At 56.3% G+C, this 44,206-nt stretch carries 2 protein-coding genes and 1 pseudogene (1 of these 3 running past the window's edge); 2 read left to right on the top strand and 1 reads right to left on the bottom strand.

All coding sequences use genetic code 11. The annotated features are described in order from the left end of the window. Nucleotides 1–127: 127 nt before the first annotated feature. Nucleotides 128–391: pseudogene (gene tnpA / locus JWJ90_RS10460) on the bottom strand (IS200/IS605 family transposase); the annotation flags it as partial. 529 nt (nucleotides 392–920) lie between these two features. On the opposite strand from tnpA, the gene JWJ90_RS10455 reads away from it, so the two are divergent. After that, a complete protein-coding gene (locus tag JWJ90_RS10455; RefSeq protein WP_420828903.1) occupies nucleotides 921–2,240 on the top strand; it encodes a TolC family outer membrane protein in 1,320 nt (439 codons plus the stop codon). A 176-nt stretch (nucleotides 2,241–2,416) separates the two neighbouring features. Next, nucleotides 2,417–44,206: the 5' portion of a DUF4347 domain-containing protein gene (locus tag JWJ90_RS10450; RefSeq protein WP_205227168.1), read on the top strand. Its footprint extends 3,339 nt past the window's final position; only the first 41,790 of its 45,129 coding nucleotides appear in the window; its start codon is at nucleotides 2,417–2,419; its stop codon lies beyond the right edge, outside the window.

Below are 44,206 nucleotides of genomic sequence, written 5' to 3'. Positions count from 1 at the left end.
CAAAGCAAAACTGACAGTCAGAAAATCCTACGGATTTCGAAGCGACACAATCCGAGAAATCGCGCTATATCATACTCTTGGCAACTTGCCCTTGCCGGAGTTCACCCACAGATTTCTCTGAAGAGGCTAACTTTCGTGAGCTACGCCCTTTCACCCACCGCATGATTGTTGATGGTGAAATATTGGGCGGTGCCGAGACAAGAATGTGGACATGATCCTTGCTAACAACACCTCGCAATATATCGATCTCGTGGCGTTTGCATGTCTGACGAACCAACTCTCGTACACGAAGAGCAATGTCACCCACGAGTACGTGGTAACGATATTTCGTCACCCAAACAAAATGATATTCAATCTTGTATTTAGTATGGCTTCCTTGGCGATATTCCATACTTACCAGTATAAGCCAGCTGCTAGCAGAATGCTACCCGCCTGAAAGGCGGGGGTTTAAACCTTCACTGCGGACGAATTAAAAGTTACAAATTCAGTGTTATTCTCTCGAATGGGTGTCTTGAATAATGAGATTTTTCAATCAAGGTCAGGTAAGCGTAGACTCCAAGGCATGCAAAAAATTTTACCGCAGGCATAAGCATGATATCGGAGTCTTCGCGTACCTCCGAGAATAAAATTTTTCGTATAAGGCCGAGATTGGCAGAAATGCAATTATTCAAAATTCCCGATTGGTACAATCTCTCACCTCTGTTTGCTTTTACCTTACCCAAATTGTCGCTCTTGGGAAAAACGCCCCGAGGACGACGTTTAGATCTTCGTAAGTTGCTGATTTGTTGTTCCTGACTTTTAGGATTTTACTATTGTACAAAGCCACCAATGTTCATTGAACAAGAGCATTTTATCCAGACTTTGCGAGGTGCCTAATGCCTGTATTTTTTTTCAACAGGAAGACAAAATATCACTTTTTCATCTCTGTACTGTTTATTTTATTTATACTTCACTTCAGCTTTGGCAAGGGACTCGCGGCCACAATTTTAGACATTTATTCAATGTCAAAAGATAACGATCCTATCCTCCAAGCCGCTCATGCCAAACATCAGGCAACCCAGGAGCAACGATCCCAGGCCATTGCCCAGATGTTACCCACCATTTCCGCTTCTGGGCAAACCGGTCGCATCTTTCAAGACATTCATAGTTCTGACAATGCTGTTTATGGTATCGGAGAAACCGACTACCAATCAACGACTCTCAGCTTAACTCTCACCCAGCCCCTCTTTCACTGGGAACTGATCACTGGATTGCAACAGGCCAAGGCTGAAATTCTTCGTTCAGAGGCAGAGTATCGGCTTGCCGAGCAGGAGCTTATTTTACGAGTGGCAGAACGTTATCTGCAGGTTTTGGCTGCACAAGATATGCAAACCTTTGTCCAGGCGGAACAGAGTGCTGTTCATCAACATTATGAACTGGCTCGGCAGCAGTTTAAAAAAGGCCTCATCCCCATTACAGATCTTCATGATGCAAAAGCCAGAAAAGCAACGGTTGATGCCCAGGTTATTGAAGCTCAAAATCTGCTTGATGATGCCCACCAGGGTATTTGGGAGATAACAGGCCAGGATATTGGAACACTGAATCCGCTCCACTCGGTCATCCCCCTACAGGGGCCGCAGCCTGTTGATATGGAGACCTGGATCAAGGCAGCCCAAAGCCAGAACATGGCTCTTCGGTTACGAAAATATGCTGTTGAAGTCGCGGGTAAAGAAGTAAGCCGCCTGCAGGCAGGGCATTATCCCACTGTTGACCTGGTTGGCACCTACGAAGATGAAGATACCGAGGGCTCATTGTATGGCGGTGGCAGCGAGTTAGCCACCTCTGAAATAATGGTGAAGGTCAACATCCCCATCTTTCAAGGCGGCATGGTCAGTTCCCGGGTTCGCGCGGCCAAACAAAATCAAACGGTTGCCCGACAGGAATTGATTCGTGAAGAGCGGCAGGTGCTGCGTAAAACCAGACGCGCTTTTCTTGGTGTACAGACCGCCCTCTCCAAGGTGGAGGCACTCAAGCAGTCAGTGGAATCCAACAAGCTGGCCTTGCAGGCTAAACAGCGAGGATATCTCTCTGGTCTGTACGACAGCCTCAGCGTCTTGGATGCAGAGCGTGATCTCTCCATGACCCAACAAGAGTATGCCAAAGCACGCTATGAATATCTTCTCAACGGACTCATGCTGAAACAATCAACAGATAATCTAAGCCTGCGCGAACTGGAGCAACTGGCACAGCTCTTTGAATAAAACCTAAATCCGTGACGGCGGCTGGTCACTGAACAACGTGATCTTTTAATGAGACGAAAATTTTTAAACAAATTCATTGATTATTCAGTTTCACTCGCAGTCACGGATTTAGGTTAAACAACCTGAGGAAATCAAACATCTTCTGTTGATGAAGCTTTCCCTCTCTGGAGATCGTCATGTTGAAACGGTTGTACACCACTCTCAAAGCTCAGAAGGATGCTCAGGAGACGGCGCCGACCCGTCGCAAAATCCGTTTTGAAACACTTGAGCCCCGTATTCTGCTCTCCGCTGATTTAGGCATCGATATACACCCTCAGGAAACGCAGGCTCCCCCTGCGACTGAACAGGTATCTACCTTTTCATGCTCTCCTCTGGAACAGCAGGACAGCGAAGCTTTGGCTCCAGGAGGGCTCACCAACGAAGTCACCGCTCCCCTTCCCCAAACCAACCAACCCCGTCAAGAGCTGGTGATCATTGACACCTCGCTGACCGCACCAGAACTCCTCATCGAGCAGATCTGCTCCAACGATCAAACCAGCTATTCCATAGAACTCATAGAAAGCAGCAAGGATGGCTTGACCCAGCTCAGCGAAATACTCCAACGCTACGACAACCTGGATGCCATCCACATCCTCAGCCATGGCGACCGCGGCAGCCTGAGACTGGGGAGTTCCGTTCTGGAAAATGGAACACTTGACGGGCACAAGGCTGATCTCGAAAATCTGAAGGCCTCCATAGGCGAAGATGGCGACATTTTACTCTACGGCTGCAATATCGCTCAGGACGAGGCTGGCATTGCATTTATCGAGTCTCTTGCCGGGCTTACCGGTGCCGACGTGGCGGCCTCTGACGATGGGACAGGAGCCGGGGGTGACTGGATTCTGGAAGCGGCTACCGGTCCGATCGAGGCGACCACCCTATCCCCCGATCTGTATCCCCATCGCCTGGCTGAAATCATCAGTACCACGGAGAGCGAGACCTTAGCCGGGACAAGTGATTCGGATACTTTTGTCTTTGAAGAGAGCCTCGACAGCGAGGGAGAGATTCAAGGCTGGGGTACCGATATCATCGACCAGAGCGTAAGTGGCGGTACAGATGGTGTTGATTTTTCGGGTGTTGCCAGTGACCTGAATTTTTCTTTTTCCAGCTTAAGTGAATTTGTCGTCAATGGCACCGAGGGCAACGCGGTTGATGCCCACCAGATATACACAATCACAGGTGGCAGCGGCACAGATACCCTGGATTTTTCCGCCCTGACCGATGAACTCAGCTTTATCATCCAGGCGGATGGCTCCGTCTCGATCACCGATGGCACGACTACTCTGGAGGCTTTTTCGGTTGAAAACCTGATTGGCGGGGCGGCGAACAATACCTTTGTTTTTGCCAATGGTGCCCACCTAAACGGCACCATTGACGGTGGTCTGACCGGAAACAATACGCTTGATTATTCCGCTTGGACCACAGCGGTCTCCGTTGACCTTGGCGCCGGGGATGCAACAGGCACAGCGGGAGTGAGCCATATCCAGAATCTGATCGGTTCTCAGGCAGACGATACCCTGATTGGAGATGATCTCAGTAACAGAATTGATGGTCAGGGAGGCGCCGACTTCATGGATGGCGGCGCAGGAAATGACACCTACATCCTGCGTAACGACTGGGCCCGGGACAATCTGCATGAGGGAGACGATCAGGGCAGTGATACCCTGGATTTTTCCACTGTTACTGTTGATCTTCATTTTACCCTTGGCTCAGAGAATATCAGGCTCAGCGGGGGTGGCTCCGGCAGCTTCAGCCAGTTTGAACGGATTATTGGCGGTCAGGGCAACGACATCTACAGCTTTGAGGCAAGCTGGAATCCGGTTGTCATCAACGAGCTAAACGACCATGGGAACGATACCCTGGATTTCTCCGCGACCAACTTGAGCCTGCTCTACACTGCCCACACAGACGAAACAATCTCTGTTTCGGATATGGATGAAGAGGGCAGCTTTATTGACCGGGTCACCGGGGTTGAGGCGCTTATCGGCAGCACCTCGCAGGACCAGGTGGATGACGAGGGCAACGCCATTGAAAACGGGGTCAACACCTTCCTCTTTGAAGATGGAGCAGTCTTTGCCGGTACTATTTTTGGTGGCTCGGGAAGCTGGAACACGCTTGACTATTCAGCCTACACCACTGCTGTCAGCGTTAACCTCGGTAGTCAAACAGCAACCGGCACCACCGGAGTGAGTGGTATCAGCCGGGTCTTGGGCGGTGATGGCGACGACACCCTCATAGGGAACAGTGCAGACAACCTGCTCATGGGGTTGGCTGGTAATGATCTGCTAATGGGTGGTGCTGGTTCGGATTATCTCTTTGGCGGTCAGGGAACAGACCGTATCTCTTATACCGATGATGCAAACGGCGTCCTGGTCAATCTCAGCTCTAACACTGCCAGTGATGGATTTGTCGACAATGAAGGCAACAGCGGCACAGATATCCTCTCGGAAATCGAAGAGGTTGAAGGTTCCGCTTTTGATGACACCTTAGTCGGTGATAGCAATGCAAACCTGCTTCTGGGTGGTGCGGGTAACGACACCCTGGTTGGGGCAGGCGGTGATGATACCCTGAATGGACAGGCAGGGAGAGATACGGTCTCCTATGCAGAAGACAGTGCAGGTGTGGAAGCCAGCCTGGCCACCGGGCGCGCCACCGACGGCAACGGCAACCTGGATCTCCTGGTGAACATCGAAAATCTGGTCGGTTCGGAGCATGCAGATACCCTCTACGGAGACGGGCAGAGCAATGCGCTCACAGGTGGCGGAGGCAGCGATACCCTGGACGGAAACGGGGGCGAGGACAGCTACCTGTTTACCGATGATTGGGGTGATGAGACCATCACGGATGCGGTAGGACTGAGCACCCTTGATTTTTCGGCAGTAACGACGGGCTTGAGCTTTACGCTGCATGCAGATGGATCCCTCTCTGTCGATGACGGCGACGGGCTCTGGCGCAACTTGAGTTTTATACCGGATGAGATTGCCGCCCTGCTCTCCGGGGCCAACACACTCTCGGCTGAAAATGTCGGACTTCTTATCGGTGGTGCGGGTAACAATACCTTTATCTTTGAGGATGGCGCCGACTTCCCCGATCTCGTCATTGACGGCGGCAACGGCCTGACCAACACCCTGGATTATTCCGCCTACGAAGATCCGGTCCATGTGGATCTGGCGGCAGGAACAGCCACTGCGACAAACGGTGTTGCCCATATCAACAACGTTGTCAGCGGCAAGGATGTTTTTGATCTCATCGGGGATGGGGTTGATGCCACCATTTCCTTTGCGGGAAAGGTTGCCAAGGTTGTGGCCGATCTTGCGGATCTGGAGAATATCGGCAACATCACCGGCACGAACTACGATGATATCATCACAGGCAACAGCGAGAACAACACCCTCGACGGACTGGCCGGGGATGATACCCTCACCGGACAAGGCGGCGACGACACTTATCAGTTTGAGGACGACTGGGGTGCGGATGTCATTGTCGAGGAGGCTGGAGGCGGCAACGATACCCTGGACTTCTCCCGGGTCACCGCAGCCCTGACTATCACCATTCACAACGACGGCACTATCTCCGTCACCGACGGCACCAACTCCCTCTACAGGGTAGCCAATATTGAAAACATCATCGATGGCCAGGGGGATGATACCGTCATCTTTGAGGATGGCGCCTCCATCAAAGGCTCTATCGGTGCCCGCGAGGATTTCTTTCAACTCATCGGATTGGATAACTCGGACAGTGGCACCAACACCCTGGATTTCTCCGCCTACACCACTGATGTACAGGCCGATCTAGGTGTCAATCTCCAGACAATCGACATCACGGTTGCGGCCTGGTTTAACACCGGCAACGGACAACAAACCCTGTATAACTTTCACAATGTCATTGGTGGATCCGGTGATGACTCCATCTGGGGCAATGATGACGAGAACACCCTTATTGGCGGTGCAGGCGACGATCTCCTCTACGGCCGTGACGGCATTGACCTGCTTGAAGGTGGCCAGGGCAACGACAACCTCTATGGTGGCTACGAATCAAGCCTCATCAACTCTATTCTCCAGCTGAGCCCATCCAATCTTTCCGCACTCTTTGGCACCGATCTGATCACCTACCTGGCTGAAGGCGGTACGCTTGACCAGTACATTCACGATTACTTCTCCGGTGATGCCGACATTGCCAGCTACAGTTCGGCCACTTCCTGCGTTACCGTGAATCTTTCAGTCAGCGGTGCCCAGGATACGGGCGGTGCCGGACAGGACAGCCTTACCGATATCCGCAGCCTTGCCGGTTCGGAGTATGACGACACGCTCACTGGCGATGCATCTGGAAATGTGTTGGCTGGTGGTGCCGGAAACGACACCCTCTCAGGCGGTGCGGGCGAAGATACCTTGCTGGGTGAGGAAGGAGATGACCTCCTCATTGGTGGCGCTGACCTGGATAAGGCCTCCTACTCCACTGCTACCAGTGCGGTGATGGTGGATCTGGGCATCACCGGTTCCCAGGACACCGTTGGTGCCGGAACCGATACCCTCAGCGGCATCGAGGGGGTGGTGGGCTCGGGCTACGATGATCTCTTTATCGGCACCAATGGAAATAACACCTTTCTCGGAGGTGAAGGCAGCGACACCGTCTCCTATGCCAGGGCCGAGGAAGGCGTCTTTGTCAATCTCTGGAACCCGCTTGCCCAGCCGACCTTAGGAGCGGGCAACGATATTCTCGGTGGGATCGAAAATCTCATCGGCTCAGACTACGATGATATCCTCATCGGCTCCACGGTGGCCAACGTTCTTGCGGGCGGATTGGGCGATGATTTTCTTGCCGGTGGTGCGGATGCGGACACTTATGCCATGGAGGATAATTTCGGCGGCGATATCATCATCGATGATTTTTCAGCCCTGTTGGGCATCCTCACCCAGGAGGGGATCAGTGCCATTAATACCCTGATGGATGAACTGGTCAGCGATTCCACGGTTCTTGATCTGGAACTGGATCTCCCCACAGACACCCTTGCCGCCCAGACGCCCGACACCCTTGATTTCTCGGCCGTCACCGGCTCGCTTGATTTTGATATCCAAGCCAATGGGCTCGTTACCATCACAGACATCACCAATTCGGCCAACACGCTCAGTGACATCACCGCCATTGAGACCCTGGTTGGTGGCACGGCGGAAAACCGCTTTATCTTCGCCGATCAGGCAACCTTTGCAGGTACCCTGGATGGTGGCTCCGGCATAAGCACCCTGGATTACTCCGCCTACACCACAGCCATCACGGTAGACCTCACCACCTCGGATAATGACACCACAGCCCAGGCCGAGGGAACCCAGGGCGTGAGCGGCATGCTCGATGTTATTGGTGGCGAAGGCAATGACCTGATCACCGGTAATGACCAGGAAAACCTGCTCATCGGTAGCGCGGGTGACGACACCATCACCGGTGGTGAGGGCGACGATTATCTCGACGGTGGTCTGGGCAACGATATCCTTGAGGGCGGTGATGGCACGGACATTGTGCTCTACGACCAGGCCACCACTGGTGTCACCGTCAACCTGAGCATAACCGAGGCGCAGAATACAGGTGATCTTGGGACTGACACCCTAAGCGGAATCGAAGGCGTTTTCGGCTCCATCCATAATGACACCCTGATCGGCAACGAGGAAGACAATATCCTGCTCGGGGATGAGGGCGATGATTACCTCAGCGGTGGGGACGGCGACGACCTGCTCATGGGCTATGATGGCAACGATACCCTGATGGGTGATGCAGGTGACGATCAGCTCGCGGGTGGAACAGGTGCGGACACCATCAGCGGTGGCGAAGGCAACGATATTGCCACCTATCTCGACGCTACAGGTTCAGTCACGGTTGATCTCAGCGATAACAGCGCCAACAGTGGTGAGGCTTCCGGGGATAGCTTAAGCTCCATCGAAGGGCTGGTCGGCTCGGAATACGATGATGTCCTTATCGGCGATGCAGCAGATAACCAGCTTGCAGGCGGCAGTGGTAATGACACCCTCTACGGCGGTGCGGGTAGCGACTACCTTGGCGGTGGCGCGGGGAACGACTTGATAAATGGCGCCAGTTTCAACGAAACGACCGGTGAGGATGAGGCGGACACGGCCATCTACACCGACGCCGAAGCTGGCGTAGTTATCGACCTGGCGACCACTGGTCCGCAGGATACCGTAAGTGCGGGTGCCGATACCCTTGCAAATATCAACGCGGTCATTGGTTCGGACTACGATGATATCCTCAAAGGTGATGCCAACGATAATGCCCTGCTTGGTGGCGAGGGTGACGATATCATCGAGGGCCGTGGCGGCGACGACATCCTTTCCGGCGGGGAAGGCACGGATACGGCCTCCTTTGCCGAATCCAGCGAAGGTGTCCGGGCGGTGCTGGGCTTCACCTGGGAACAGGAGACCAGCGAGACCACGGGAACCGACACCCTGCTTGAGTTTGAAAACCTGCAGGGCTCGGATTTCGACGATACCCTGATTGGCGATGAGAAAAACAACATCCTCAGTGGCGGGCTGGGCGATGATTACCTGGAAGGCGATGCGGGCGATGATATCTTCATTGGTGGCCTGGGCCAGGATGAACTCATCGGTGGCAGCGGTAGTGATACAGCCTCCTACGCGAATGCCACAGAAGGAATTATTGCCGATATTTCCGATACCCAGCGCAATACGGGCGAGGCGCAGGGGGACACCTACCAGGGAATCGAGAATCTCAGCGGTTCAGCCTACGACGATGAGCTGGCCGGCTCCTCCGGCGTCAATATCCTGTATGGTCTTGCTGGTAATGACAGCCTGATCGGCGGAGACGGGGACGATACCCTTTACGGTGGATCAGGGAACGACATCCTGGATGCGGGCGCGGGCGATGACAGCCTGATAGGTGGCGCGGGAGCAGACCAGCTGATCGGTGGCACGGGCACCAACACGGCCAGTTATGCCGATGCAGGCGAGGCGGTCACGGTCAACCTGGCCAATTCCAGCATGAACTCCGGCGATGCGGCTGGAGATAGCCTGAGCTCTATCACCCATCTGGTGGGCTCTGCCTATGATGATACCTTAATCGGCGATGAGGCCGACAACCAGATTCTCGGTGGTGCTGGTGATGACCTGATTGAAGGTGGTCTGGGCGATGACACCCTTGCAGGTGAGAGCGGTGATGATCTGCTCTCTGGCGGCGCGGGCAACGACAGCCTGGAAGGTGGTCTGGGAGCCGACAGCCTTGATGGTGGTACGGGTGAGGATCTCGCCAGCTATGCAAACGCAGAGGAGGCGGTTGCGGTCAACCTGGCGCAAGCGACCGGCCTCTGGGGGGAGGCGGCTGGAGACAGCCTGGCAGGCATCGAAAACCTGAGAGGCTCAGCCTATGACGACCAGCTCATCGGTGATGACAACGACAATACCATCGAAGGCCTCGCCGGTGACGATATCATAGAGGGCCAGGGGGGCGATGACAGCCTCGATGGCGGCGAGGATGAGGATACGGTCTCCTACGCCCTCTCCTCCCGGGCTGTTCGGGTCGATCTCTCCCTGACAACAGCTCAGAACACCGGCGAAGTCACGGGCAATGACAGGCTCAGCAACATCGAGAACATTGCCGGTTCCAACTACAGTGACAGCCTCATCGGCAACGAGGCAGACAATGTTATCAGCGGTGGGGCCGGTGATGATCATATCCTGGGTGGGGCCGGTATTGACCTGCTCTTTGGCGACAGCGGCGCTGACACCCTGGAGGGTGAGGCAGACGATGATATTCTCAGCGGTGGCAGCGGCGCAGACATCCTGATTGGCGGCAGCGGCAACGACGGTGCCAGTTACGCAGACAGTGATACCGGGGTCAGTGTCGATCTGAACACCGGCACTGGAACCGGCGGTGAGGCCGAGGGCGACAGCCTGGACAGCATTGAAAACATTATCGGTTCTGACGCAGCCGACACCCTGATCGGGGACGATCAGGCCAACCTTATCTATGGGTTGGGTGGAGACGACACCATCAACGCTGGCGGAGGGGATGACACCATCGAGGGTGGCGACGGATCCGATACCATTGACGCCGGAAGCGGCAACGATACCATCACCTTCCTCGATGATCCGGATGGCGTCACCGTTGTCCTGGGCGGCTCCGCCGTCGATGGCTATGGCAACAACGATTTTATTTCAAATGGCGAGCACCTGAGCGGTTCTGCCTACGATGACGTCCTTGTAGGCGACGACCAGGCCAACATCCTGATCGGCGGGGAGGGAGATGATATCCTCACCGGCGGCTTGGGTGCGGATACCCTGGACGGTGGCGAGGGCGATGACATTCTCGACGGTGGTGCGGGCGACGACACCTATCTCTTTGCCGACAACTGGGGCACAGATGACCTGACGGAAACCAACGGCGAGAACACGCTCTCCTTTACTGACGCCCTCAATGACATCAGTTTCACCATTCATGCCGACGGCACGGTTTCGGCAACCGATGAGAACAGCAGCCTGGACAATATCGGTTTCATGGCGCATCTCATCGGTGGTAGCGGTGACGACTGGTTTGCCATCATGCCGGATACCTCGTTTAACGGCAGGCTCGATGGCGGCCCGGATGGAGACGATACCCTGGATTACTCCGCCTACTCCACAGGTATCACGGTTAATCTCAGCGAAAACAGTGCTCCAGAAACCACGGGAATAGCTGGTATTGACTCGGTCATGGGTGGCAGCGGCAACGACAGCCTCATCGGTAACGATGCCGAAAACACCTTGTATGGCGGGGCGGGCAACGATCAGATCCAAGGTGGAGCGGGTGATGATCATCTGCTGGGTGAGGAAGGCGATGATATCCTTCTTGGCCAGGACGGAGATGATGTAATTGAAGGGGGCTTGGGCCGCAATACCCTGATTGGTGGCGAGGGCAGCGATACAGCCGCCTATGATACCCTCACCATCATTACCCCCACAGACGGCGTCACCGCAAGCCTCATGGACGGTACCGCCACCATGGGCACGGATCTCAGCGAAACCCTGGCAGGTATTGAAAATCTCTCCGGTTCCTTAGGGGCCGATACCCTCATTGGCGATGACAGTGCAAATATCCTTGCCGGCGGTGACGGGCATGACACCTTAATCGGTCTCGGCGGAGCTGATGTACTGGAAGGTGGTGTGGGCTCGGATACGGTCTCGTATGCCGATGCCGATGGTGCGGTGACCCTCAACCTGGCTACGGGTGCAGCCAGTGGCAGCGATGCCGAAGGTGACAGCCTCACGGATATTGAAAACGCGATCGGTTCGGTTCAGGGTGATCTGATCTACGGCAGCATCGAGGCAAACCGGCTCGAAGGCGGCGGTGGCGACGACATTCTCCATGGCGGCGAGGGCATTGACACCTTAATCGGAGGCGCAGGCAACGATACCCTGATCGGTGGTGGAGATTCTGATATTCTCAACGGTGGCCTGGGCGCAGACACCCTGATTGGTGGCTATGAGGACGCTGAAAACAAGGATTTTGGCCTGGATACCGCCTCCTACAGTACGGCTGAAAGTGGCATCACCGCTAACCTGGCCGATGCTACTGTAAACACCGGCGAGGCCCTGGGCGATACCTATGAGGGGATAGAAAACCTCACAGGTTCGGCCCATGGTGATTCGCTCATCGGTGACGAGAACGACAACGTCCTGGTGGGTGGCGCCGGGAACGATCAGCTTGTTGGTGGTGGAGGTTACGACCAGGTCTCCTACGATGGCGATGAGGCCGGGGTTACCGTTAATCTCCTGACGCACCTGGCCACGGATGGCAGCGGTGACCAGGATAGTCTCAGCGACATCGAGGATATTAAAGGCTCGGATTATGCCGATATTCTCATCGGCGACAGTGGCAATAACATCATTGAGGGCGGCAAAGGCAACGACCAGATCAGCGGTGGTGCAGGCGATGACATTCTTCTGGGTGAAGAAGGCGATGATACGATCAACGATATCAGCGGCAACGACTACCTGGAAGGCGGCCTGGGCGAAGACACCCTCTCCTATGCCGGTGCCAGCGCAGGCGTCACGGTCGATCTGAGTCAGAGCGAACTCCAGGAGACCATCGGTGCGGGTTCTGACACCATCGACACCTTTGAAAACCTGATTGGGACAGCATTTGCCGACACCCTCATCGGTGATGGCGGGGACAATACCCTCCAAGGCCTGGGTGGGGACGACATCCTTGATGGCGGCGAGGGTGATGATACCCTAATCGGTGGTATAGGGGCAGACAGCCTCAGTGGTGGAGCAGGCTCTGATACCGCCTCCTATGTTAATGCCTCAGCTGGGATTACAGTAAATCTTGCTGATCCCAGCCAAAATACCGGGGAAGCCGCGGGCGACAGCTACAGCGAGATCGAAAACCTCACCGGCTCAGCCTTTAATGACACCCTGGTGGGGGATGCTAACGACAACATTCTCGAGGGTGGCCTGGGTGAGGACGATCTCACCGGTGGTGGTGGAACCGATACCGCCTCCTATGCGCATGCCAGCTCCGGGGTCGTCGCCTACCTCGCCGACAGCAGCCACGAGAGCGGTGACTATGCCGCCTCAGGCTACACAGCCGGTGAAGCGGCAGGTGACACCTATCACGAAATCGAAAACCTCACCGGCTCGGAGTATAACGACATCCTCGCAGGCGATGCAGCGGACAATATCCTCGTTGGCGGTGCTGGCGACGATATTTTTGTCGGCGGAACCTATGAGGGTACACAGGGCACCTGGTTTGGTGGTCAGGATGTCTTTGACGGCGGAGAGGGTGACGATACCTTTCCCGTCTATGCCGACTTCATGCACAGCCCTCTGGATGGTGGCTATGAGCAGCGGGATCGAGACCTGATCACCATTGACCAAAGTATCGAAGCAACCGGCAACATCATCTACAGCTCCTCCATGGGCATTATCGTGGAAGACGGGGTTACCCTCAAATCGACCGAGGGTGATGTCATCCTCAAGGCTTATGGCTATACCAATCCCCTCTGGGATCTGCTGACCGCGGTTTTCCCTTCTGTGACCGTCAACAATGCCCAGGCAGAGATCACGGTGAACGAAGGGGCCAGCCTCATTGGCAAGAATGTGGTCATCAGCTCCTCGGCCACCACCTCCCGCCAGCTGGCCTGGGAGATATGGGAAGATGGGCTGGCAGAGCTGATGAACGGGACCGATTACGCCGAGATCGAAGGGACGATGAGCTTTGTCTCCTCGCTCAGTCTGGATAATGAAGAACCCACAGCGGTTGCCTATGTGGATGGTGTCTTTGATGGTGATATGGACTTCATACAGGCGGGTTTTCTCGCCGGGCAGACCATCTCTGTGGAGGGCTCCAAGTATAATGATACCGATTTTGTCATTTCCGAGGTGCGCCCCTATCGTATGATTCTCTCTGTCGTTGCCGGAGACGGAGCCGTTGCCGATGAAACCGATACGGTTGGTGTTGTCCTCACCGAGGCAGTCACGGTGAGTGCCAATGACCTGGTGATGGCACTCTACAATGATGATGATCCTCTGGGCACCATCGCGGCCACGGAGATCAACTGGGATCAGATGGCCGCCAGCCTGGGTACCACCGCGCTGCAGACCATCATGACAACGCTCAACGGGGTGCTCACCCGCTACGTGGGCATGAGTGTCTCCATTCCGGCGGATATTCATTTTGCCAGCGCCACCAGTACGATCCTGCTCGATGGGGCTACCATCACCGCCGACGGGGATGTCACCATTGACTCCTCCGCCTCCTCCAGTATTGACCTGGCCACCCCGCTGGGACTGGGCGCCTCCCCTACCCTGCTTGGACTGGCGACCTCCATTGGTGGGGCCTATATGGAGACGACCGCCATCGCCACCGCCGAGCTCGAGGGCGCAACGGTGATAGACGCGGGCGGTGATTTCAGCCTCACCTCCGAGGTCGACAACCAGCTCAACGGGCTCTACTCGGTCAGCGCCAAAAAGATATGGAATATTGTTCCCAAGCAGCGCATTACCCAGAGCAGTACCCGCACCCACAAAACAGCACTCCAGTCGCTTTCCACCACAACGGCCGGGAAAAATCTCAAGAGCCTGTTGAATATCGGTCCGGCCATGCTGGCGGTTGGCGTGGGCAACGCCACCTCCACCACCAGCTCCCTGGTCCATGATCAGGTAGAGATTACCGCAAAAAATGTGACGGTTTCTGCGACCAATACCAATAATTTCAATGTGGCCGTCTCCGCTGCCCCCTTAGCTCCTGTGGCGCAGGCCCGCATTGTCACCGAAAAAAATGAAAAACAGGCGCTCAATGGATCCGGTGTTGCCGTGGCCGTGAGCCTGGTTGACGCCTCAGCCGAGGCACGGCTTGACGGCACGGTCATCCTGACCAAAAGCGAGGCCATTGGCAGCCCGATCACCGCAGACGACATCAATGACAACACCATTGACCTGGGTGTTGAACACGGTCTCTCCACAGGGGATCTGGTTGTCTACGAGAGTGGCGGTGATCCCGTCATTACCGGACTTGAAGATGGCCAGAGCTATTATGTCGAAGCGGTACATGAGGACTACGCGATCGATCCCCCGGACCAGGTGGATAATACGGCTGACACCATCAATCTGGGTGCTGATCATGGTCTGGAGACCAGCGATTGTCTCGTCTACGACAATGGTGGAGGCCTCAATATTGGTGGGCTCAATAATGGCGGCCGCTACTACGTCATTGTCGATGGCGACACCGGACTCATCCAACTGGCCACCACGGCGGATAATGCCACCAATGGGATAGCGATTAACCTGGATTACACCGTCGCAACCGGCTATGACCACAGCCTGACCCAGACAGCCTCCACCAAGGTGCGTCTGGCGGCCAGCAGTGAGGATGCCACGAACGGAACCGTACTGGATATAGACGGCTCCTCCATGAGCGGCACCGGTCATATTCTGCGCACACCTGGATCGGTGAACGTCAGCGCTGAATCCATCAATGAGCAAAACGCCATCAGCGCCACCTCCCTGCTGAGCAAAAAGAAGCTCGCCGCCAAGGGCACCTATTACCAGTACGATGGGCAGTCCAAATCGGGTGCCTCCTTTCAGCGAGGCTGGTCTACTATTACCGGTATCGGCCCCAAACCCACTGAAAACGTCAATCCCTGGGAGAAAAAAGAGAAGCCCACCAAGTACTGGAATATTACCTTTTCCACGGCTGTTTCCATCAGCAGCAACAGCGCAGAGGCCTACATCGGCGAAAACGCGACGATTACCTCAGTGGATGACGTCTCGGTCCTGGCCTATGCCGAGGACAACATCAAGGGTACCTCCACTTCTCATGTCAAAAAACCCGCCCAGCGGGTCAGCGCAGCGGGCGCGGTTCTGGTCGCGCTCTACGATAATACCGCCAATGGTTCCATCGGTGCAGGCGCAACAGTCAGCGCCGGGCGCGATGTCGATGTGAACGCCATTGCCCTGGTTCCCGATCAGATTACCTGGGAAGAAGACTGGGCACTGTTTACCAGCTCCTATGAAACCGCCTGGGATAATGCGACCGCATCCTACAAAAACGCCAAAACCGCTTTTGCCAAACTCTCCGAACTCTTTTCCGCAGATAACCTGGTCTCCTCTCTGACCTCCACGGTTTCCGGCAACGGGATCCCCAGTGATACCAGCTACCGCTGGAGCGAAATGACCTCTGGCCTTACTGGGACCACCTCCGGCCTGACCGGACTCATAGGCCTGCTCAACCCGACTTCTTTTCTCGCCTCTTTTCCCCCGACCTCCTACCTGCAACTGCCCAATGTTCTGGGCACTAAAATCGCTACGATCTATGTTTCCGCTTCGGCGAAAACCACAACCGCAAAGAGCGATGACGATTCGGTAACGCCTGGTTCATTGGCCATCTCCGGTTCTTTTGCCTACTTTGATCTGGATAACAGCGCCAATGCCTGGATTGGCGAGAATGCGATCATTGATGCTGATAATGATGTCAGTGTTACCTCCCAAGCCATTGCCAACACCATTAATATGGTGGGTATTCCCAGCCCCAACATTACTGCCCTACTCTTGGGCCGTCGCTCCCTGATGCCGGTGCTGACCCAAACCACCTATTCGACAACGCCGAACACGAACTCAAACTCACCCCTGCGCAGCCTCCTGGGCGGAAACAACCGCAACAACAGGACCAACCAGAATATAACCGTCATGTCCAAACAGAAGGATGCAGACGGCAATGTTATGCTCGATGCCAATGGACGAACCCAATGGCAGCGAGAAGGGACCTATTATCCGCACACCACCTGGTTCCCCGGCACCACCGCTAAAAAGAACCTCTTCGAACGGCTTGAAAATCAACTTCTCTACCCCACCAGTAGCACAGGCAGCGGGCTTGGAGTCAACCTGCTGATCACCAACTTTGACAACACCAGCACGGCAGGCATCAGAGAAGGTGCTCAGGTCAATGCTGGAAAAGATATCGTGGTTGATGCCCAGGCACCTAACCTGGCCATTGACCTGGTTGCCGCCGGCGGGCAGGCCGAGGGCTGGCTCAGCCTCACGGGTGCGGGCTCGTTCAACATTATCGATAACCGGGCTGAGGCAACTGTCGGCCAGGGGGCCATGCTCGTGGCCGGGGAAAATGTATCGGTTAATGCCGATGCCGACAACATCGTCATCTCCTTTACCGGATCGCTCACCCAGGCAAAAACTGTGGGGCTTGGCCAGACCATTACCCTCAATTATCTTACCAATGAATCGTTGGCCCAGATTGGTGCCGCAGCGACCGAAACCTCACCACTCATGGTCAAAGGAAGTTTTGATGCGGCCCCCGACACGCGCACCCTGACTCGCACAGACGGGAGTTGGCTCGATGACGGACTGGTTCTAAACCAATGGATCCTGATTGACAATGCCGGGGATAACAACGGCCTCTATCAGATCGAAACAATCACCGATCTGGAACTCACTCTCAAGGGATGGGACCATGAACTTGCACTCACAACAACTCTCACAGGTGACACAGCAGACATTATCATCACCCCCATGGGCTCTATTGATGCGGGCGGTACGGTAACTGTCAACGCCGATAACAACGAGTGTGTTGTAGCCGTCAGTCTTGCGGCCGCTCCGCCGGCACTTGAGGCAAAGGCTGTTGAGGATGGCAAGCAGACAAATTTCATTCAAAAATACCTGCTGGCCAATCAGACCCTCAAACTCAAAGATCCTGCAAAATACAGTTATAACGGCACCCTCGCTCTGACCGGCATGGACAATCAGAGCCTTGCCTTGGTCGAAGAAAATGAGGTTATTCTCGCGGGTGGTGATGTCAAGGTGAATGCTGTGGACAATGGGCTCATTGTCAATGTGAGCGCCGCCTTTACCTACGCCGGTACCACTGGTGTGGGGGCCACTGTTGCCGCTAACTGGATCAACCGGACCACCCTGGCGGAAATTGGTGATTCCGAGGCAGCGCTGCGCAATGTCTTCATCGATACCGGAGGCAATTTGAACCTGAGCGCCCTGAACAGCGGTGATATTATTTCCGTTGGAGGGGCTGGCGTACTGCAGATTCGTCCGGCAACACCCGAGGTCCAAAAAGAAGAAGAGAAAAAAGAAGAAAGCAAAAAAACAAAAACCGCCAAAGAACCCGGAACCTGGGTTGACGGAATCAAAGAAAAGATCACGACCGGTCTCGACAAGGTACTGAGCTCTCTGGACAAGGCGGGTTCCGATGTCGATAAATGGGGCGAAAAGGTCGAGGCGTACCTGCCCTCCTTTGCCGGAGCCGGGAGTGTTTCAGTCAATGTCATCGGTGATACCACTACAGCCAACCTCGGGGGCACAGTTCTTGGCCGGGGGATAGATCTTGCCGAGAGCGTTTCTGTGCTTGCCAATAACAGCACCCTGGTGGTTGCCGTTGATCTGGCCGGCGCCCTCTCCATCGCCAAAAAATCCAGCGCCAACGCCGACAAGGAGAAAAAGGCCAAACTCCTGGGTAATGCCAGCATGGCAGTCAGTGGGGCGGTTACGGTGAATGTTCTTACCGGCGAGACCAAAGCCCTGGTGGATAACAGCAGTCTCGCCCTCACCAAGGGCTTTACCCTGGCGGCAGAAACCAGCCAGGTGATTGCGTCTGTAGCCCTGGCAGGCAGTGGCGTCATTGCCCCGGAAAAAGGGGCGCTAAGCGGCTCAGGGGCGGTGGCGGTCAATGTCATCACCGGGACAACAACGGCCTCGGTGACCGATGGCTCCGAGATCCTGAGAACAGACGCCTTAGCAGAACAGAATTTTCAGGTGACTGCGCGTGATACCAGCGTCATTGGAGCAGTCTCCGGCAACCTCAGCCTCTCTATTTCCACCGGAGAGGCTGAGGATAAACGCGATGCCTGGGGAGGAGCCCTGGGAGCAGCGGTTGGCGTCAATGTGGTCGATAACACCATTGCTGTCGATATCACGGAGGCAACCCTTTCCACGCCCAAATCCATCCTTGTCGATGCATCGGGTCACACCGAGATTTGGGCCTTTACCGGCGGGATCTCAGTCACCGATGCCGATGGCGGTGAAAGAGGAGCAACCGGCGGTGCCGGTGGTGCCTCTGTCTCTGTGAATGTGGTTTCCGAGGATGTAAAGACCCACATTGCAACAGGAAGCAGCCTGCTTGCCGGCGGAGATATCACGATCACAACCGCGGATCAGGTCCGCATTGTTGCCAATGCCGCCTCCTTAAGCGGTGTGGGTGCCGGTGGCGATGCAGGTGGTGTGGGCGGTGCCCTGAGCGCAGCGGTTGCCGTCAATGTGGTGGACACTGGAGCTGAGACCCTGGTCTCAGGCTCTGTGCTCAATGCCGGTGGCAGCCTGAGCCTGAGTTCCGAGGACAACTCCCTTATCTGGGCGCTTGATATCAGCGGCAGCGCTGGCATCACCGGTTCCAAAGGAGACGGTGGCGGACTCATGCTCTCCGGGGCGGGTACGGTTTCAATTAATATCATCAATTCCACTGCCATAACCGATGTCATAGGTGAGAAAATCGATTCCATCACCACCCAAAGCTCGCTCACAGCAGGCTCAGGGGATCTGATGGTGACCGCGATCGACGACCGGGAAATCATCGCCAACACCATTGGTGTCAGCATTGCCGGAGCCAGCGGCAGCGGTGACTTTGCCTTCACCGGAAGTGTCGGAGCCACTGTGGCGGTCAATGTGATGACAACCGAGGTCCGGGCACAGGTCTCCAATTCGACCCTGCTCGCAAACGGTTCCCTTCCTGACAGTGGTAACATCCTCATTGAGGCAGCAACTGAGGCCGATATCTGGTCGCTCCTGGTTGGCGCGGCCGGGGCCGGGGGGCATAGCGGGGAATCCTGGGGAGCGGGTATTGCCGCCAGCGGTGCGGTCGCGGTCAATACTATTACCAACAAGGTAACCGCCCAGGTTGCTGCTGACTCCACTCTCACCAGCAGCCAGGGCGACATCACCCTCTCGGCCAGGGACGACAGCTCCATCATTACCAACGTCATCGGTGCGGCCAGATCCTTTGCCGCCTCCAAGACTACCGCCTTCTCCACCGCCCTGGGTGCCTCCATCGGCGTCAACACGGTTGAGAGTACGGTACTGGCAGCGGTTGACCAATCAGATATCACGGCCAGCAACGGGTTGGTCAGTATTGATGCTGTTTTTGATGCCGATATCTGGGCCCTGACCCTGGGCATCGCGGGAACCTTTGCTTCAAGCACCGAAAAAACAGCCATCTCCGGAGCACTGGGAGGTGCGGTTGCTGTCAACACGGTGACCGGGAGTCTGACCGCTCGGATCACCGATGACAGCACGATAACCGCTGGTGATGGAGCGATTGAGGTTACAGCCTCAGACAGCGCCACCATCCTTGCCAATGCCGGTGGTCTGGCCTTTTCTGGAGCCACGGGGAAAAATTCAGCAACAGGTTCTGCTGGCGCCTCATTGGCTGTCAATGTGGTTGATCGGGATGTCTCCGCCCAGGTGGAAAACGTAACCCTGGATGCTTCGGGTGGACTCTTCATAACCTCCAACGCCGAGACCACGATCTGGGCCCTGACCATCTCTGGCGCGCTCAGTGGTGCGGTGGCCACCGATACCAAGGCCTATGGCGGGGCCCTGGCGGGAGTGGCGGCGGGCTCCATCAATGTCATCACCAGCGAGGTCGCAAGCACCCTGACGGCAAGCACGGTCCTGGCAGCCGACTCGGTCAGCCTGATCGCCACCAATGCAAGCGAGATCATGGCCGATGCCGGTGGTCTGTCCATTGCCTTTGGCTATGGGGGCAAAGCGGGCAGCGGTGTCTCCATGGGTGCGGCCTTTGGCGTCAATGTTATTACCGACAATGTTACCAGCCTTATTGATGATTCCTCCCTGGGGACCATAGACAATCCGGTGGGTGCTGTGGCAGTCCAGGCAAGCTCAAATGCAGACATCTGGGCGCTGACCATTGCTGGCAGCGGTGCGGTGGGGGCCAGCCAGGGGAAATTCGGTGGTGCCTTTGCCCTTGATGGAGCGGGATCTGTTAATGTTATCAGCGGTGCGATCAAGGCTGGAATCACTGATGCTGACGTCTTCGCCGAGGGACAAACCGTTAACGTTCTGGCCACAGATGATGCATCAATCATAGCCAATGCAGGGGCACTGAGTGCAGCCCTGGGTGTCGCGAACACCGCCGGGGTAGCCGCCACGGTTGGGCTTTCCGGCGCGGTCAACATCATCGATCGCACAACAGAAGCTGTCCTGGAGAGCTCCACTCTTGGCGGCAGTGGACATGCGGTCGGGAGTCTGACAATCACAGCGGATTCCTCCGCCATGATCTGGGCGCTTACGGTTGCCGGCAGCGGTGCCGCCGGTTTTTCCACGGAAAAATTCGGGGTTGGCCTGTCTGGGGCCGGTGCAGGCTCGGTCAATACGGTGACCAATACCATTGATGCCCATATTTCTGCGGGCAGTACCGTTTTCACAGACCAGGCGATCTTGCTGAAATCCACCGATACCACCCAGATTATCGCCAACGCCGGTGGGGCCAGTATAAGCCTGGGTATTGGCAGTAAAGGCGGTGGCAGTTTATCCGTGGGCGCCTCCCTGGCGATCAACGTCATCGACAATGAGACCCTGGCGACCATCAGCAATTCAACCATCACCGGCGGTTCTTTGGAGTTTGCAGCCCGCTCCGATGCCCAGATCTGGGCTCTTGCGGTCTCCGGTGCGGTCGCGGTGGGCGGCGGTGATACCTTTGGTATCGGCGGGGCGGCCGCAGGTGCGGTCACGGTCAATGTGATCGGTAACAGGGTAGACGCCTCCATCACCGGAGAATCCACTGAGGGGTCGACCGACGATTCCACCCTGGATATCGCCGGGGCCATCAGCCTGAGCGCAACCAATAGCAGTGAAATCCTGGCCAATGCCGGTGGCATCTCTATTGCCGTGGGTGTGGCCTCCTCGGGTGCAGGCGGGGCTGGCTCCATTGGAGCGGCGGTGGCCGTCAATGCCATTGATAATCAGACCAATGCATCGATCGTGCAGACTTCCATCCTCCATGGAAGTTCGCTTGATCTCATTACCCACTCCGATGCCACCCTCTGGTCCCTGGCGCTGGCCGGGGCTGCCGCCGGGGCCGGTGGTTCGGGCGGGGCTGCGTCCATCGCCATTGCCGGGGCCGTGGCCGTCAGCACGGTGACCAATACCGTGACCAGCGGCATCAGCGACAGCGATATTGAGCTCAGCACCGGTGCGCATCTGCATATGTCGGCAACCGATGACTCCCTGATCATGAGCAACGCCGGTGGTGCGTCCTTTTCCGGTGCCGGAGGCAATGGTGGCGGTGGCGCGGTCTCTGTGGGCGCCTCCGTGGCCGTCAATACCATCGCCAATAAGGTGACCAGCACAATTTCCGGTTCTACCCTTGGTGCCACGACATCGCTTGGTCAGCTTGATCTGAGTGCGACTGAAAATGCCACCATCTGGTCCCTTGCCGTGGCTGGCGCGGCCGCAGTCGCCGGGGGCGCAGGTGGTGGGGCTGGCGCTGCGATCGCAGGTGCCGTCTCGGTGAACACGGTGGCCGATACGGTTGCAAGCAGGCTTGCAAACTGCGCTGCCATTACAACCACAGGGACTGTCAACCTGGCAAGCACCAACAACACCCTGATCATGGCCAATGCCGGTGGCGTCTCCTTTGCCGGGGCCGGTGGAGCTGGCGGTGGGGCAACGGCCGCCGTTGGCGGGGCCTTTGCGGTCAATACCATTGCCGATACCCTGGAGGCAAGCATTGCCAATACCAGCCTGGAAAGTGATGGCGCGATAGCCATGACGGCTGACTCCAACGCCACCATCTGGACCCTCACCCTGGCCGGTTCCATCGCCGGGGCCGGTGGGGCTGGTGGCGGCGTGGCTGTCGCCGCCTCGGGCGCGGCTGCGGTCAACACCATAGCCAACACCATCACCACCAGTATCAAGGATGACAGCACTGTTATTTCCCATGAACATGCTGGCCTGCAGATGTCGGCCAGGGACAACAGCATCATTCTTGCCAACGCCGGTGGGGGTGCATTCTCCGGGGCGGGGGGTGCCGGCGGCGGCACTGCGGCCTCAATCGGCGGTTCTCTGTCCGTCAACACCATTACCAACACCATCACCTGTAGCATCGCAGACTCCAAGGTAACCCTTGATTCCGCCGCCAGCCTTGAGGCCCTGTCAACGGCAACCATCTGGTCCCTGACCATCGCCGGTTCCGGTGCGGTTTCGGGTGGAGCCGGGGGTGGAGCCTCCCTGGCCGTGGCCGGAGCCCTCTCGGTCAATACGGTGGCCAACACCATCGAGGCCAGCGTCAAAGAGGACAGCGCTCTGACAACCGAAAATGGTGGTGCAATAGATATCCTGGCGGAAAACAGCGGTTTGATCATGGCCAATGCCGGTGGAGCCGCCTTTTCCGGGGCAGGTGGAGCCGGCGGTGGCACTGCCGTCTCCATCGGTGGATCCTTAGCGGAGAGCACCATTGATAACACCACCCGGGCCCTGGTTGCCGGATCAGATCTCACCGCTAGCGGTGAGGTGACGCTTCAGGCGCTCTCTGATGCGGTGATCTGGTCCCTGACCGTTGCCGGTGCCTTTGCCGGAGCAGGTGGGGCCGGTGGCGGACTGGCCGGAGCCATTGCCGGGGCCGCCACCATCAACACCACCACCAATACGGTGAAGGCCGCAATCATCAATGAAACAGCCGATGGCTCGCTGGTCACCCTCAATAACGGGGGTTTGAACCTCACTGCTCTGGACACCACCTGCATTCTCAGCAATGCTGGTGGCTTCTCCTTTGCCGGGGCGGGCGGTGCAGGCGGTGGCAGTGTTGTCTCTGTGGGGGCTTCCCAGGCGGTCAACACAACCGTCAATACGGTACAAGCATATATTTTCGGCTCTGAGGTGAACTCTGCCGCAAACATCAGCAATCCCAACGAGGTCGCCCTCGATCTTTCAGGCATAGCCACGGTCGAAGCTGACATCATTGATCTGGGAGCTCCCCATGGGCTTGCTACTGGTGATGCGGTGGTCTACACCAATGGGGGCAACGACTCCATCACCGGACTTGAAGACGGAAGCACCTACTATGTGATTGTCGATCAGCAGGAGTTTTCCAGCCAGAATGATATCGATGCGACCGCCAACACCATTGATATGGGGGATGTCTCAGGCTACGCCACCGGCGACGCGGTGGTCTACCATAGCGGCGGTGGGTATATCGACGGCCTAGTCGACGGGACCACCTACTGGGTGATCGCGGTTGAAGAGGATCATCTGGTCGGATCCATTGACAGTGCGGACAATACCTTTGATATGGGCAGCGGCCATGGACTGAGTACCGGGGATGCGCTGATCTATCACAGCGATGGTGCTGTGGTCGAGGGCCTGGATGAAGGGAATACTTATTATGCCATTATCGTTCAGGAGAGCTTTGCAGCCGACGATGTGGCGGTTGCAGATGAAGACCATGCCAACAGTATCAATCTGGGCGATGAACACGGTTTGGTCACCGGTGATCAGGTGGTCTATTCAAGTGGTGGCGGTGCCACCATTGAGGGCTTGACCGATGGAACCAGTTATTACGCGATCGTTGATGAGGAATGGGTCTCTTTGGCCAATACACAGGGGGGGCCAGCGATCAGCCTCTCCATTGGAGAGGAATGCAGCGCCTGGCATACCCTCAGGTCCACAGAAAAGATCAGACTCGCAGCCAGCCATGACGAGGCAATTGCCGGAACCGGACTGGATATCACCGCTGCCGCTGGTGCCCAGCACCTTGTCGATGCAACCAAAATCCAACTGAGTGCCACCCAGGATGGTGCGGCCATAGATCTCGATTCCACAGGCGCATACGGAGAAAAACACGCCCTCTCCTCAGCCGATAGCTTCACCCTGGCCGCAAGCCTGACGGATGCCCTCAGCGGTACAGCCCTTGCCCTTGATGCCCAAGCAACCACTGGCTCACATACCTTTACCCAGGCCAATATCCTGGAGCTGACAGCCCTGGCTAACTCTACCACCTGGGCGCTGACCATTGCCGGTTCGGCCTCCGGTGCCGGGGGTGCGGGCGGTGGCTTTGCCGCCTCGGGTGCCGGTGCCGGAGCGGTCAACACCATCACTAACACCGTGGAGAGTAAGGTTTATGGAGGCAGCAGCCTGAGCGCGACCGGAGATGCGGCCTTGAACGTCACGGCCACAGATCATTCCAACATTCTGGCCAATGCCGGTGGCCTGGCCTTTGCCGGGTCCGGGGGCGCCGGTGGCGGAACCTCCGTGGCGGTTGGCGCCTCTCTGGCGGTCAACACCATTGCCAATGAGGTGACCAGCGGACTGGCCGACACCACCGCAGCCATCAACGGCGACGTTCGGATTGCTGCCTCAGAACAGGCGACCATCTGGGCGCTGACCATTGCCGGGGCTGCCTCCGGCGCCGGGGGTGCGGGCGGAGGTCTGGCCGGATCCGGGGCTGCCGCGAGTTCGGTCAACACCATTGACAATACGGTTACGTCCTCCATTACCACGGGCTCCATTCTCACCGTCAGCGGGAGCCTCAGCCTCACCAGTCTGGACAGCTCACTTATCCTGGCCAATTCCGGTGGTGGAGCCTTTGCCGGAGCCGGCGGGGCGGGCGGTGGCGGGGTTGTCGCGGTGGGCGCCTCCCTGTCGGTCGACACCATCACCAATGACGTGCTCACGACCATCTCTGGCTCAACCGTTACTGCCTCGGGCGATATTCTCTTGAGCGCCCAGGAAGAGGCGACCATCTGGGCGCTGACCATTGCCGGGGCAGCCTCCGGAGCGGGTGGCGCCGGTGGTGGTTTTGCGGCCTCCGGGGCTGCTGCCAGCTCGGTCAATACCATTACCAACACGGTTAGAGCGATTATCGAAGCCTTTACCACAAAGCCCGATACTGAAACCGATACTGAGACCGATACTGAGACCATCACTGTCCCCAGCACGGTCACCAGTACCGGGGGCGCAGTCGAGCTGAGAGCTCAGGACGCTTCACTGATCCTGGCCAATGCCGGTGGTGGAGCCTTTGCAGGAGCCGGTGGCGCCGGTGGCGGCGTGGCCCTCTCTGTGGGTGGTTCCGGAGCAGTCAATACGGTGGTCAACACCATTGAAGCCAGTATCGAAGCCAGCGATGTGACTGCGCAGACCAACATTGGCCTCAGCACGGACTCCTCTGCCCTCATCTGGGCGCTCACCGTTGCCGGGGCAGCAGCTGGCTCCGGTGGTGCCGGTGGTGGCCTCTCCGCCGCCGCAGCCGCCTCCATCTCGGTCAACACCATCACCAACAAGGTAAAATCCTCTGTCAATGGAGAGAGCAGCCTGACCGCCCAGACCGGCGATGTGACCATTCAAGCAAACGACCTTTCCACCATTCTGGCCAACGCTGGTGCGGTGGCTTTTTCCGGGGCTGGCGGGGCTGGCGGCGGCCTGACAGTTACCGGCGGTGCATCGTCTGCGGTCAACACCATTGCCAATACCATCAGTTCCACCATCACGGGCTCTACCCTTGTGGCGGCGGGCAATATCAGTCTCGATGCCCAGGAGAACGCCACCATCTGGGCGCTCACCATTGCCGGAGCCGGGGGTATTTCCGGTGGTGGCGGTGGTGGGGTTTCGGTTTCCGGGGCCGCATCGGGCTCGGTCAATGTCATTGCCAATACGGTGGAGAGTACCATTGATGTCTTTGAAACGCAGACCGGTCCCACGGGCAGCAGCTTGACTACAACCGGACCGGAGGCGCAGATCAGGCTGACGGCCAAAGATAACTCCCTGATCATGGCCAATGCCGGCGGACTCAGCGCCGATGGTGCCGGGGGTGGCGCCGGGGGCATCACCGCCTCGATCGGTGCCTCGGTCGCGGTGAACGATATCACCAACACCGTGACAGCCTCGGTTGCGGACTCCACCCTCACCGCTGCCGGATCCATTGCCCTGGAAGCCCTCTCCAATGCAACCATCTGGGCCCTGACCATTGCCGGGGCCGGTGGTGGCTCCGGGGGCGCCGTGGGCGGGGTCTCTGTGGCGGGTGCCGGGTCGAGCTCGGTCAATATCATTGCCAATACGGTGGAGAGCACCATTGCAGGCGGCACCGTAACCAGCGGTGGTTCCCTTGCGCTGAGCGCTGAGGATACCTCCCTGATCATGGCCAATGCCGGTGGCGCGGCCTTTACCGGCGCCGGTGGCGGTGTGGGCGGCATCACCGCGAGCATCGCCGGATCCACTGCGGTCAACGTGATCAGCAACACCCTGGCAAGCACCATCAACACCTCTACGATCGAGAGTCAAAGGGACGTGACGCTCAGCACCGATTCCAACGCCACCATCTTTGCATTGACCATCGCCGGGGCGGGCAGCGGCAGCGGCGGCGCCGTGGGCGGCGTCTCTGTCTCCGGTGCTCTCTCCAATTCGGTTAACGTAATTGCCACCACCATTGATGCCGGCATCAGTGGCAGCACTATCACCACCCACAATGCAGGTTCAGTCCTCCTTGATGCCAAAGACACCTCACTGATCATGGCCAATGCAGGTGGCGCCGCTGCCGATGGCTCCGGTGGGGCCGTGGGCGGCGTGACTGCCTCCCTTGGTGGTTCATCTGCAGTCAACACCATTGCCAACAGCCTCAACGCCAGTATTGCGGATTCAATCGTCCATGCCGGTGGCAACGTGGAGCTTGCATCCCTGTCTAACGCCACTATCTGGGCCCTGACCATTGCCGGTGCAGGCGGTGGCAGTGGCGGTGCCGTAGGTGGCATGTCCCTTGCCGGGGCGGCTTCAGGATCTGTCAACGTGATCAACAACACGGTCCAGGCACTGATCAAAGACGAAAGTGAGGTCCAGGCAACTGGCAGTGGCACCATTGCCCTCTCCGCGCTTGATACCTCCTTAATCAATGCCAATGCCGGTGGTGCCAGTGCAGCGGGTGCCGGTGGGGCGGTCGGTGGCGTCGTGGCCACGGTGGGCGCCTCTTCGGCGGTGAACTCTATTGCCAACACCATTCTGGCCAGTGTTATCGACTCCGAGGTGGCCTCGATCGGCCTGGCTGGTACTGCAGAATCACTGACGGTTAATTTGTCGGGGAGCGGAGATCTTGATACCACAACCGATATCTTTGACGCGGGTGGCCTCCACAACCTGTCCACAGGCAATGCCATCATCTACACCAGCGATGGCAGCGATATCGGCTTGACTAACGATACCTTGTATTATGTGATCACTGAAGAGGCTGACTTTGCCGCGATCAGTGATATCAATACAGCGGCCAACCAGATTGAACTGGGAGAGGAGAATCCTTTTATCCAGGGCGAGGCCGTCATCTATCACAACCAGAGCAGCGGCAATGGTGAGGATATCGGTGGTCTGGTGGATGGGGCGGTGTACTACGTTCTCTTGAACCAGGATGCTTTCACCCTCAACCTGGCAAGCCTCAACAGCAGCGCCAACACCTTTAACGCCTCCGGCCACACCTACACCACCGGCGACACCGTGGTCTACACAAACAGTGGTTCCGGGGCAGACATTACCGGTTTGACAGATGGCACCAGCTACTATGTCATCACAGAGAATCAGGAATTTAACCCGCTTTACGCGGTTGATTCGACCAACAATTACATTGAATTAGGTGAAGGCTCTGACTGGGAAACCGGTGATGCCGTCCGCTACAGCAGCGGCGGTGGCACGGCCATCGGCGGCCTCACCGACGGTGTGACTTACTATCTGGTGGTTGATTCGGAAAATTCCTGCCGGGTCGGCCTGACAACCAGTTACGCGGCGGCAACAGCAGAGATTCCCAGCCTGATTGCGCTGGATGCGAGCCAGGCCAGCGACAACCGTCACAGCCTGCGCCTCAGCGATCGTATTGGTCTGGCTGACAGCCGGGATGCAGCGCTTGCCGGTGAGTACATTGATATCGGACTGGGGACAGCCACAGGTTCTGGCCACAGCCTGGTCACCAACGGGACTATCAGTCTGGCGGCCAGCCAGGGCGGGCCAGCCCTTGATCTAAACCTGAGCCTGGCCTCGGGCAATCGTCATGCCTTGAGTTCTGCCAGCCGTTTCTCTCTGGCCGCGAACAAGGCCGATGCCCTGGCTGGTGAACGGATTGACCTAAGTGGCAACACCGGTGTCCATACCTTTACCTCTGCTGATCTCATCGATATCACCGCCCTCTCCGATGCCACCATCTGGTCTTTGACCATGGGCGGTGCCGGTAGCGGCTCGGGCGGGGCTATTGGCGGGCTTTCCGTTGCCGGGGCCGGATCTGCCTCGGGTAACCTGATTCTCAACACCATTGAGGCCTCGGTCACCCAAGGGTCTCAGCTCTCCACAGTCAATGGCAACGCGGTCTCGCTGACCGCAACAGACCGCTCTTCCATCCTGGTCAATGCCGGTGGAGCCGCCTTTGCAGGCTCCGGTGGTGCAGGTGGAGGCATCTCCGTTTCCTCAGGTGCGGCCGCGGCAGTCAATGATATCGGCAATACCATCATCGCCACCATCTCGGACAGCCAGGTGGAATCATCGGGTGGGCTCAGTGTCCATGCCAGCTCTGACTCCACGATCTGGTCCCTGACTTCAGGCAACGCCATTTCCGGCTCCGGCGGAGCCGTTGGTGGGGCCTCGGTTGCCGGGGCTGGGGCAAGCTCGGTCAACCTGATCCATAACACGGTGGAGGCTTCCATCAACGGCCAGGCTCAGGCAGGTACGCTTGAGCTGGATTTTGCCACTAACGGCAGTGAGGCCGATGCCATCAGGCGCAGGGATGGCGGCAACTGGAGCAACGATGGTTTTGTTGCCGGTGGCCTGATTATCCTCTCCGATGCCGGGGCCAACACAGGAACCTACACCATTGATTCCATCTCAGCAGACGGAGAAACCCTCTTTCTGGTGGGTTCGGTCCTCAGTGATGCCAGCGCTATGGCGGCGACTGTCCACAGTGCACGGCTCACAAGCGGTAATGAAAAAGAGATCACCCTTGCAAGCTCGGATAGATCGTCCATTCTTGCCAATGCAGGCGGGGCGGCCTTCAGCATCTCCGGTGGGGCCGCAGGGGGTACCTCCTCATCTGCCGGAGCTGCTGTGGCTGTAAGCGATATCGCAAATACCATTGATGCCCATATCAGCGGAGCACTGGTGGAGGCAGACGGAGTCATCGAGATCTCAGCCCTTGAGGACAGTTCCATCTGGGCGCTTAGCCTTGGAGCGGCCTTCTCCGGTTCAGGTGGTGGCATTGGCGTCGATGTCTCCGGTGGGGCCTCGGTTGCAACCAACCAGATCCATAACACAGTCCAGGCCTATGCAGATGCGGGAAGTCTGCTCAGTACAGCCCACAGCGGCGATCTGGATATTTGGGCCAAGGACCAGGCATCCATTATTTCTAATGCTGCAGCAACGGCCATCACCATCTCCCTGACTGCCACAGGAGTCTCTCTCTCCGTTGGTGCGGTAGTTGCGGTCAATGATATCGGCAACACGGTCGAGGCGTATATCGACAACTCGCTGGTCAACAGCGATGGCACACTCAGCGTCAAGGCCTCTGAAAATGCCGACATCGAATCCCGGGCTACAGCCGTGGCCGTGAGCGGCTCAATAGCCTCGGCGGCCATCGCCGGTAGTGGTGCCGATGCGCATAACAGTATTGCCAACAGCATCAGCGCCCAGATAAACAATGGCGCCAGTGTTGAATCTCAGGGTGACATTCTCCTGAAAGCGACCGATACCTCCAACCTCTATTCCGATGTTGGGGCCTTTGCATTTGCCAGTGGCGGAATTGGCGCATCTGTTGGTATTTCCGTTGCGGATAACACGATTGACAATACCATAGAAAGCGCAATCATCGGCTCGGACGTATCCTCCAATCTCGGGGGAATCCAACTTCTGGCTGAGTCCACAGCCGTTATAAGCTCACTGGGGATCGCCACCTCCCTGGCTATTCTCCCCACGGGTGTGGCCGAGGCCGGTGCTTTTGCCACCTCAAGTATCAGCAATACCATCAAGGCATACGCCGACGAAGACTCCACCCTCAGTGGAGCTGGAGACATTTTGGTCTCAGCCACCTCTGATTTCACTGCCGAGACAACCACCTACGGAGCTTCCGGCGGCGTCCTTGCCGCAGGCCAGAGTCTGGCAACCGTGACGGCCAATGGGGCCATCTCTGCCCATGTCGATGGCCAGGTCCTAAGCGCCCAGAACATCACCATTAGCGGACTGGCCCAAAATCAGGCAAAGGCTGACGCCACAGCTCTTGCTGGCGGTATTATTGCCGTAGGGGGAGCCATAGCCTCGGCCACAACCAAACCGACAGTTGATGTCTACACGGGCCAGAATTCCGACCTGACGACCACAGGAACCCTGACGATTACAGCCGAGTCCAGGGTCAACGCCGAGGCCCGCACCCGAGGGCTCAGTTTTGCCCTGGCCGGGGCTGTTGGTGTTTCCAGCTCCACTGCGAACGCCTCCCCGCTGATCAATGCGTATATCGGGGACAACTCCACCATCAATGCAGCTCAGGTTCTGATAGAGGCAAAAAGTTCCCGTCCCACGGGTAAAGACGCTGCTTTGGCTGAGGCATCGGGAGCCTCTGGTGCGCTGCTTCTCGGGGTCAACGCGACCACGAGTACGGCTAAAAACAACAGCCAGGTGCATGCCTGGATCGGCGACAACAGCAGTCTCAGCCTCAGCGGAGGACTCAGCTTGAAGGCTGTCACGGACAACACCCAATCCAGTACGGCCCTGGGCAAAACAGGCGGTTTGCTTGCTGTCGGGGGCAATACCGCCCAAAGTCTGTCCAATACCTCGACCATCGCTGAGCTTGGCGAGGGCATCACCCTTAGCGCGGACACCCTGACTATCAGCGCCACAGGAAATGAGAACAATCAGGCTGATGTCGTTGCTGGTACAGGTGGAATCGTGGCCGGATCCGCTGCAAAGGCAACCACGGAGAACACCAGCACCACCCAAGTTCTTCTCGGCGTGACGGACTCCTCTCCCTCCCAGATCACCCTCAATGGGACAGCCCGAATTCTGGCCGAACATACGGCCACCTTTGGGGCGACCACCAACAGTCTCACCGCCGCTGTTGTCGGAGCCAGTGGTTCAACAGTCCTGAACACGACCAATGCGGATGTTGCCGTCACCTTTGGCAAAGGTCTTGTGCTTCAGGCCGGTGATGTGGATGTGGACGCCGACAATGTCATCAGCAAGAACGCCGCCAGCAGTTACGATGTTGTTGCCGGAGCGGGTGGACTCGCCGGTGGCCCTGCTGCCTCAAGTGTCAGCATCATCAACAATACAACGGATATCGAGGTCCAGGATGACGCGCAAATCACCGCGGACAGTACCCTTAACCTGGCAAGCCACAATCAGGTCAATGCGACAGACAAGGTCAAACTCGATTCCGGCGGGGCCATTGCCCTGGCCAAGGCCAAGTCTTCCATCATTAATCACACCAACACCAACTCCATAACCATTGGCAAGGCAAGCCTGGAAAGCGATGGCGACATCACCTTCTCTACCAGCTCAAGGGCTATCGTTTCCAGCCTGGCCAATGCCAAAACCTACGGCGTTGCCGGAGCAGCCCAGGGTTCTGCCCTGGCCTCAGTCCATGCGAGTACCGACATTACTCTGAAAGAGGGCGCTGAGCTTGATGCTCTGGGCGACATCAGTCTGAATACCGGGCACAACAACAGCTTCACGGTCAAGGCTCGAACCGATCTCTGGAATAAGACCGCTCTGCCCATAAAAACCGATCCGGAAGCCCATGGAGAGGTAATCCAGACCAATCTTATAGATATTCAAGAAGGCGCCTCGGTTGTGGCGGAGGGAGATGTCATCCTTGATGCGGACAAGGGCTCCACCTACGCAAGCGGTGTTGGCGAGGGGACGGATCTCTACCGTGAAGTCCTGGCGGCAATTGCCAACTTCTTTGGCTCCATCTTTGGTGCGGATCCGGTCAGCCTCAAAATCACCTCTTCCTCTACTCTGGAGCGCGCCAGTGCCAACGTCTGCGCAGACGGCTATGTGCGGGCTGGGAACAACAACATCAAATGGGTGGTTATCGCCGATATCTCGGAGCAGTTTGCCCCGATTCAACTCACCGACCAGGGAGAGGATGCAACCACCCTCGACTTCAGCCACTCCACCCTGGATGATGACACGATCACCCGGAGTTATGGGAGCTGGATTGAGGATGGTTTCAGCATAGGCGATTACATCACCCTGATTGACTCTCAGGGCAATGACGGCATCTATCAGATCAAATCGCTGACAGCAACGGAGCTGACGCTCGAGGAGAATCTGGTTGTTGATCAGGACGATGATCAGGCACAGGTCTTTGTTGTTGACAGCTACACCGCCAACCAACCGCTCTACCTGCAAAGTGGAGACACTGCCCTTAGCTTTGCAGCGGATGGGACTATCACTCGCGATGATGGACTAAGCTGGAGCGATGCGGGTTTGGCTGTAGACCAGTACATCCGGGTCATGGGGACAACCAGCAATGATGCCAGTTACCAGATTACTGCAATCAGCGGATCCAGTTTGACTGTCCGAGGTACGCTCCAGGTTGAATCTACCCAGGATGTCGATATTGTGGTGCAGGCGGTTCGTGAAGACACGAACTACGCCAGTATGGATACCACGCCGCGGGCCTCGCTTGAATATGTGAACAAGCGGACCTCGATTCAGCGTACAAGTGGCAGCTGGCTGGACGATGGCTTCCTTGCGACCACCGATAACATCACTATTGCTGGCACCACCTACAGTGTGGCTGCAGTGACAGCCACTGAAATATTCCTGGTCGAAACCTACGATCTGGACCCCGGCGCAGCAAATAACGTCACCTGCAGTGCCACGGTTGACTCGACCACCACCCATCTGAACTTCACGGCCCGGCAGGAAGCGGCTCTTCCCGAGATAAACTGGGAAGGAAACTGGGGCGACGAGGGCATCTATGCTGGGGACACCATCACCATTTCCGGGGCCGATGAGAGTGGGAACAATGGTTCCTTTACCATTGACTCAATCGAAAATGGTCTGCTCGAACTGGAGACCGGGAGCAGCCTGGTTGATGATCTTGAAGACAACAACAGCCAGATCTCGATGGAAAAAGAGGTGGAGATCACCAGTCAACTCACCTTCACCGCAAAATCAGGCGCAGACAACGCGACTATCACCAACAGCGGAGGCTGGGACAGTGCCCTCTTCCAGGCAGGCAGAGTAATAACCCTGAGTGGTGCGGGCAGCAATTCCGGCCCCTACACCATTGAGTCGGTCTCCGGGAACATCCTTACCCTGTCTGATGACGACGATCTGAGCGCAGGTACGGATCCCAATGGTGCCAGCTTCACGGTCAACATCGAGATTACCGGTTCTATCAGTTTTGCCGCTGAACGCTTTTACCAGGACGCAACGATCGAACGCACTACCGGAACCTGGTCTGACAACTATCAGGCAGGCCGTAGCCTGGAGATCAGTGGTGCCCATCTTGCAGCCAATAACGGGACCTACACCATACTCTCCGTTTCCGGAAACACTATTACGCTCAACGAAAACCTGAGCACTGATACACCTGCAAACGATCAGAACGCAACCGTAGCTGTCCAGGTTTCAACCATCCTTGACATCAACTATGTGACCAATAACGCGGAAATTATTCGCAGCACGGGCGACTGGAGCGAAGATTCATTCACTGCCGGACAAACCCTGTATATCGAACATTCAGACACCAATGACGGTGAATACCTCATCGATTCTGTGACGGATACCCGCCTGCAGTTGAGTCTGAGCGATGACCTGACTGCAGACACAGAGGACAGCAGTACCAGCGACACTTCGATCCACACCGACGCTGTTCAGGTGGTGCAGGTTCCAGCGGGCCGAACCATGAACCTCATCTGTGGCACCAATGGGGAACGTGACCGTATTGAATTCACTGATTCGGGAGACTTCTGGAACGATCTGAATTTTCTAGCGGGCCAATACATTCAAATCACGGGAACCGCAGGTGGAGAAAATGATGGCCTTTATCAGATTGATTATGTGGCGGGTGAAACCGACACCATCTTACTCAGCGCAAGTGAACAAAGGTTGACTCAGGACGAAACCGGATTCACCACAGATGGAGACAGCACTCTCTTTGCGGTCAAGACAGAGGCGAGCCAACAACAGGTTGCCCTGGAAACAGGAACAGCTTTAGCCCTCGATACCACGGACAATGCCATCACTCGCAACAGTGGTGACTGGTACGCGGATGGATTCCAGGAAAATCAGACCATTGTCCTTGCCGGTGCTGATGGCGACAACAACAACACCTATAAAATCTATGCCATAACCTCAAGCAATAACGATGGACAATACGACACCCTGGTACTGGATGGGACTACGCAACTAACGGACGATGAGACGAATGTTACAACCGCAAAGATCTACGGTACCGTTGTCCAGGAGGCGGACATCACCTCACTGATCAGTACCAGTGATGGGGTGGATATGCCCACGACCAGCGTTGAGGATCTGGCCGCCAATATACGTGCCGAAATCGAGCAGCTCCAGAGCGATCTGGCCAAATTCAGTGCGGGAGAAGCCGCGACGCTGATTCAGGCCCAGATTGATCAGTTGGAATACCAGCTTGAAGAGTTGAACCTCTATGACGATGCTGGTGGGGTCAAGTCAATGACCGTGACCTATATCGATATCCCGAAAATCTCGGTAAAAACAGGCGATATCATTATCAGCGGCGACAGTCTGTATGGAAGTGGCGAACTCGATGCCCCAGGTGACACCAAGATCAGCATTGAAAATCACAGCCCCTTTTACCTGCGTATCGCAAATGACCTGAGCATTGAGACAGAGGGAGGCGACATTACCTTTAACGGTGTCAGGATCTCTGACAATGAAGACATTCAACAGCGCAACAGCAGTGGCCTGGCTCAATTTTCAACAATCACCACGGCCAAGAACTCCGGCGTCCCCGTCATCGAGATACGGAACACCTATAACCCGCCTCCTACCGGTGACCTGGCGACAGCCCCTGCTCCTGACATTGAAATCCTGGGAGCAAGCATCCTCAATTCCGAAGGGACAGTCCGAATTTACAATAAGGAGGGCAGTGTTCTCATCAAGGATGTCAAGTCAGATGATGGAGAGGTTGTCAAACGTGCATCCATCAGCGGAAAAACGGTTGAGATCTCCTCCGGACGGGATGTGATCATCGCCGCTGACACCTACAGTGTAGGCGAGAACCCGGAGGATGCCTGGGCGAGTATCGCCGCAGCAAACGATGATATCGATGCCAAGTTCGATGCCAACGGCAACCTGCTGCATGCAGATACCTCTGCATACGATGTGAGCGACACGAGGCAACTTGCCCAGAATGGGTCCACGATCGCCGGAAACAACATCTTTATCACCGCCCGGGTACTCAACATCAGCGGTCCGGTGCAAAGTGGTATTGCTGAATATAGCCTGACGCTGACCGACGACATGCTCGTTGTTCACGACAACATGGAAACTGAACCGAGAACGCTGGCAGAGCAAATTGCACTCCTGGAACAGGCAGGAGAAACACAGTGGATCACTCTGGTCGACCAGAGTATCGAGGTACAATACGATTACGAGAGCAAGCGCCTCGTCATTGATGACGTGGCTACCGCTGGCGGACTTATTCAACTCACGGGTCGAATCATTGCCACAGACGTTGACGGTATGCTCAAGGTGATGGATGGCTACGGCGATATCACCATTGATAACCAGACCGACTGGGAGATCGATGTCCAAAGTCTGAAAACCGGTGAAGACGATGAACTGGTACTCTCTGGCAGTCAGTGGCTCGTCAGCGGCCAGGATATGCTGGTACAATCAAGTGCTACCATCAGCTTTGCGGCAGGCGGAAGTGATGGCAACGACACCATTACCCGCGAAACAGGGAGCTGGCTGCAGGATGGTTTTGCAGTTGGTCAGCAGATCCGTATCACCGGTGCCGATCTTGCTGGCAACAACGGTCTCTTTACCGTTGCCGTGGTCAACGAGAAGATCCTTACCCTCACATCCACAGACCGGTTGAGCACTGATTACAACAGCGGGGCAGCCCTGGAGATCAGCGGCAGCTGGCTCACCCTTGCAGGGGGCGATACCGTCAGTCGCAGCAGTGGCAGTTGGCTGGATGACGGTTTTGAAATAGGGCAGAGCATTCGCATCAGCGATGCCGCCCATACGGCCAACAACGGCGAGTACACCATTGTCTCGCTCACGGACAGTGAACTGACCCTCAACACAACGACCCTCATCGCCGAGAGCAGCACGGCCTCTACGCTTGCAATCATTGGCAACTGGATCACCTGCACCGATAACGCAGGGAACATGGATGAGAATGATACCCTCACCCGAAATGCCGGTAGCTGGCTTGCCGAAGGGTATCACAGCGGTATGACCATCACCCTGACAGGTTCTGCGGCAAATGACGGCGAATACACCATCCTCAGCGTCGAGGAGAAAGTCATCACCCTGGTGGCCACCGCCGAGTTAAGCAACGAAGAAATCGCAACCCAGGATTTCACCATCAAAGGCCTGGGCAACGGAATCGAAGGCAAGGTGGTCATAACCGACACCGGCTACAACCTCAGTGACGATCCCGATGGGTTCTTGCCCCTGGTAACCACCTATACCCGCATCGGCGACAGTATTCAGGTGAGCACCAACGGCAGCGACAGCGATATTGCCACAATTACTGACAGCCGAAACGCGACCTATCAGCCCCTTGAGGGACAGCGGTATTATTGGGTTTCAGGTGAAGACACCACATCGATAAAATACGAGGAATGGATCAGTCGCAGTTTCTGGGGATTGCCAATTGCGAACACCCAAGCACCAACTGTATATGATTTCTCTCCGAGCGAACTTACTTTACTGAACACCGAGAGTACATACGTTGACACGGTGTCGGGAGATAACCCGGATGGCTACGCCTACGAATTCATCACCATTGTCAGCGAGGGTGATGATTCCACCGTTCTGTATAACTCATGGACAACGACAAGTGGTTGGTGGATCTTCTCCACCAAAGAGTATCACTTCTCCCGAACCACCAAAATCGGACGGATCAGCTACAACTACAACAGCGTCAAGGCTGATTACGGTATTGGCATTGAGTTTATGGGCTCTGATACGGGAACCATTACCCTGAGTTCAGACAGTACCATCAACCTGAAGGGCACCATCAGCAACACTGCCGGTGAAACAAAAATCACCTCGCGTGAGGGTTCCATTCTTCAGGGGAATAATCGGGCCGTGGTCCGCAGCCGCTCCCTGGATCTCACGGCATCTCAAGGGACCATCGGTTCCTCTGCCAGCGACACCGAGACTCTCACCGCGGTCCATACAGATCTCTATGGAGGCACGCTCTACGCCACAGCCCAGGGATTTGTTGCCATCGATGAAACCGAGGGGCTGCTGACGATTGAGTCGGTCACTTCCGACAGCAACGATGTCTGGATCACCGCCGAGGGCAGTATCCTGGCCGAAAATGGGGACACCCTTGTCAGCGGTGAAAACATCACCCTGATCTCCGAGACGGGTCACATCGGCTCTGACTCGCAGGCCTTGTACATCGATACCAACTCCGATGGCGACTACGGAACGGATGCCACCGCCGATTCCCTGACGGCCCTGGCCTATGAAGATATATCACTCAGCGAAATCAGCGGTGATCTGCGCCTGGTCACGGTGGAGTCGCAAAGTGGTGATCTCAGCATCACCGTTGAGCACGGTGACCTGATTGACGCCAACACCATCGAAGGCACGGATGTTCGCACCACCGAGGAGCTGGCTGATCTCTGGGATGCCATGAATCTTTTTGACGGTGAGGGCAGCGACGAAAACCAGCAGGCCTATAAGGATACCATTAGCAATGAATATCACAGCTACTGGAGCTATCGTCGGGGCGAAAGCTTGAGCTTTGACACCAGGTTGGAGGTTGATGGCGCAACCGACACCCTGCTGCTGACAACCGCAAGTGAACTCCAAACCGGCGACGCCCTGCTCTACTCCACCCTCACCGGGACAGCCATTGGTGGACTTGGCGAACAGCAGACCTACTACGCCATCATTGACAGCGTTACTCAGCTTGAGGGCGACCAGCTGCTCTACAGCGTATCCCTGGCTGAGACGCGGGAAGCTGCCCTGGCCGGTGAGGCCGTGGATATTGAACAGGCGACCGAGGCTGGCAGGGCCACTCTGGTGCAGATGCTTGCCTACAGTGCAACCTATGCATTTCATTTCAGCGAGGCTGAACGCGACCAGTATCAGGAGACTCTGGGCTGGGATGATGAACGCATCGATCTTGAAGAGGATAAACGCACCCTGGAATTCCATAACCTGCATCAGCGCTATGCGGTATTGGGAGATACCTACCAAAGCGACTGGACCTATGATTCCGGATTCACAGGGTATCTGACGGACTTCAACCCCACAATCGCGGTGGATGGTACACTGGATACCATCACCCTCGGCACCCATCTGCTGACCACCGGGACCGGGGTTCTCTACCAAACCAACGGCGGCGATGCCATCGAGGGGTTGGAGGATGGCAAGCTCTATTACGTTATCGTGGTTGATGACCAGACCATCCAGTTAGCCGCAACGGCTGAAGATGCTGCCTCCTCTCTCGCCATTGATCTTGCGACCAGCACCACCACGGGGACAGAACATCATTTGTCCGATGTGGAGGCCATTGGAGTCGGCGCCACCTGGAGTGAAGACCAGCTCCGTTACTCGCTGGGAATCGGCTGGCTCAAGGAAACCACAGATACCCAAACCCGTATTGAGGCCCCCAATCTCATTGGCAACTCCATCACCTTGAATGTCAGCGGTGGTGTGGGGGCGCTTCAAGCCGAACAAAAAATTCTGCTCCATGAAGACGGTACCATGGAGATTGTCGGCAGCAGCATCACCGGTTCCACCGATGAAGACATTGCCGACCGAACCGCAGAGGCCAAGGCATCCATGGCTGCTGCCGAAAAAGAGGCTCTGATCTCCATCAAGGCTGATAACGATACCATCAGCTTTGGGGCGCTCCATGGCCTGAGCGACGGTGAAACCGTGAGCTTTGGCGACCAGGGAACGATCAAACTCAGTGATATTCCCGGTGTGGACAGCGATGACGGCCAGGCCAACACTCTCTACTTTGTTCGGGTGGTGGATGAATTTACCATCCAGCTCTTTGACACCAACGCCCATGCCCTGGATACCGACGACGACACCGGCCTGATCGATATTACCCAGAGTCAGGCACGTATCAGCCAATTCGAGGACATTGATATCGAGGCCGGGGGAACCGTCACCACGATCACTCTGGCCACCTCAGAGGGAGACCTCAGTTCAGGAGGAACGGTTATCCCTCTCACTGCTGCGGAACAGGCTGCCGTTGACGCCACTGCAAGTGCTGATCGCGTCGTTATTGACTCCCAGGAAGAGACCATCAATTTTGGCTCTGAACATGGCCTCTCCTCGGGTGATGCCATCAACTTTGGCCCCTTTGGTACTTACACCCTCAGTGATATTCCCGGCCTGACAGATGGTGAAGTGTATTACGCCCGCGTCATAGACGCAAACACCATCCAACTCTTTGACACCGCAGAGCATGCCCAGGGGAGCCTGGAGACAGGTCTCGTCAACCTCACCGGCAGTGAGATCAGACTCACCCAACGCCAGGATACCGACAGCAGTCTCAATATCAGCGCTGGAAAGGGTATTTATCTCGGTTCCGAGAGAGACCTCGCCCTCGGTACGATTCAGGCAGGTGAGAATCAGACCATTGAACTCAAAACCCGTGGCGGTATCTATGATAGCGACAACAATACAGCGACCTTAAACATTATAGGCGGTCGCCTGATCCTTGAAGGCGCAGACAAGGGGGTTGGCCTTGAAGAAGCGCCGATTACCATGAATCTCTGGGCCGGGGCGATGCTGACGGCCAGGGCCGAAGTGGGCGTATACCTCTGGGAAACCAGTGGTGACATGGTGGTGGATACCATCTATTCACCACAGCGGGTTGACCTCTTTGCAGAGGACTCAATCCTCGATGGTTTTGCCGGCAACTACCTCAATATTCGCACCGATGAACTCAACCTTCACGCCGGTCGATCAGTCGATGGCAGTGATGATGGTCTGGGCAGTATCGGAACAGCGGATAATTACTTAGACATTGATCTTTTTTACACGGACGAGCGCATCGGCCATGTCAACGCCGAAGCAGATGGCGACATCTACCTCTTTGAGACCAATGGTCACCTCAATGTAGGAGAGATCACGTCCAGCGCCGGCGATGTTGGCCTGCGAAGTATGGTCTCCATCCTTGATTATGATGCTGACTTAGAAGCCGATGTCAGCGGCAACAGGATACTGCTCGAAGCCCAGGCTGGTGGTATTGGCGAGTCCGGCAACGACCTTGATATCGACAGCAGCCACCTGATAAACTCCACGCTGCGCATTGACAGTGCACTTGATGTCTATCTCACGGAATCTTCCGGTGACCTTTACCTTGATCGGATAACAACCGGACCTGGATACACCGCCTTTATTAGCTCTGACGGGGCAATCTATAACGGTCGGGGCGATGAGGAGGAAACAATCGTTGCCGGAGCGGCCTGGCTCTTTGCCACGGGCAATATCGGTGCTGCCGATCATGTTATCCGGGCTTCCATGGGCCGGGTCGAGGGCTATACCCAACTTGGCGGCCTCTGGCTGCAGAACACAGGCCATCTGCAGGTTGGTGGCATCCGTCTTGATACCGATGGAATCACCGCCCATGGCAGTGTGTGGATCACCACCATGAGCCCCTTTACAGTCTGGGAAAATATCAACGCTGCTGACATCTCAATCACCGCAACAGATGATGCTTTAGACGCCGAATCTGGTTTGGGTGAGGATGACACCCTCACTGTCACAAGCGGTGTAACGCTTACAGCGACAAACGGGCCCATCATCCTCAATGCCGGTGATGATCTGATTCTTGAAAGCGGCAGCCACCTACAGGCGTCAAGTGATATTCGACTAACCGGTGATTACCAGGACAAGGATCCCGGCAAAGGTGCAATTCTTGATCTTGAGGGAACAATCATCGGTGCATCGGTTGCCATTGTTAGTGGCAGTGATGACGACGTCATAGCCCTGCGGCACGTTATCACATCTGGATCGACAACGATTTCCCTGGGCGAGGGCGACGATCGTCTGCATCTTGGCAGCGAGGCGACACCCACCGGTAACAGTGATGGGGTCATGGACTTCATCCAAACCGATCTCAGTGTTTTTGGTCAGACAGGCAACGATCTTCTCTGGCTTGATGACTCTGCCGACCAAAGTGACAACATTGCAACCCTTACAGAGACAACCATCACCGGTCTCGGCATGACCGGATCCATCATCTATGACTCCATAGAACAGATGGAACTGCGTGCAGGCGAAGGCGATGACAATCTCACCATCGAAAATACAGGTGCCGAATTAACAACCATCCACACAGGCATTGGCAACGACACCGTCACAATCAAGCAATCCGAGCACAATCTTTCTCTCTTTACTGAAGCTGGAGAAGACGAGATCTGGATCCAGGCAACGACACAAGCCCTCTCTCTTGATGGTGGTGCAGACAATGATCATTTCATTCTCGGCAACACCGCAAATACCGTCAACGAAATTGCCGGGCCTGTCACTCTCTTGGGCGATGCAGGCAACGATGTACTGGATGTCAACGATTATGGTGACATAAATGACAACAGCGCAGTACTCACCGACTCCCGTCTTACCGGCCTGGGAATGGGACAGGGTATTGATTACGCCACGCTTGAAACCATCAATGTACTCCTTGGAACAGGCAATGACCTGCTGACCGTCAACAGTTCCATCACGGAAACCACAACACTCGATACCAATGCGGGCGCAGACACCCTGATCATTAACAACAACGCAGGCACCTTGCTCGCCAGTTTAGGCTCCGGCGAAGACAGTGTTTTCCTGCGGGCAAACGATGGTGAGGTAACCCTGGACAGTGGCAGTGACGATGACGCTTTTGTCCTGGGGAGCGAAGCTGGCCTGGTAGACTGGCTGCAAGGAACCATATCGCTGATTGGTGGGACCGGGGTTGACAGCCTGGAGATTAATGAGCGTGGGGAAAGTGAGGATAACAGCGGTGTCCTGACCGACTCCACCCTGACCGGTCTGGATATGGGCACAGGTTTGAGCTACCTTGAGTTCGAATCACTCAGCCTGAAGCTTGGAAGCGGTAGCGATCAGCTCACGGTTGTAAGTACCATCAGTGGTTCCACGGCTATCACTGCTGCAGATGGTGACGATCAACTCTTCGTCCTCGCCAGTGAAGGCAATCTTACCCTTGAAGGGAATGCAGGAACAGACCGACTTACGCTTTATGCAACGAATGGTACTGTCACGCTTGCAGGCGGGGCCGATGATGATCGCATACTCATCGGCGACAATTTGACGGGTCTTAATTTGATAAACGGGCCTGTCGTTGTCGACGGTGGAACAGGCAACGATTTGCTTGCGCTTGATGACAGCACTGATTCAAGCGATAACAGCGGAATCCTGAGTGAAACCACTGTTACCGGCCTGGGAATGGCGGACGGTATCACCTACCAAAACCTTGAAACACTCGACATCACCCAGGGTGCTGGCAATGACACCTGGGTCATTGAAAACACCATGAGTGGCACAACCACCCTTTCGACAGGGGCTGGTGATGATCAATGCACTATCAATCGGGCCGCAGGTACTCTGCAGCTTTTAGGCGAGGCCGGAGAGGATACATTCACACTGCGGGCTCTTGAAGGTGTACTCCGTATGGACGGTGGTGAAGAAAACGACCGCTTTGTTCTTGGGAACCTGAGCCAACTCGTTGACAACATTGATGGACCGGTCACGGTCATCGGTGGTGTAGGGGAAGATAGCATGGTGGTTGATGATTCTGGTGACACGGCAGACAACAGTGCCACCCTGAGTGAGACCAGCCTGACAGGCTTGGGAATGGCAAGCGGGATTGGTTATGACGAACTGGAAAACATTGACATACGGCTGGGCAAAGGGGCTGATACCCTTACCGCCAATGGGAGCATTTTAGGGACCACGACCCTGATGACAGATGATGGCCAAGATACGCTTCTGATCAACCAGAGTGGAGGAACGCTTCTTGCCTTCACAGGAGCTGATGAAGATGCAATTCATCTCCGCGAAAGTGATGGCAATGTTATGGTGGATGCGGGTAGTGGCGACGATTCTTTTATTGTGGGGAGTGAGGCAGGCCTGGTTGACGGACTGCTGGGAACCATATCGCTGATTGGTGGGACAGGTGAAGACAGCCTGGAGATTAATGAGCGTGGGGAAAGTGAGGATAACAGCGGTGTCTTGACC

This window comes from Desulfobulbus rhabdoformis (genome assembly GCF_016919065.1).
Taxonomy (GTDB): domain Bacteria; phylum Desulfobacterota; class Desulfobulbia; order Desulfobulbales; family Desulfobulbaceae; genus Desulfobulbus; species Desulfobulbus rhabdoformis.
The sequence above is the reverse complement of the archived record's forward strand: the minus strand, read 5'-3'. Positions and strand labels throughout refer to the sequence as shown.